This is a genomic window from Pseudomonas sp. UBA5568, assembly GCF_002425525.1.
Lineage (GTDB): Bacteria > Pseudomonadota > Gammaproteobacteria > Pseudomonadales > Pseudomonadaceae > Aquipseudomonas > Aquipseudomonas fulva.
Window position 1 is genome coordinate 170,610 of record NZ_DIMK01000028.1, and the last position, 56,319, is coordinate 226,928.

The 56,319-nt window shown below is 62.7% G+C and carries 51 protein-coding genes and 1 pseudogene (1 of these 52 cut by a window edge); 27 read left to right on the plus strand and 25 right to left on the minus strand.

Features of this window, described 5'->3' with window-relative positions; translation table 11 throughout:
* Window positions 1-83, minus strand: the 5' portion of a protein-coding gene (locus B2S33_RS09530; RefSeq protein WP_028686771.1) for a phospholipase D family protein. It extends 1,471 nt beyond the left edge of the window; only the first 83 of its 1,554 coding nucleotides appear in the window; the start codon lies at window positions 81-83; its stop codon lies beyond the left edge, outside the window.
* 58 nt (window positions 84-141) lie between these two features.
* Entirely contained in the window at window positions 142-1,572 is a 1,431-nt protein-coding gene (locus B2S33_RS09535; protein ID WP_042138954.1) for a PLP-dependent aminotransferase family protein, read from the minus strand.
* Window positions 1,573-1,748: 176 nt separating this feature from the next.
* Between B2S33_RS09535 and B2S33_RS09540 the strand changes: the two genes are divergently transcribed.
* Window positions 1,749-1,979, plus strand: a complete 231-nt coding sequence (locus B2S33_RS09540) for a DUF1127 domain-containing protein (protein WP_027913378.1) — start codon at window positions 1,749-1,751, stop codon at window positions 1,977-1,979.
* A gap of 6 nt (window positions 1,980-1,985) precedes the next feature.
* Here B2S33_RS09540 and B2S33_RS09545 read toward each other — a convergent pair whose 3' ends face one another.
* Window positions 1,986-3,278, minus strand: coding sequence for an NAD(P)/FAD-dependent oxidoreductase (locus B2S33_RS09545; protein WP_027913379.1), 1,293 nt, complete (start codon window positions 3,276-3,278; stop codon window positions 1,986-1,988).
* A gap of 102 nt (window positions 3,279-3,380) precedes the next feature.
* Between B2S33_RS09545 and B2S33_RS09550 the strand changes: the two genes are divergently transcribed.
* Complete coding sequence (locus tag B2S33_RS09550; RefSeq protein ID WP_027913380.1) at window positions 3,381-3,734, plus strand: YkgJ family cysteine cluster protein; 354 nt, start codon at window positions 3,381-3,383, stop codon at window positions 3,732-3,734.
* 22 nt (window positions 3,735-3,756) lie between these two features.
* Here B2S33_RS09550 and dadR read toward each other — a convergent pair whose 3' ends face one another.
* The gene (dadR, locus tag B2S33_RS09555; RefSeq protein ID WP_003258963.1) at window positions 3,757-4,245 is read right to left on the minus strand and encodes a transcriptional regulator DadR; all 489 of its coding nucleotides are present in this window, start codon (window positions 4,243-4,245) and stop codon (window positions 3,757-3,759) included.
* Window positions 4,246-4,399: 154 nt separating this feature from the next.
* Between dadR and dadA the strand changes: the two genes are divergently transcribed.
* The 5 genes from dadA to B2S33_RS09580 all read left to right on the plus strand — a co-directional run bounded on the left by dadA (window position 4,400) and on the right by B2S33_RS09580 (window position 10,180).
* Window positions 4,400-5,704: a D-amino acid dehydrogenase gene (gene dadA, locus B2S33_RS09560; RefSeq protein ID WP_027913381.1), complete on the plus strand. Its 1,305-nt coding sequence runs from the start codon at window positions 4,400-4,402 to the stop codon at window positions 5,702-5,704.
* An 80-nt stretch (window positions 5,705-5,784) separates the two neighbouring features.
* Window positions 5,785-6,858 carry an alanine racemase gene (gene alr, locus B2S33_RS09565; protein ID WP_288650185.1) on the plus strand — a complete coding sequence of 358 codons (1,074 nt, stop codon included), beginning with the start codon at window positions 5,785-5,787 and terminating at the stop codon, window positions 6,856-6,858.
* Between the two features lie 94 nt (window positions 6,859-6,952).
* Window positions 6,953-7,501, plus strand: a complete 549-nt coding sequence (locus tag B2S33_RS09570) for a cupin domain-containing protein (RefSeq protein WP_023532512.1) — start codon at window positions 6,953-6,955, stop codon at window positions 7,499-7,501.
* A 109-nt stretch (window positions 7,502-7,610) separates the two neighbouring features.
* Window positions 7,611-8,060, plus strand: coding sequence for a c-type cytochrome (locus B2S33_RS09575; protein WP_225806663.1), 450 nt, complete (start codon window positions 7,611-7,613; stop codon window positions 8,058-8,060).
* Between the two features lie 263 nt (window positions 8,061-8,323).
* Window positions 8,324-10,180 (plus strand): acetyl-CoA hydrolase/transferase C-terminal domain-containing protein, encoded by a 1,857-nt coding sequence (locus B2S33_RS09580; protein ID WP_049695294.1) that lies wholly within the window; start codon window positions 8,324-8,326, stop codon window positions 10,178-10,180.
* A 60-nt stretch (window positions 10,181-10,240) separates the two neighbouring features.
* Here the strand turns inward: B2S33_RS09580 and xpt are convergent, their stop codons facing one another.
* A complete protein-coding gene (gene xpt / locus B2S33_RS09585) occupies window positions 10,241-10,813 on the minus strand; it encodes a xanthine phosphoribosyltransferase (protein ID WP_023532789.1) in 573 nt (190 codons plus the stop codon).
* Between the two features lie 62 nt (window positions 10,814-10,875).
* Window positions 10,876-12,885 carry a DNA helicase Rep gene (rep, locus tag B2S33_RS09590; protein ID WP_027913385.1) on the minus strand — a complete coding sequence of 670 codons (2,010 nt, stop codon included), beginning with the start codon at window positions 12,883-12,885 and terminating at the stop codon, window positions 10,876-10,878.
* Between the two features lie 291 nt (window positions 12,886-13,176).
* On the opposite strand from rep, the gene B2S33_RS09595 reads away from it, so the two are divergent.
* A complete protein-coding gene (locus tag B2S33_RS09595; RefSeq protein ID WP_088522820.1) occupies window positions 13,177-14,844 on the plus strand; it encodes a putative bifunctional diguanylate cyclase/phosphodiesterase in 1,668 nt (555 codons plus the stop codon).
* Between the two features lie 50 nt (window positions 14,845-14,894).
* Here the strand turns inward: B2S33_RS09595 and B2S33_RS09600 are convergent, their stop codons facing one another.
* Window positions 14,895-16,283 carry a NorM family multidrug efflux MATE transporter gene (locus B2S33_RS09600; RefSeq protein ID WP_027913387.1) on the minus strand — a complete coding sequence of 463 codons (1,389 nt, stop codon included), beginning with the start codon at window positions 16,281-16,283 and terminating at the stop codon, window positions 14,895-14,897.
* 153 nt (window positions 16,284-16,436) lie between these two features.
* On the opposite strand from B2S33_RS09600, the gene B2S33_RS09605 reads away from it, so the two are divergent.
* The 3 genes and pseudogenes from B2S33_RS09605 to B2S33_RS21580 all read left to right on the plus strand — a co-directional run bounded on the left by B2S33_RS09605 (window position 16,437) and on the right by B2S33_RS21580 (window position 19,417).
* On the plus strand, window positions 16,437-17,363 hold the full coding sequence (locus tag B2S33_RS09605) for a LysR substrate-binding domain-containing protein (protein ID WP_288650186.1): 927 nt from the start codon (window positions 16,437-16,439) through the stop codon (window positions 17,361-17,363).
* A gap of 155 nt (window positions 17,364-17,518) precedes the next feature.
* Window positions 17,519-18,562 (plus strand): annotated as a pseudogene (locus tag B2S33_RS21575) (Cache 3/Cache 2 fusion domain-containing protein); the annotation flags it as partial.
* A gap of 132 nt (window positions 18,563-18,694) precedes the next feature.
* Window positions 18,695-19,417, plus strand: a complete 723-nt coding sequence (locus B2S33_RS21580; RefSeq protein WP_414707710.1) for a methyl-accepting chemotaxis protein — start codon at window positions 18,695-18,697, stop codon at window positions 19,415-19,417.
* A 38-nt stretch (window positions 19,418-19,455) separates the two neighbouring features.
* Here B2S33_RS21580 and hglS read toward each other — a convergent pair whose 3' ends face one another.
* Entirely contained in the window at window positions 19,456-20,850 is a 1,395-nt protein-coding gene (gene hglS / locus B2S33_RS09615) for a 2-oxoadipate dioxygenase/decarboxylase HglS (protein ID WP_288650188.1), read from the minus strand.
* Window positions 20,851-20,986: 136 nt separating this feature from the next.
* Window positions 20,987-21,877, minus strand: coding sequence for a LysR family transcriptional regulator (locus B2S33_RS09620; protein ID WP_049695297.1), 891 nt, complete (start codon window positions 21,875-21,877; stop codon window positions 20,987-20,989).
* A 133-nt stretch (window positions 21,878-22,010) separates the two neighbouring features.
* Here B2S33_RS09620 and B2S33_RS09625 point away from each other — a divergent pair, with 133 nt between their 5' ends.
* Together B2S33_RS09625 and B2S33_RS09630 are read left to right on the plus strand one after the other, a co-directional pair.
* The gene (locus tag B2S33_RS09625; protein WP_028686768.1) at window positions 22,011-23,501 is read left to right on the plus strand and encodes an aldehyde dehydrogenase family protein; all 1,491 of its coding nucleotides are present in this window, start codon (window positions 22,011-22,013) and stop codon (window positions 23,499-23,501) included.
* Window positions 23,502-23,660: 159 nt separating this feature from the next.
* Window positions 23,661-24,947, plus strand: a complete 1,287-nt coding sequence (locus B2S33_RS09630) for an NAD(P)/FAD-dependent oxidoreductase (protein WP_027913393.1) — start codon at window positions 23,661-23,663, stop codon at window positions 24,945-24,947.
* Between the two features lie 29 nt (window positions 24,948-24,976).
* Here the strand turns inward: B2S33_RS09630 and B2S33_RS09635 are convergent, their stop codons facing one another.
* Window positions 24,977-26,404, minus strand: a complete 1,428-nt coding sequence (locus B2S33_RS09635) for a mechanosensitive ion channel family protein (RefSeq protein ID WP_027913394.1) — start codon at window positions 26,402-26,404, stop codon at window positions 24,977-24,979.
* A gap of 231 nt (window positions 26,405-26,635) precedes the next feature.
* On the opposite strand from B2S33_RS09635, the gene ycaC reads away from it, so the two are divergent.
* From ycaC to B2S33_RS09655, 4 genes are all read left to right on the plus strand, one after another.
* Complete coding sequence (gene ycaC / locus B2S33_RS09640) at window positions 26,636-27,265, plus strand: isochorismate family cysteine hydrolase YcaC (RefSeq protein ID WP_027913395.1); 630 nt, start codon at window positions 26,636-26,638, stop codon at window positions 27,263-27,265.
* Window positions 27,266-27,378: 113 nt separating this feature from the next.
* Window positions 27,379-27,945, plus strand: a complete 567-nt coding sequence (locus B2S33_RS09645) for an antibiotic biosynthesis monooxygenase (RefSeq protein WP_059183534.1) — start codon at window positions 27,379-27,381, stop codon at window positions 27,943-27,945.
* A gap of 37 nt (window positions 27,946-27,982) precedes the next feature.
* The gene (locus B2S33_RS09650) at window positions 27,983-28,801 is read left to right on the plus strand and encodes an alpha/beta fold hydrolase (RefSeq protein ID WP_027913397.1); all 819 of its coding nucleotides are present in this window, start codon (window positions 27,983-27,985) and stop codon (window positions 28,799-28,801) included.
* A 71-nt stretch (window positions 28,802-28,872) separates the two neighbouring features.
* Window positions 28,873-30,714, plus strand: coding sequence for an amidohydrolase (locus B2S33_RS09655; RefSeq protein ID WP_288650189.1), 1,842 nt, complete (start codon window positions 28,873-28,875; stop codon window positions 30,712-30,714).
* A 207-nt stretch (window positions 30,715-30,921) separates the two neighbouring features.
* Here the strand turns inward: B2S33_RS09655 and B2S33_RS09660 are convergent, their stop codons facing one another.
* The 4 genes from B2S33_RS09660 to B2S33_RS09675 form a co-directional block, all read right to left on the minus strand.
* Window positions 30,922-31,833: a LysR substrate-binding domain-containing protein gene (locus tag B2S33_RS09660; protein WP_110606350.1), complete on the minus strand. Its 912-nt coding sequence runs from the start codon at window positions 31,831-31,833 to the stop codon at window positions 30,922-30,924.
* Between the two features lie 128 nt (window positions 31,834-31,961).
* A complete protein-coding gene (locus B2S33_RS09665; RefSeq protein WP_059183535.1) occupies window positions 31,962-32,759 on the minus strand; it encodes an SDR family NAD(P)-dependent oxidoreductase in 798 nt (265 codons plus the stop codon).
* Window positions 32,759-33,535, minus strand: coding sequence for an alpha/beta fold hydrolase (locus B2S33_RS09670; RefSeq protein ID WP_027913400.1), 777 nt, complete (start codon window positions 33,533-33,535; stop codon window positions 32,759-32,761). Before B2S33_RS09670 ends, B2S33_RS09665 begins: the two co-directional genes overlap by 1 nt.
* A gap of 122 nt (window positions 33,536-33,657) precedes the next feature.
* Window positions 33,658-35,148 (minus strand): YifB family Mg chelatase-like AAA ATPase, encoded by a 1,491-nt coding sequence (locus tag B2S33_RS09675; protein WP_059183536.1) that lies wholly within the window; start codon window positions 35,146-35,148, stop codon window positions 33,658-33,660.
* Window positions 35,149-35,380: 232 nt separating this feature from the next.
* On the opposite strand from B2S33_RS09675, the gene B2S33_RS09680 reads away from it, so the two are divergent.
* Entirely contained in the window at window positions 35,381-37,390 is a 2,010-nt protein-coding gene (locus tag B2S33_RS09680) for a DUF4034 domain-containing protein (protein WP_110606422.1), read from the plus strand.
* A gap of 35 nt (window positions 37,391-37,425) precedes the next feature.
* Here the strand turns inward: B2S33_RS09680 and B2S33_RS09685 are convergent, their stop codons facing one another.
* The gene (locus B2S33_RS09685) at window positions 37,426-37,683 is read right to left on the minus strand and encodes an accessory factor UbiK family protein (RefSeq protein ID WP_027913405.1); all 258 of its coding nucleotides are present in this window, start codon (window positions 37,681-37,683) and stop codon (window positions 37,426-37,428) included.
* A gap of 363 nt (window positions 37,684-38,046) precedes the next feature.
* Here B2S33_RS09685 and glnK point away from each other — a divergent pair, with 363 nt between their 5' ends.
* The 3 genes from glnK to sutA all read left to right on the plus strand — a co-directional run bounded on the left by glnK (window position 38,047) and on the right by sutA (window position 40,611).
* Window positions 38,047-38,385: a P-II family nitrogen regulator gene (gene glnK, locus B2S33_RS09690; protein WP_002555808.1), complete on the plus strand. Its 339-nt coding sequence runs from the start codon at window positions 38,047-38,049 to the stop codon at window positions 38,383-38,385.
* Between the two features lie 47 nt (window positions 38,386-38,432).
* Entirely contained in the window at window positions 38,433-39,764 is a 1,332-nt protein-coding gene (locus B2S33_RS09695) for an ammonium transporter (protein ID WP_023532646.1), read from the plus strand.
* 517 nt (window positions 39,765-40,281) lie between these two features.
* On the plus strand, window positions 40,282-40,611 hold the full coding sequence (gene sutA, locus B2S33_RS09700) for a transcriptional regulator SutA (RefSeq protein WP_023532471.1): 330 nt from the start codon (window positions 40,282-40,284) through the stop codon (window positions 40,609-40,611).
* A gap of 77 nt (window positions 40,612-40,688) precedes the next feature.
* Here sutA and B2S33_RS09705 read toward each other — a convergent pair whose 3' ends face one another.
* Genes B2S33_RS09705 through lptM form a run of 6 tightly spaced genes read right to left on the minus strand, consistent with a single transcriptional unit; the run spans window position 40,689 to window position 45,311 of the window.
* Window positions 40,689-41,384 (minus strand): HAD family hydrolase, encoded by a 696-nt coding sequence (locus B2S33_RS09705; protein ID WP_028686763.1) that lies wholly within the window; start codon window positions 41,382-41,384, stop codon window positions 40,689-40,691.
* Window positions 41,384-42,280, minus strand: a complete 897-nt coding sequence (xerC, locus tag B2S33_RS09710) for a tyrosine recombinase XerC (RefSeq protein ID WP_027913407.1) — start codon at window positions 42,278-42,280, stop codon at window positions 41,384-41,386. The genes B2S33_RS09705 and xerC overlap by 1 nt, the downstream gene beginning before the upstream one ends.
* The gene (locus B2S33_RS09715; RefSeq protein WP_023532867.1) at window positions 42,280-42,990 is read right to left on the minus strand and encodes a DUF484 family protein; all 711 of its coding nucleotides are present in this window, start codon (window positions 42,988-42,990) and stop codon (window positions 42,280-42,282) included. Before B2S33_RS09715 ends, xerC begins: the two co-directional genes overlap by 1 nt.
* Window positions 42,991-43,003: 13 nt before the next feature.
* Window positions 43,004-43,834 (minus strand): diaminopimelate epimerase, encoded by an 831-nt coding sequence (gene dapF / locus B2S33_RS09720; RefSeq protein WP_027913408.1) that lies wholly within the window; start codon window positions 43,832-43,834, stop codon window positions 43,004-43,006.
* Window positions 43,835-43,838: 4 nt separating this feature from the next.
* Window positions 43,839-45,086, minus strand: a complete 1,248-nt coding sequence (gene lysA, locus B2S33_RS09725; RefSeq protein WP_028686762.1) for a diaminopimelate decarboxylase — start codon at window positions 45,084-45,086, stop codon at window positions 43,839-43,841.
* Window positions 45,087-45,095: 9 nt separating this feature from the next.
* Window positions 45,096-45,311, minus strand: a complete 216-nt coding sequence (gene lptM, locus B2S33_RS09730) for an LPS translocon maturation chaperone LptM (RefSeq protein WP_033694875.1) — start codon at window positions 45,309-45,311, stop codon at window positions 45,096-45,098.
* Between the two features lie 244 nt (window positions 45,312-45,555).
* Between lptM and cyaY the strand changes: the two genes are divergently transcribed.
* The 3 genes from cyaY to rnk all read left to right on the plus strand — a co-directional run bounded on the left by cyaY (window position 45,556) and on the right by rnk (window position 46,739).
* Window positions 45,556-45,888 carry an iron donor protein CyaY gene (gene cyaY, locus B2S33_RS09735; RefSeq protein ID WP_023532439.1) on the plus strand — a complete coding sequence of 111 codons (333 nt, stop codon included), beginning with the start codon at window positions 45,556-45,558 and terminating at the stop codon, window positions 45,886-45,888.
* Window position 45,889: 1 nt separating this feature from the next.
* Entirely contained in the window at window positions 45,890-46,111 is a 222-nt protein-coding gene (locus B2S33_RS09740; RefSeq protein ID WP_288650190.1) for a DUF1289 domain-containing protein, read from the plus strand.
* 217 nt (window positions 46,112-46,328) lie between these two features.
* Window positions 46,329-46,739, plus strand: coding sequence for a nucleoside diphosphate kinase regulator (gene rnk, locus B2S33_RS09745; protein WP_023532559.1), 411 nt, complete (start codon window positions 46,329-46,331; stop codon window positions 46,737-46,739).
* Window positions 46,740-46,771: 32 nt separating this feature from the next.
* Here rnk and B2S33_RS09750 read toward each other — a convergent pair whose 3' ends face one another.
* Entirely contained in the window at window positions 46,772-49,627 is a 2,856-nt protein-coding gene (locus tag B2S33_RS09750; protein ID WP_288650191.1) for a class I adenylate cyclase, read from the minus strand.
* Between the two features lie 153 nt (window positions 49,628-49,780).
* On the opposite strand from B2S33_RS09750, the gene B2S33_RS09755 reads away from it, so the two are divergent.
* Window positions 49,781-50,233, plus strand: a complete 453-nt coding sequence (locus tag B2S33_RS09755) for a YaiI/YqxD family protein (protein WP_027913411.1) — start codon at window positions 49,781-49,783, stop codon at window positions 50,231-50,233.
* A 54-nt stretch (window positions 50,234-50,287) separates the two neighbouring features.
* Here the strand turns inward: B2S33_RS09755 and elbB are convergent, their stop codons facing one another.
* Window positions 50,288-50,947 (minus strand): isoprenoid biosynthesis glyoxalase ElbB, encoded by a 660-nt coding sequence (gene elbB / locus B2S33_RS09760; RefSeq protein WP_027913412.1) that lies wholly within the window; start codon window positions 50,945-50,947, stop codon window positions 50,288-50,290.
* Window positions 50,948-51,048: 101 nt separating this feature from the next.
* A complete protein-coding gene (locus tag B2S33_RS09765; protein WP_023532679.1) occupies window positions 51,049-51,633 on the minus strand; it encodes a DedA family protein in 585 nt (194 codons plus the stop codon).
* 213 nt (window positions 51,634-51,846) lie between these two features.
* Here B2S33_RS09765 and ppk1 point away from each other — a divergent pair, with 213 nt between their 5' ends.
* Window positions 51,847-54,090, plus strand: a complete 2,244-nt coding sequence (gene ppk1, locus B2S33_RS09770) for a polyphosphate kinase 1 (RefSeq protein WP_027913413.1) — start codon at window positions 51,847-51,849, stop codon at window positions 54,088-54,090.
* On the opposite strand, the gene ppx is transcribed toward ppk1, so the two are convergent.
* On the minus strand, window positions 54,077-55,579 hold the full coding sequence (gene ppx, locus B2S33_RS09775; protein ID WP_281211463.1) for an exopolyphosphatase: 1,503 nt from the start codon (window positions 55,577-55,579) through the stop codon (window positions 54,077-54,079). The genes ppk1 and ppx overlap by 14 nt on opposite strands.
* 256 nt (window positions 55,580-55,835) lie before the next feature.
* Between ppx and trxA the strand changes: the two genes are divergently transcribed.
* Window positions 55,836-56,162: a thioredoxin TrxA gene (gene trxA / locus B2S33_RS09780; RefSeq protein ID WP_242809933.1), complete on the plus strand. Its 327-nt coding sequence runs from the start codon at window positions 55,836-55,838 to the stop codon at window positions 56,160-56,162.
* Window positions 56,163-56,319 lie beyond the last annotated feature (157 nt).

A 56,319-nucleotide genomic window follows, 5' to 3' on the forward strand; every position in this document is an offset into this window, starting at 1 on the left:
TGGCGCGGCGTATCGACGCTGGCGCAGCCGCCGACGCCGAGCAGCAGCGTCAGCAGCAAGGGTAGGGCTCGCTGGAGTTTCAACGGTGGATCGTCCTGTGCAGCAGGGCTTTGGGGTTGGACAGTGGCAGGCAACGCAAAGTTACGTCGCGACGATGTCCTCGTCCAGCAAGCGTTGGGCGGTCTCACCCACCTTGCGCACCGCCGCCTCGATTTGCGCTGTGGGCCTGGCGGCGAAGTTCATGCGCAGGCAATGACGGAACTTGCCGGAAGCGGAAAAGATGCTGCCCACGGCCACTTGTACGCCCTGTTCCAGTAAGGCGTGATTGAGTTGCAAGGTATCGAAATGTTCCGGCAATTCCACCCACAGCATGAAGCCGCCTTGCGGACGGCTTACGCGGGTGCCGGGTGGGAAATACCGGGTCACCCAGTCGCTCATCAACTCACGGCTGCGTTGGTACTGGCTACGCATCCGTCGCACATGGGGCTGGTAGTGCCCGTTGGCGATGAAGTCCGCTACCGCCAATTGAGGCTGACTGGCGGTGCTGCCTGTGCTGATGTACTTCATGTGCAGGACCCGCTCCAGGTAGCGTCCGGGCGCTACCCAACCGACACGCAGGCCAGGGGCAAGGGTCTTTGAAAATGAACTGCACAACAGCACGCGGCCTTGCATATCGAATGACTTGACCGTCCGTGGCCGAGGGTAGGTGTAGGCCAGGTCACCGTAGACATCGTCCTCGAGAATAGCCACGTCGTAGCGCTGTGCAAGCTTCAACAGGGCCTTTTTACGAGCCTCGGGCATGATGTAGCCCAGCGGGTTGTTGCAACTTGGGGTGATCTGGATGAGCTTGATCGGCCACTGCTCGAGGGCCAGTTCGAGCGCCTCGAGGCTGATGCCCGTCACCGGGTCCGTGGGGATCTCCAGCGCCTTCATGCCCAGGCCCTTGAGCGTCTGCATGGCGCCATGGAAGCTGGGCGAGTCTACCGCGACGATATCGCCAGGCTCGCACACGGCGCGGATGCTGCACGACAGGGCTTCGTGACAGCCTGTCGTCACCACCAGCTCCGAGGGGGAGAGCCTGCAACCGGAGTCCAGGGCCAGGCGTGCCACCTGTTCACGCAAGGCCAGGTTGCCGTGGATATTGTCGTAATACAGCCCGGGCATGTCCTGCCGACGGCTGAGTCGGGCGAGGCTGCGCAACAGCGGCTTGAGGGTAGGGCTCTCGATGTCTGGCATGCCCCGTCCAAGCTGTATCACCCCTGGCTGCGGAGTACTGCGCACCAGTTCCAGTACCTGCTCCCACTGGGAGATGTCCACGGGGCGCTGGGCGGGTCGGCTGACCGCAGGCAAGGCCGGCAGGTGGCGGTGATCGCTCACGAAATAGCCGGATTTTGGCCGTGGCGAGACCATGCCACTGTCTTCGAGCATGCGGTAGGCCTGTTGCACGGTGCTCAGGCTTACCCCGTGCTCCACGCTTAGTGCGCGCACCGATGGCAGCCGCTGGCCGGGGCGATAGAGGCCCTGTTCGATGCGCGCGCCGAGTACCTCGGCAAGGTTCAGGTAGAGCGTCACGTCATACTCCTGGGCTGCGCCGGGTAACGCACCATACAGATTGATTGAAAAGGCTGCATTCAGTTACCTGGAAGCCCGATCTGTATCCAAATAATAACGCTTTTTTGGATCTGTATTGTCAGGCCATGCACCCTGCATGCTGTCCCCACATTGTCATCGAAAGGGAGACAGCAGCGATGGGAAGCTTGAGCGATGTGCGCATTGAACCGTCGGTAGGCGATAAAGAGGCCCTGCAGCGAAGCGAAACCCACGCTACGCCAAAGGCTTCGAGTCGCTTGCAGTTGATGCTGCGCCGCTGGCACACCCGCAGGGCGCTGCTCCAGTTGAGCGACCATGAATTGCGTGATGTGGGGCTCAGCTGGCAAGAGGCGCGCTCGGAAGGCCGCAAGCCGTTCTGGAGGCCTTGACCGCTTTCAGGCCAGCTCCTTGAGCCTGTGCCACAGCATGCCCAATGCCAGTAAAGGTGAGCGCAAGTGCTTGCCGCCTGGGAACGTCATGTGTGGCACCTTGGCGAACAGGTCGAAGCGCCCGCTTTGCTGGCCACTGATGGCCTCCCCGAGCAGCCGGGCGGCCAGATGGGTCGCGTTCAGCCCGTGGCCTGCGTAGGCCTGGGCGTAGTAGACGTTGGGCTGATCGGGCAGACGGCCTACCTGGGGCAGGCGGTTGGCGCCGATCCCGATCATGCCACCCCACTGGTAGTCGATGCGGACGTCCGCCAGTTGAGGGAACACCCGCAGCATCTTGGGCCGCATGTAGGCGGCGATATCCTTTGGGTCGCGCCCGGAATAATGGCAAGCGCCGCCGAACAGCAACCGGTGATCTGCGCTCAGGCGGTAGTAGTCCAGCGCCACCCGCTGGTCGCACACGGCCATGTTCTGTGGCAGCAGCGAACGTGCACGCGCTTCACCCAGCGGCTCGGTAGCGATGAGGTAACTGCCGGCGGGCAATACCTTGCCGCCCAGCTCACCGTGCAACCCATTGAGGTAGGCGTTGCAGCACAGGACCAGCGTTTGCGCCCGGACCCGGCCTTGGGCAGTGTGTACCTGCACCTGGGGGCCATAGTCGATGCGGGTCACCTCGGACTGCTCGTGGAGTTTCACGCCCAGGCGCGCGGCTGCCGCAGCTTCGCCCAAGGCCAGGTTGAGGGGGTGCAAGTGGCCAGAACCCATGTCCACCAGCCCGCCTGCATAGCGCTGCGAGCCCACCACGTCGTGAATGTCATCCTTTGCGACCAGCCGCAGTTCGTGGGCGTAACCCAGGCTGCGCAAGTGTTCGGCCTCTTCGGCCAGGCCCGCCATTTGCGCCGGCTTGTTGGCCAGGTCGCAATAGCCCCAGACCAGGTCACAGGCGATGGCGTGCTGCGCTACACGGTCGCGCACGATCTGCACGGCCTCCAATCCCATCCGTTGCATGTCGCGAACGCCCTGCTCGCCGATGACCGGCAGGAACTGCTCCAGGCCATGGCCGACCCCGCGAATCAACTGCCCACCGTTGCGCCCACTGGCGCCCCAGCCGATCTTGCGCGCTTCGAGCAGGATCACCGAGAAGCCACGCTCGGCCAACTCCAGGGCCGTGTTCAGACCAGAGTAGCCACCGCCGACGATGCACACATCGGCGGTGTGATCACCCTGCAGAAAGGCATGATCAGGGTGAGGCGCGCTGCTGGCGGCGTAATAAGAAGCGGCGTGCTGCGCGCTGTGGATCATTGGACGCGTCCTGGTGCATGGGCTGGAACGGGAGGATAAGCCGCAGGCCCAGGGCGGGCAACCGGCCTATAATGGGCGAACATTTTCAGCCTGTGCCTAGTCATGTCCTGCGACCGCCACAAAATCCACTTCCTGCGCGAACTCATCCCTTCGTTCGAATGCGAGCCCGGCTGCCATGACTGCTGCGGACCGGTCACTACCTCGGCGCAAGAGATGGCTCGGCTGCCGCGCAAATCCCAGGCCGAACAGGACGCTGCCCTGGAGCGCCTGGACTGCGTGCATTTGGGGCCCCAGGGCTGCACGGTATATGAAGAGCGGCCAATGATCTGCCGCCTGTTCGGCACCACCCCACGCCTGGCCTGCCCACGCGGTCGTGGGCCCGAACCCATGATCGACCCTGCGGCCGAGCAGCTGGTGCACCAGTTCATTGCTACCACCCGGCAAGTGCTGGTCTAGGCGTTCGCGGTAGAGCCCGGCGTCAGTCCGGGATTGGCAGGCAGAGGCTTTCCTTCACCTCCTCCATCACGATGTAGCTTTTGGACTCACGCACGTGGGGCAGCTTGAGCAGGATGTCGCCAAGCAGCTTGCGATACGAAGCCATTTCCGAAATGCGCGCCTTGACCAGGTAGTCGAAGTCGCCGGAAACCAGGTGGCATTCGAGCACGTGCGGCAGCTTGAGCACTGCCCGACGAAACTCCTCGAAGGTATCGCCAGACTTGTAGTCCAGGCTGATTTCCACGAACACCAGCAGGCTGCCCTTGAGGTGCTGTGGGTTCAGGCGCGCGTTGTAGCCCATGATGATGCCTTCACGTTCCAGCCGACGTACGCGCTCGGTGCACGGCGTGGTGGAGAGGCCGACCTTCTCGCCCAATTCGGTGAAGGAGATACGCCCGTCGTTCTGCAGGATGCGCAGGATGTTCCGGTCGATCTTGTCCAGCTCACGCTTACTTTGATGCTGGGTTCTCATAGGGGATGCCCCTCCGTGAAAGGCCATTGTGCCGAGAATTCTCGCCAATAATAGGCTTTTATATAGTGAATTGCACTGCTCACGAATTCCTATACTTCGCCCATCAATGGCAGTCCAACAACACACTGCGGCAGTGCGCGAGGGGAAAGAAACGATGCGAGTTCTGGTACTTGGTAGCGGCGTGATTGGAACCGCCAGTGCCTATTACCTGGCCCGGCAAGGGTTCGAAGTGACGGTGGTGGACCGCCAGCCAGCGGTGGCCATGGAAACCAGCTTCGCCAACGCCGGCCAGATCTCGCCCGGCTATGCCTCACCGTGGGCGGCGCCAGGGGTGCCTCTAAAAGCCGTGAAGTGGTTGCTCGAGCGTCACGCTCCGCTTGCCATCAAGCTGACCGGTGACGTGGACCAGTACCTGTGGATGGCGCAGATGCTGCGTAACTGCACGGCCAACCGCTATGCCGTGAACAAGGAGCGCATGGTGCGGTTGTCCGAGTACAGCCGCGACTGCCTCGACGAACTGCGCGCCGAAACCGGAATCGCGTACGAGAACCGTAGCCTGGGCACTACCCAGCTGTTCCGTACCCAGGCCCAGGTCGATGCAGCTGCCAAGGATATCGCCGTGCTCGAGCAATCAGGCGTGCCTTATGAATTGCTCGATCGCGATGGCATCGCCCGCGTCGAACCTGCCCTGGCCAGTGTGAAGGGCATCCTCGCCGGCGCCCTGCGCCTGCCTAACGACCAGACCGGCGATTGCCAGTTGTTCACCACCAAGCTGGCGGAAATGGCCCGGAACCTGGGCGTGGAGTTCCGCTTCGGGCAGGATATCCAGCGTCTGGATCATGCAGGTGACCGCATCAACGGTGTCTGGATCGATGGCAAGCTCGAAACCGCCGACCGCTATGTGCTGGCATTGGGCAGCTATTCGCCGCAGATGCTCAAGCCCTTGGGTATCAAGGCGCCGGTCTATCCGTTGAAGGGTTACTCCCTGACCGTGCCCATCACCAACGGCGACATGGCGCCTGCCTCGACCATCCTCGACGAGACCTACAAGGTCGCCATCACCCGTTTCGACAACCGTATCCGTGTTGGGGGCATGGCTGAAATCGCGGGCTTTGACCTGTCGCTCAACCCCCGTCGACGTGAAACGCTGGAGATGATCGTCAACGACCTTTATCCTCGCGGCGGTGATTTGAGCCAAGCCAGTTTCTGGACCGGACTGCGTCCCGCGACGCCAGACGGTACCCCCATCGTGGGTGCAACCGCCTTCAGTAACCTGTTCCTCAACACAGGGCACGGCACGCTGGGCTGGACCATGGCCTGTGGCTCGGGTCGCCTGCTGGCTGACCTGATCGCGCGCAAGAAACCGCAGATCAGTGCACAAGGGCTGGACATCTCGCGCTATGGCAGCAGCCGCGAAGTGGCCCGTCACGGGCATGGTTCGCCTGCCCATCAGCAGTAAGCCATCCATTGGGGTGCTCGCGAATGACCTGAGCGTGCCCCAGCTTCGATTTCAACCCGTATGACTTTTAAGGCAGCCGCATGCGCCCCGCCCGTGCCCTGATCGACCTCCAGGCCCTGCGCCATAATTACCGTCTCGCCCGTGAACTGACCGGCGCCAAGGCGCTAGCCGTGATCAAGGCCGACGCCTACGGTCACGGTGCCGTGCGCTGCGCGTTGGCGCTCGAGCCCGAGGCGGACGGGTTTGCCGTGGCCTGCATCGAAGAGGCACTGGAGCTGCGTGCGGCCGGCATCAGGAGCCCAGTACTGCTGTTGGAGGGCTTCTTCGAAGCCAGTGAGCTGCCATTGATCGTCGAACATGACCTGTGGTGCGTCGTGCATTCGGCCTGGCAGTTGGAGGCCATCGAGAAAAGCCCGCTGCACAGCCCACTCACCGTCTGGCTCAAGCTCGATACCGGCATGCACCGTGTAGGGCTGCATCCCAAGGATTATCGCGATGCCTATGAGCGCCTGCTGGCCAGCGGCAAGGTAGGGCGCATCGTGCTCATGAGCCATTTCGCCCGTGCCGATGAGTTGGATGCTAAGGCCACGAGCGAGCAGATTACCGTGTTCGAAACCGCGCGCCAGGGCTTGGCTGCAGAGTGCAGCCTGCGCAACTCCCCAGCCGTGCTGGGTTGGCCCCAGGCAGCCGGTGATTGGGTACGGCCAGGCCTGATGCTCTATGGCGCCACGCCGTTCGACATGCCTCAAGCACACGCCCAACGCCTGCAGCCGGTCATGACACTGCAGTCGCGGGTCATCAGTGTGCGGGAGCTGCCGGCCGGCGAGCCGGTGGGTTACGGCGCCACGTTCGTCAGCACGCGGCCCACCCGTGTAGGCGTGGTTGCCATGGGCTACGCCGACGGTTACCCGCGCCAGGCGCCCAACGGCACGCCGGTCATCGTTGCCGGCAGTCGAGCCCCGCTCATTGGTCGCGTGTCGATGGACATGCTGAGCATCGACCTGACCGACGTGCCCCAAGCGACGGTCGGCAGCCCAGTCGAACTGTGGGGCAAGCAGGTCCATGCCACTGAGGTGGCGAGCCAGGCCGGTACTATCCCTTACCAGATCTTCTGCAACCTCAAGCGGGTGCCCCGGAAATACGTGGGGAACTAAGGCGTCAGGGCGGGTGGTGTGTTGTAAATACTGAACGGCGTTGCCATGATATCGTTCACATCCACCCGCATACCCGTCTCAGGAGGCTCCAGCTTTGGACGTCGGCGAACGACTGCAAGCCATCCGCACGCTCAAGGGCCTGTCCCAGCGGGAACTCGCCAAGCGCGCGGGCGTTACCAACAGCACCATCTCGATGATCGAGAAGAACAGTGTGAGCCCATCGATCAGTTCGCTGCGCAAGGTACTGAGCGGCATTCCCATGTCCATGGTCGAGTTCTTTTCCGTCGAGCTCGAACCCGAGAGCCCTGCGCAAATCGTCTACAAGGCCCACGAACTGATCGACATCTCCGATGGTGCGGTGACCATGAAGCTGGTTGGCAAATCGCACCGTAACCGCGCCATCGCTTTTCTGACCGAGGTGTACCCGCCTGGCGCCGACACCGGCGCCGAAATGCTGACCCATGATGGCGAAGAGACCGGCATCCTGCTCGAAGGCCGCCTGGAGTTGGTGGTCGGTACCGAGCTGTTCATTCTCGAAGCAGGCGACAGCTACTACTTCGAAAGCACCCGCCCGCACCGTTTTCGCAACCCGTTCGAACAGCCAGCACGCTTGATCAGTGCCGCTACCCCCTCGAACTTTTGATCCAGCGCAGTGCATTGACGCGTCAATACCCCTTTCCTGTGTAGGGTCGTTTCCCGGCCTCGGGCTTGTCGTTATACTTTTCGGCGCTCGAGGATCCGTGGCCGCGAGCATGATTAGCCACCATGAGGGTGTTCGCGTGAATCAAGTCAAGAAGATGCTGGCCATCCCGGCCGCCGTACTGGCCCTGTGGGCAATCACCGCTACCGCTGCGACCAACGACGATATCGCCAAGCGCCTGGAGCCGGTCGGCAAGGTGTGTATCCAGGGCCAGGAATGCAAGGGCATGGCCGTGTCCGCCAGCACGGGTGCCGGGTCTGCCAGGACGCCGGATGACATCATCGCCAAGCATTGCACGGCCTGCCATGGCACGGGGCTGCTCGGCGCGCCGAAAGTGGGCGACAACGCAGCCTGGAAGGAGCGTGCCGACCACCAGGGTGGGTTGGATGGCATCCTGGCCAAGGCCATCACGGGCATCAACGCCATGCCGCCGAAGGGCACCTGCGCGGATTGCTCGGATGATGAGCTCAAGGCCGCTATTCAGAAGATGTCTGGCCTGTAAATACCGCAATGTGCCGCGTAGCAGTCCCAGTATTCTAGCTTCGCCTCTTGCCTTGCCGGGGCCGCTTCGCGGCCCATCGCGGCCGGTCCGGCGCCCCGGCGAGAGCGCTCAGGCACCGCGTACGCGTGGACCTACGCTGTGGCTGAAGACCAACGAGTTATCCAGACCCCAGGTGGCTGCGGCTTCCTCTTACCGTCCAGGCAACCAACCTGTCTACCTGCCTGTCGAACCTCCTGAACCCAAGCACGAACCAGGAGGCCTCGATGCACCTCAGCTCCATCGACCAGGCCGTCGAACAGATCCTGTCACGCCTGCCAACCCATATCCACATGGGCCTGCCGCTGGGCCTGGGCAAACCCAATGCTTTCGTCAACGCCCTCTATGCCCGCATCCGCGAGTTGCCCGAACGCCGTCTGACGATCTATACGGCCCTTTCCCTGGGTCGACCGGCGCTCGGGGATGGCTTGCAGCGACGCTTGCTCGAGCCCTTCGTGGAGCGCGTGTTCGGCGACTACGAAGAGCTTCACTATCTGGCCGACCTGCGCAATGACAGCCTGCCGCCAAACATTCGCGTAGAACAGTTCTTCATGCAGCCCGGCAGCCTGCTTGCCAGTGAATCGGCCCAACAGGATTACGTCAGCAGCAACTACAGCCATGCCGCGCGAGACATCAATGCCAAGGGCCTGAACCTGATCGCCCAACTGGTGGCGGCTACGCCGGAGCGGCCCGTCCACCTGAGCCTGGCCTGCAACCCGGACATCACCCTGGACCTGTTACCCATGGTCGAACGCCGCCGCGCCGCTGGCGAGACCATTCTGATGCTGGGCCAGGTGCATGCGCAGTTGCCGTACATGCCCGGTGATGCCGAGCTGCCAATGGATGCCTTCGACCTGCTGTTGGACGAAGCCGAGCAGCGCCAATTGTTTTCGACGCCCAACATGCCGGTCACCACGCAGGACCACTGCATCGGCCTGCATGCCAGCAGCCTGGTGCGTGACGGGGGTACCTTGCAGATCGGGATTGGTGCCATGGGCGATGCGGTTGCCGCCGCGCTGCTCGCTCGCCAGAGCGATAACGTTGCTTACCGCGCAGCGCTCGACAGCCTTGGCGCGAGTACCGCGCAGGCCTTGATCGAGCGGGAAGGCGGGCTCGCGCCCTTCGAGCATGGGCTATATGGCTGTAGCGAGATGTTCGTCAACGGGCTGCTGGCGCTGGCCGAAGCAGGCTTGCTGCGGCGTGCTGTCGATGAGCAAGGGGTAGTCCTGCACGGAGGGTTCTTCCTCGGCCCGCAAGCGTTCTACCAGCGCCTGCGCGACATGAGCATGGAGCAGCGTGCGCGGTTTGCCATGACCGGTATCGGCTTCGTCAATGAGCTCTACGGTGATGAACAGCTCAAGCGTGCTCAGCGACAGGACGCACGCTTCATCAATACGGTGTTCGGCATGACCCTGCTCGGCGCGGGTGTGGCCGATCAGCTCGAAGACGGGCGCGTGCTGAGCGGGGTAGGTGGGCAGTACAACTTCGTTGCCCAGGGGCACGCGCTGGAAGGTGGCCGCTCGATACTGCTGCTGCGCAGTTGGCGCGAAGCGGGTGGCGAGGTTTCATCGAACATTTTCTGGAACTACGGCCATTGCACCATTCCCCGCCACCTGCGCGATATCGTGGTGACCGAATACGGCATCGCTGACCTCAGGGGGCAGACCGACAGTGAGGTCATTGCGCGATTGCTTGCGGTGTGTGACTCCCGGTTCCAGCAAAGCCTCATCGAGCAGGCCAGGGACGCTGGCAAGCTGGCGGAAGATTTTCAGCTCGACAGGCGTTTTGCCGATAACACGCCGCAGCGCCTGGCCGCAGTCCGGGCGCAGCATCCACAGCTGTTCCCGGAGTACCCCATGGGGACCGACTTCACGGCTGAAGAGCAGGACTTGTTACGGGCGCTGAACTGGTTGAAAAGCAAGTTCAAGCTCAGCGAGGCGCTTGAGCTGGGCAAAGCCGCGCTGGACGCGCCAGGGCCCCAAGGGTATGAGCGGCATCTGGCACGGATGCAGCTTGACCAGCCTCAGGGGCTCAAGGAAGAGCTGTACCAACGGTTGCTGTTGGCAGGCCTGGCGGCGACTTGAAGACGACAGGGGCTGCCGCGCAGCCCCTTGTGGCCCGGATGTAAGCGAGCCAGTGCCGCCTCACTCGATGAAGCTGACCACACCGCCTTCCAGCGATTTCACCCGCGCCAGCGACTCCACGCGATAGCCTTGGCGATCCAGCTCGGCGCGCCCGCCCTGGAACGATTTCTCGATCACGATCCCCAGCCCTACCACGGTCGCTCCGGCCTGCTTGATGATCGAGATCAGCGCCTGGGACGCCTTGCCGTTGGCAAGGAAGTCATCCATGACCAGCACCCGGTCGCTGCTGCTCAGGTGGCGCGGCGAAATGGCCACGGTGTTCTCGGTCTGCTTGGTGAACGAATACACAGAAGCCGTCAGCAGGTTCTCGGTGAGGGTCAGCGACTGGTGCTTGCGTGCGAAGATCACCGGCACACCCAGCTTCAGCCCGGTCATCACCGCAGGCGCGATACCCGACGCCTCGATGGTGACGATCTTGGTCACGCCGGCATCGGCGAACAGGCGGGCGAACTCGTCACCGATCAGCTGCATCAGCGCCGGGTCGATCTGATGGTTGAGAAACGCATCGACTTTGAGAACCTGGTCGGAAAGCACGATGCCTTCTTCGCGAATCTTCTGATGCAGTGCTTCCACTATGGTATTCCTCGGAACAAAAATGGCCGCAAACAGCGGCAGTGTTTAAGAGTAATGGTTGATCAGCGTTTGAGCATCGCCCGGATGTCGGCCAGGGCATTGTTGCCGCGTGCGGCCTTGACCTCGACCGGGGCATCGTCCAGTCCTTCCCAGGACAGGTCTTCGGGGGGCAGCTCGTCGAGGAAGCGACTGGGCGTGCAGTCGATGATTTCCCCGTATTGCTTGCGTTTGGCGGCGAAGGTGAACGCCAGCGTCTGGCGTGCGCGGGTGATGCCCACGTAAGCCAGGCGGCGCTCTTCCTCGATGGTGTCGGCCTCGATGCTGGAGCGGTGAGGCAGGATCTCCTCCTCCATGCCCATGATGAACACGTAGGGAAATTCCAGGCCCTTGGACGCGTGCAGGGTCATCATCTGCACACCGTCGGCGTTTTCTTCCTCTTCCTGCTGGCGTTCGAGCATATCGCGCAGCACTAACTTGCCGATGGCGTCCTCGATGGTCATGTCACCCTCTTCGTCCTTCTCGAGGGTGTTCTTAAGCGCTTCGACCAGGAACCAGACGTTGCTGATGCGAAACTCCGCTGCCTTATCGCTGGCGGTCTGCTGGCGGATCCAGTTCTCGTAGTCGATGTCGCGGATCATTTCATGCAGGGCGGCGATGGGATCATCCAGCGCCACCTTGTGGCGCACGCCGTCCAGCCAATGCTTGAAGCGCTGCAGGCGCTCGGTGTAGCGCGCATCCAGGTGCTCGCCCAGCCCCAGTTCCTCACTGGCGGCATACATCGAGACACCCCGGCCGGTGGCATAGTTGCCGAGCTTTTCCAGGGTGGTCGAGCCGATTTCCCGGCGCGGCACGTTGATGACCCGCAAGTAGGCGTTGTCGTCGTCAGGGTTTACCAGCAGGCGCAGATAGGCCATGAGGTCTTTGACTTCCTGACGGCCGAAGAAGCTGTTGCCGCCGGAAAGACGGTAAGGCACTTGGTGGTGCTGCAACTTCAGCTCGATCAGCTTGGCCTGGTAGTTACCGCGGTACAGGATGGCGAAATCGCTGTAGGGACGGTTGGTGCGCAGGTGCAGCGTGAGGATTTCCATCGCCACGCGTTCGGCCTCGGCGTCCTCGTTCTTGCAACGGATCACCCGGATCTCGTCACCAACGCCCATCTCGCTCCAGAGCTGTTTCTCGAATGCGTGCGGGTTGTTGGCGATCAACACGTTGGCGCAACGCAGGATGCGGCTGGTGGAGCGGTAGTTCTGCTCCAGCATGACCACTTTCAGGGAGGGGTAATCCTCCTTGAGCAGCATCAGGTTCTCAGGACGCGCGCCGCGCCAGGCGTAGATCGACTGGTCGTCGTCGCCCACGACGGTGAACTGGTTGCGCATGCCGATCAGCATCTTCACCAGCAGGTACTGACTGGCGTTGGTGTCCTGGTATTCGTCGACCAGCAGATAACGCACGCGGTTCTGCCAGCGCTCGAGCACCTCGGGGTTTTCCTGGAACAACTTGACCGGCTGCAGGATCAGGTCGTCGAAGTCCACGGCGTTGAACGCCTTGAGCGTGCGCTGATAGTGGGTGTAGACGACCGCAGCGGTCTGCTCGCGCGGGTTGCGTGCCTTCTCAAGGGCCTCGGGAGGCAGGATCAGGTCGTTCTTCCAGGCACCGATCATGTTCTTGATTTCGTCGATGCCGTCGTCGCCGGAGTACTCCTTCTGCATGATGTCCGACAGCAGGGCCTTGATATCCGATTCGTCGAAGATCGAGAACCCAGGCTTGTAGCCCAGGCGGTCGTGCTCCTTGCGGATGATGTTCAGGCCCAGGTTGTGGAACGTGCAGACCGTCAGCCCTCGGCCTTCGCCCGGACGCAGCAGGCTGGCAACCCGCTCCTTCATCTCGCGGGCGGCCTTGTTGGTGAAGGTCATGGCCACGATGTACTGGGCGCGAATACCGCAGTTCTGGATGAGGTGGGCAATTTTGCGCGTGATGACGCTGGTCTTGCCCGAACCTGCACCGGCGAGCACCAAAAGAGGGCCGCCGACATAGTCACGGGCTTCCTGCTGCCGGGGATTGAGTCGGGACATGCTAGAAACCGGGGGTCGCCAGAAAATAGCCGCGCATTCTAACAGGCATGCGTGTTCGTGGCGTGACCGTCTGACGTTCGAGTCAGACTTTCGAAACGATCATTAGCGTCACTAATACTTGCGCCTGAAAAAATCGTATTTGCCGGTTTGTCCGCTTTCGCGCAGGATGCACGACAAAATACGTCGGACCAGGCTGTCCAAAACCGCTTTTAAGAGTGAAAATCATTTCCATTAATTGCGTTGGGCTCATTATCGGTCAACGTTTGCATCGTCGAGCTTTAAGGAGCCGTCTTGTCCGCGCCTGTCGAACCTATGCGTTTGCTGCTGTTGGCCAGTGAGCCCGAGTGGGCGGCCTTGCTGCACGCGTGCATGCCGGCCTTGAAGGGCACGGCCGTACTGCTCACGGCACCCGACTGGGATGCCGTCGACAGTCTGTTCAGCCGCGACCGGCAGGCCGTGGTGCTGACCACGCCGGCCTTGCGGCCAGCACCCGGTCGCTGTGACCTGCCGACCATCCTGCTGCTGCACAGCGAACCCGAGGCGGCGCCAGGCGGCGTCAGTGACTGGCTGGTGAGCGACCAACTCAATGGCGACAGCCTGCGTCGCTGCCTGCGCCACGTGCGCGAGCGAGGTGCACTGGTGGCCACCCTGCAGCGCTTGGCCGAACAAGACCCTTTGACCGGCATCGCCAACCGCCAGGGCTTTCAGGCCTTGCTGGCCACGCGCCTGGCCGACCATGACGGGCGCGGCGTTGCCTTGGGGCATCTGGACCTGGACAACTTTCGCCACGTCAATGACGCCTTGGGGCACCAGAGTGGGGATCGCCTCATTCTGCAGGTGGTGCTACGTCTGAAGCATCAGCTCGAAGCAGGCGACCAGCTGGCACGCCTGGGCAGTGACGAGTTCGCCTTGCTGATCGACACCCGCCGCGACCCAGGGCGGGCCGAGTGGATGGCCGAGCGCATCGTGGAGGCATTGGCCGAGCCCTACTGGGTCGATGGCGAAAGCCTGCTGCTCGGCTGCAGCCTGGGGCTGGCCCACGCCCGCGCCCAGGGCGGCGCCGACCCGCTGATGTGGCATGCGCACATCGCCATGCGCCAGGCCAAGGCCATCCAGGGCTGTACCTTCCATGTCTTCAACGAGCGCATCAATCGCCACGCACGCAGCCTGGCCGATCTCGAAAGCGAGCTGCGCCGGGCCTTGCGCCGTGACGAGCTGGAACTTCACTATCAGCCGCGCCTGAACCTGGCGGATGGGCGGGTCGTCGGTCTCGAAGCGCTGGTGCGCTGGCGCCACGCCGAACGGGGCTTGCTGCCGCCCAGTGAGTTCGTGCCGCTGGCCGAGCAGAGCGGGCTGATCGTGCCGCTGGGTTACTGGGTCATCGCCCGTGCTCTGCGCGACATGCAGGCCCTGAACACCCAAGGGCTTGCGCCATTGCACATGGCGGTCAACCTCAGTTTCCGGCAGTTCCAGGACAGCCAGCTGCTGGCGACCTTGAGCCGGCTGATCGCCGAGTACGGTGTCGATGCTCACTGGCTGGAATTCGAGCTGACCGAAACGGCCGTGATGCGGCGCAATGAGCGGGTGCGTCAGACCATGGATGCACTGGGGCGCCTGGGCGTGCGCTTCTCGCTGGACGACTTTGGCACAGGGTTTTCTTCGTTCGTGCACCTCAACAGCCTGCCGATCACCTTGCTCAAGGTGGACCGCAGTTTCGTTGCGCAGATGGAAATGCGCGAAGAGAACCGCAAGCTGGTGCATGCCATGATCAACCTGGCCCACAACCTCAACCTCGAAGTGGTGGCCGAGGGCGTCGAAAGCGAAGCGCAATTGGCGTTGCTGCGCGGGTTTGGCTGCAACCAGGTACAGGGTTTCCTGGTCAGCAAGCCCCTGCCGGTAGACGCGCTGATCCCGTTCCTGCGCCAGGCGTCCCATCGCCAGGTGGGGTTTGCAGGCTAGCCAGCCGCGCCCCCTTGGCCAATGCGCAAATCCACATCAAGTCGTTGACATCAGGCAGGTGTGGCCGTTGCGGCGCTTGTCCCGGCGTGGCGTAGCAACCGCCGCATCCGCCACTCGAAGCCGAAGGTCAGTGCCACCGAGGCGCACGCCAGCCCCAATGCCAGCCCCCACCAGACGCCCACCGCGCCCCCGCCGAAGACGAAGGTGAACAACCAGGCGCTGGGTGCCCCGATGAGCCAATAGCACACCAGCCCGATCAGGAACGTGGTCTTGGCGTCCTTCAGCCCGCGAATAGAGCCCATGGCGATGGTCTGCACGCCATCGAAGAGCTCGAACCAGGCGGCGACCATCAGCAGCTGGACCGCCAGTTGGAAGATGGCGGCAAACGCCGGGTCGGCCCGGTCGATGAACAGCCCTACCAGTGCGTCTGGCAGCAACCAGAACAGGGCAGCGAAGGCGAACATCAGCATGGCTCCGAAGCCGATACCCACCCGGCCTGCGCTGCGCGCTGCGAGCAAGTTGCCCGCGCCGTAGTAATGGCCCACGCGCATGGTCACGGCATAGGACAGGCCAGTGGGCACCATGAAGGCGGTCGACACGATCTGCAGGGCGATCTGGTGCGCGCCCAACTCGGTACTGCCCAGCACGCCCATGCACAGCGCCGCGAAGGCGAACAGCCCTACCTCCACCATGTAGGTGCCGCCGATCGGCAGGCCCAGCCGCCACAGCTCGCCCAACGCTGGCAGCGATGGCCGTGACAGGCCTTTGCGCAGTGGGTAGGCCGCATAGGCCGGGTGCCAGCGGATATACAGCGCCAGGGCAATGGCCATGCCCATCGAGACCACCGCAGTGACCAGGCCGATGCCCATCAGGCCAAGCTTGGGCAGGCCGAACATGCCCTCGATCAGTGCAACGTTCAGCAAGTAGTTGAGTACGGTACCCACCAGGCTGATGACCATCACCGGCGTAGAGCGGCCCAGGGCGCTGGTGAAGCCGCGCAAGGCCATGAAGGTCAGGTAGCCCGGCAAAGCCAGCGGCAGCAGGGTGAGAAACTCGGCCGCCGAGGCCACGTTGTCAGGCTGTTGCCCGAAGAGCAGCAGGACAGGTTCGAGGTTCCACAGCACCAGCGCCGCGAACAGGGCCAGGCCCCAGGCCAGCCACAGACCGCTTTGCGCCAGCCGTGTGGCGCCCTCGATGTCATTGGCGCCCCTGCGGAAGGCTACCAGGGTGCCAACCGCCGCGATGACGCCCAGGCAGAAGATGGACACGAACGAATAGCCCGCCGCGCCCAATCCGCCCCCGGCCAGGGCCTGCGGGCTGATGCGTGCCATCATCAGGGTGTCGGTCAGTACCATGAGCATGTGCGCCAGCTGCGAGGCGATCAGTGGGCCTGCCAAGCGCAGTAATGCCTTGAGCTCGAGCGTAGGTGCGACGTGCATGGATGTGATCCTTGGCAAAGACAATGGCGGACGAGGGCGATTCTGAGGCTTGGGTCAGCTTTTAACAAAAGGATAAATGCGATCATTGGCATGAGTTTTAATCATGGCGATATGATGCGCAGGTCGCCGCTTCTCCACCGAACAAGGAATCTCATGACCCGCAAGCTGCCGCCCCTGTATGCGCTGCGTGCATTCGAAGCCGCGGCGAGGTTGAACTCATTCACCCGTGCTGGCGAAGCGTTGTCCATTACCCAAAGCGCGGTCAGCCGGCACGTTCGCACGCTGGAGGATCACTTTGCCTGCCGCCTGTTCACGCGCAGTGGCCGCAGCCTGCAACTGACCGAAGCGGCGCGGGTGCTGCTACCGGGTGTGCGCGAAGGCTTTGCCGCGCTTGAGCGTGCCTGTGACACGTTGCGCGGTGAAGACGACATGCTGCGCATGAAGGCGCCGTCCACCCTGACCATGCGTTGGTTGCTGGCCCGGCTAAGCCGCTTCCGTCGGCTGCAGCCTGGCAATGAAGTGCAACTGACCAGTGCCTGGATGGACGTCGACCATGTGGACTTCAACCAGGAACCTTTCGATTGCGCGGTGCTGCTGGGCGATGGGGTGTTCCCGGCGGAGTGGGAGGTGCGCAAGCTGTTCCCCGAACTGCTGGTGCCGGTGGGCGCACCAGGGCTGCTGGATGACGGGCCTTGGTGCGCGGCGCGCCTTGCGAGCAGCGAACTGCTGCACCCCACAATGGACAAGCGCGACTGGCGAGTGTGGCTGGAACGCCTGGGCCTGGGTAGCAGGGTTTCGCTCAAGGGCGGCCAGGTGTTCGACACGCTGGAACTGGGCATGATTGCAGCGGCCCGTGGCTACGGTGTTTCGATTGGCGACCTGATCATGGTGGCCGAAGATGTGGCGCAGGGGCGCATGAGCCTGCCATGGCCCACGGCGGTCCCCAGCGGCTTGGACTACTACCTGGTATGGCCGCGGACCCGACCGGGCGGCGAGCGGCTGCGCCGCCTCAGTGCCTTCCTGCAAGCAGAGGTGGCTGCCATGGCGCTACCCGAGGTGGTGATCCTGCCAGCCCTTTGATTGCGAGCGCTATATCCCGGTCCGACACTCAAGTATTCAGCACCAACGCCGATCAAGTGGCACCAGCGTCCCGGAAGAGGGCGCGCTTTCCGTCAAATAAAAGCGGGCGGTCAGCGTGATCAGGATGATCCCGGCCTCTTGCCAGGAGCTTGTTCATGCCTCAACCGCGTGCCCGGATTGCCTCGCAACTCGGTATCGCCCTCGCCATCGTGCTGGCGCTGGTGATTTCCGGCAGTACCCTTTTTGCCCTGCGTTCACTGGACGATGCCAACCTCGCCACGCGTCAGGCCCACCTGGCCAGTGAGGCGCGCTTGCTGGCTGACCAGCTTGACACGTTCCACGGCTCGCTCAAGGACAATACCCAGCGCTTGAGCGGCTTGTTCGAGCGACGCTTCGCATCAGGGCTGTCGGTGCATGCAGGGCAGACCGTGCAGATCGCAGGGCAGGCAACGCCGGCCCTGTACCTGGGCGATCAGCTCTTGAACAATGACTTCCAGCAGGTGGACGACTTCCAGCAGATGACGGCCGGTATCGCCACGGTGTTCGTGCGCAGTGGCGACGATTTCGTGCGCATCAGCACCAACCTGAAGAAACAGGACGGCAGCCGCGCCATCGGTACCCAGCTCGACCGCCAGCACCCCGCCTACACCAAGTTACTGGCCGGGCAGCTGTACGTTGGCCGTGCCGTGTTGTTCGACCGCAACTACATGACGCGCTACGTGCCGATGACCGACGGTAATGGCCGGGTGATTGCGGTGCTGTTCGTGGGTTTCGATTACACCGATGCGCAGAACGCTCAGTTCGCCAACCTCAAACGCTTCCGCATTGGCCAGACCGGTTCATTGGCACTGCAGGATGAAAAGGGCCAGTGGCTGGTGGCGCCGGCCAATGCCGAGCAGCCGCTGTACAGTGCGACGGCGCCCTTTGCCGAAGGGCCCTGGACGGTGGTTGCGAGCATGCCCCTGGCGGAGATCCGCGAGGTAACCTGGAGCGTGGGCCTGCGCCTTGCCGTCGGCAGCGTGCTGGCCATGCTCATGGCCGTGGCTGCCACGCTGTGGTTGCTCAGGCGCAAGCTGCGCCCGCTGGATGACTTGGTACGGCAGGCCCAAGCGCTCGGAGCGGGTGACCTTAACGCACGGCTGAACGTGACCAGCCACGATGAAATCGGGCAGTTGGCACGCAGCTTCAACACGATGGGTGAAGCGCTCTCAAACATGGTCGAGCACATCCGCAGTGCCTCCGAGCAAGTTAGCACCCGCGCCCGCTCGCTGTCAGGCCTGTCGGCTGGCGCCTGTGTGGGCATGGACCAGCAATCGGGCGAAATCACCAGCATGGCAGGCGCGGTGGAAGAGTTCAGCGCCACGTCCATGAACATCGCGGACAATATGGCTGGCACCGAGCGCATGGCCCGCGACAATGCCCAGCAGACCCGCGTGGGCCGCGGCGCCATGGAAGAAGCGTCGCACTCGCTCAAGCAGATCGCCGATGCCCTGGGTGGTACCGCCACGGTCATGAACAGCCTGGGTGCACGTTCGCAAGAGATCGGCAGCATCATCAGCGTCATCACCGCTATCGCTGAGCAGACCAACCTGTTGGCCTTGAACGCTGCCATCGAAGCGGCCCGTGCCGGTGAGCAGGGGCGTGGCTTTGCCGTGGTGGCTGACGAGGTGCGTGGCCTGGCAGCGCGAACCCGCCAGGCCACCGATGAAATATCCGGCATGATCAACAGCATCCAGCAGCAGACCGGGCACGCCATCACCACACTGGAGCAGAGTAACCAGCTGATGCAGGACGGCCTTGAGCGTAACGACAAGGTCGCGCAAGCACTTGCCCGCATCGACGAACAAAGCCGTGCGGCGGGTGAGCAGTTTGCCGTGATCAGTACGGCGACCCAGGAGCAGAGCAGCACAGCGACCGTGCTGAGCCGCAATTTGCAGAGCATCGCCCAGGCCAACGGTGAGCAGCGCGAGGTGGCCAACGAGCTGGCACTCACAGCGCGGGAGCTGGAAGGATTGGCTGCGCAGTTGCGTCAGGAAGTGGACCGCTTCCGCTGACACGGTGGGGCACCCACGTGCCCCTTCACTCTGTCGCCTTACAGCGATACCAGGTTCAATGCCTGGGCGCAGGCCTGCAGCGAGCGGCGCTCGCTTTGCGCATACAGCGCCAGTTCATCCTGCACCTGCAGCCCCAGCGCCGCTTCGAAGGCCGCGCGGTTGGCGTTGCTGCCGTACTCGGCCTGGGCATCGTCGCCCAGGTTGGACTGGAAGATCCCTGCGGCGCTTACCGGCAAGAAATCCTCGTACACCAGCGCCTCGAAATGCACGTGGTCTGCGTCGACCAGCCCTTGCAGGGTAGTTGGCCTGCCTTGCTTATCGCGCGCGGCCAGGCCTTTCTCGGTGGCGAAGTAGCGAAAATACGCCAGGCCCTGTTCACGCATCTGCGCCAGGTCGTCCGGGAAGGCGGCGAAGGTGTCGGTGAGTATCGCCATGTACCGTGCGGCATTGGCCTCGACGGGCGCACCCCCCAATGCGACACGCGTCGTGTCGAGCAGCTTGTCATAGAGCTGGCGCCCCTTCGGTGTCAACGCCGCGCCACGTTGCTCGATTTCCCCAAAGCGCGCGGTGTGGCTGCCTTCGCTACCGTGCTGACCGCAGAATGCGACCTTTTCCTGCAGGGCCTTGAAGCTGGTCTGGCGCAGCAGGATTGGGTGGCGGCGGGGAGGGGGGCCTTCGACCACGGCCTTGGGCGTGATGCCCTTGGCTGGCATGCCGAGCTGGATGGCATCGATGTCCAGGGTGCGCGGAGTCAGGTGGTTGATGTGCGGACCCCTGAACGCGACCACATCGGCAAGCAGGCGGTGCTGGTCGTGCAGCTGCTGGTATTGCTCGGCGGTGACGGTGGCGTCGTGGTGCCAGCGGAAGGTCTGCAGGGCTTGCTCTACGAAAGCCTGAGCATCTGCGGCATTCAAGCCGCCATCGCGTTCGTGCTGCTCGATCAGATGGAGTACGCGAGGGGTGAAGATCTGGCGTTTGGCCAGGATATCCTTGGCCATTTCCCGCAACTGCAGGTTGTCGATCAGCTCCAAGCGCAACAGCGAGGTGAAGACGCGGAACGGGCTGACGTGCAGCGACTGCTCGTGCACGGCACGGAACGCGGTGGAGTGCACCGGCACCCCAGCACTGCTGAGGTCGTAGTAGCCCACCGGCTGCATGCCCATGACCGCAAAAAGTCGCGCGATGGTCGCCAGCTCCTGGGCCGTACCTACTCGGATGGCCCCGTGGCGTTCATGGCCCAGCCGTTCGAGTTCCCCAGTCCAGCGCAGCGCCTGCGTCACTTCTGGCTGCTCGGCCATCACCTGCTGGTTGATTTCGCTCACCAGCGCAAGCAGCGTGCCGTACAACGGCACTTCCTGTTTGTACATGAGTGACATGGCGGCAGAAAACTGCGCACGGATGCTGTCGGGGCTGACGAAATCATGGGCGGGCATCGCTGGATTCCTGGTTGATGGCTGACCTTTACATGAAAACGGGGAATGCACCCGGTCTACAAGCGAAAAAAAGTAGGTGTGTCATTCCTTTTTTGATCGACGTAGGCGGGCTAGGGCGCTACGCCTGTCTAGAGCATCAGGCCTGCAACTGCTCACCGATCCAATCCACCAGCGCCCGCACCTTGGGCACTTCTGCGGCATGTTCGGCGTACGCCAGGTAGTGCGCGCCGGCACTGCGCATCGCATGGTTCCAAGGCATGACCAGGCTGCCTTCGGCCAACTCCTTTGCGACCAGGTAGCGCGGCACCAGCGCTACCCCGCAGCCGGCCTGGGCAGCGCTCAGTGCCATGTAGAAGGTGTCAAAGCGTGGGCCGTGGTAGGCGCTGACGCTTTGCAGGTCCTGCTCCAGGAACCATTCGTGCCAGGCTTCCGGCCGTGAAGTGCTTTGCAGCAACACCAGGTCGGTCAATGCCTCGGCACTGGCCAGGTCACGGCCGGCCAGTAACTCTGGCGAGCACACCGGCACCACTTCTTCACCGAACAGCTCGATGCAGCTGGCCCCCGGCCAGGTGCCCTGGCCGTAGAAGAACACGACGTCGGCCGAGCCCTGCAACAGCGAGAAGGGCTCCATTTCGTTGCGGATGTCCAAGTGAATGTTGCTGTGCCGCCGGCCGAAGCCCTTGAGGTGGGGGATCAGCCACCGCACACCAAAGCTCGGCTGCGTCGCGACCTTCAGGATCTCGGTCTGCTCCCCGTAGGTCAGCACATAGCGGCTGGACATATCGACCTGCGTGAGGATCTTGTTCACCTCGGCCAGATAGAGGCTGCCGGCTGGCGTGAGTTGTAAACGTCGGCGAATGCGCAGGAAAAGATGGTGACGCAACAGGTCTTCAAGCTGCGCGACCTGCTTGCTGACCGCACTCTGGGTCAAGTGCAGCTCTTCGGCGGCTCGGGTGAAGCTCAAGTGACGGGCTGCAGCTTCGAAGCACTGCAGGGCGGTCATGGAAGGCACCAGACGTTTTGACATAGCGTTCTCAAAGGCTCGAGTCATTACCTGACGGAATGATATGCGGAATAAAGGTCGTTTGTTGCGCTTAACTGATCGGATTAATACTGATCCACATCATATCCAACCTGTCCACCGATGTAGGAGAACACCAATGGTTGCTGGATTGCTCGAGCGCCTGGGGGTTGCTGCCCAGGCTTACACGCAAGGCGATTACGCTGTACACACGCCCATCGACGGCAGCCAGATCGCTTCGGTGACACTGCTCGGTCAAGCCGAGACTACCGCGCGCATCGAGCAGGCTCAGCAGGCCTTCGAGGCATGGCGCAGCGTGCCAGCCCCTCGCCGGGGTGAGCTGGTGCGCCTGTTCGGCGAAGTGCTGCGCGAGCACAAGGCAGACCTGGGTGAACTGGTTTCGATCGAGGCAGGCAAGATCACCCAGGAAGGTCTGGGCGAAGTGCAGGAAATGATCGACATCTGTGACTTTGCAGTGGGGCTGTCACGCCAGTTGTACGGCCTGACCATCGCCTCCGAACGCCCGGGTCACCACATGCGCGAAAGCTGGCACCCGCTGGGTGTGGTCGGTGTGATCAGCGCATTCAACTTCCCGGTGGCGGTCTGGTCCTGGAACACCGCCCTGGCCCTGGTGGCCGGCAACTCGGTGGTGTGGAAGCCCTCCGAGAAAACGCCATTGACCGCCCTGGCGTGCCAGGCGTTGTTCGACAAGGCGTTGAAAGCCTTCGGCGATGCGCCGGCAGGTCTCGCGCAGCTGGTCATCGGTGGCCGTGAAGCAGGCGAAGCCCTGGTCGATGACCCCCGCGTGGCCCTGGTGAGTGCCACCGGCAGCACGCGCATGGGCCGTGAAGTCGGGCCGCGTGTAGCCGCACGTTTCGGGCGCAGCATCCTGGAACTTGGCGGCAACAATGCCATGATCCTTGCACCCAGCGCCGACCTGGACCTGGCCGTGCGGGGCATTCTCTTCTCGGCAGTCGGCACTGCCGGGCAACGCTGTACCACGCTGCGCCGCCTCATCGTGCACCGTTCGATCAAGGACGAAGTGGTGGCTCGGGTCAAGGCCGCCTACGGCAAGGTGCGCATTGGCGACCCGCGCAAGGACAACCTGGTTGGGCCCCTGATCGACAAGGCCTCATTCGATGCCATGCAAGGCGCCCTGGCCAAGGCTCGCGACGAAGGGGGCCAAGTGTTCGGGGGCGAGCGTCAGTTGACCGACCAGTATCCCAATGCTTATTACGTGTCGCCTGCCATTGCCGAAATGCCTGGGCAAAGCGAGGTGGTGCGCCATGAAACGTTCGCGCCGATTCTCTATGTACTGGCTTACGATGACTTCGACGAAGCCTTGCGGCTGAACAACGAAGTCCCGCAGGGCTTGTCGTCCTGCATCTTTACCACCGATCTACGCGAGGCTGAGCGTTTCCAGAGCGCGGCTGGTAGCGATTGCGGTATCGCCAACGTCAACATCGGCACCAGCGGTGCCGAAATCGGCGGGGCGTTCGGGGGTGAGAAGGAGACCGGTGGTGGCCGTGAGTCCGGTTCAGATGCCTGGAAAGGCTATATGCGCCGTCAGACCAACACCGTGAACTACTCCCGTGAGTTGCCACTGGCGCAAGGCATCGTGTTCGACTGATCAGCGTAATGGTGTAGAACCAGGGGCACGGCCCCTGGTGGGCGACCAAGCCCGCGGCCATCAGGATCGGTGTGCTTGCACCGCTATCTGGGCATGCGGGCTTGGCTGCGAAAGGCCGCACGGCGGTCTCGAACAAGAATAAATTGCGGGAGCCGGGCCATGTCCGAACTGCGTCAAGAATGCTTGTGGGAATGCGTCACCGTGCCGAGCGTGACTGTCCAGGCCGTGGCGGGGGAGTACCACGCCGATGTCTGCGTGATCGGCGGCGGCATTACCGGATTGTCAGCAGCCATTCACCTGCTCGAGCAGGGCAAGTCGGTGATCGTACTGGAGGCCTGGAAAGTGGGCCACGGCGGCTCCGGCCGTAATGTCGGTCTGGTCAATGCCGGTACCTGGATTCGCCCGGATGATGTCGAGGCCACCCTGGGTCAGAAACAAGGCAGCCGGTTGAACACGGTGCTGGGTCAGGCCCCGGCCGATGTGTTCGCCATGATCGAACGCCTGGGCATCGACTGTCAGGCGCGGCACCAGGGCACCCTGCACATGGCACATAACGCGACCGGCATCGCCGATCTGCAGGCCCGCCACGAGCAATGGCGACGGCGCGGTGCCGATGTCGAACTGCTGACCGGCGCACAGTGCCAGGAATATTGCGGCACCGACAAGATCGCCGCCGCCCTGCTGGACCGGCGCGCCGGCACCATCAACCCGATGGGCTACACCCAGGGCCTGGCAGCTGCCGTGGTGCGCCTGGGTGGCAAGCTGTTCCAGCAGTCCGCAGTCCAGGGCCTGACGCGCGAAGGTGACAGCTGGCGTGTGCAGACTGCACGCGGTTCGGTTCGCGCCGAGAAGGTGGTGATCTCCACTGGCGCCTACACCGAAGGGGACTGGAGCAACCTGCAAAAGCAGTTCTTCAAAGGCTATTACTACCAGGTCGCCTCCAAGCCATTGCAGGGCGCGCAGGCCGACAAGGTACTCCCTCACGGCCAAGGCTCCTGGGATACCCGCACCGTGCTCAGCAGTATCCGTCGCGATGATCAGGGCCGTTTGCTGCTCGGTAGCCTGGGCCGGGTCGACAATAAACCCGCGTGGTTCGTGCGCAGCTGGGCCGACCGTATCCAGCGTCACTACTACCCGACGCTTGGCAAGGTCGAATGGGACATGCACTGGACCGGCTGCATCGACTTTACGCCCGACCACCTGATGCGTTTGTTCGAACCCGCCCCAGGGTTGGTGGCGGTCACCGGCTACAACGGGCGCGGCAATACCACTGGCACCGTCATTGGCCGGGCGTTCGCCGAGTTTCTGTCCAAAGGGGAAGCCGCCAGCCTGCCCATACCGTTCTCGACCATGAAAGGCGTGAGCGCGACCTCACTGCGCACGGCGTTCTATGAGTCCGGATTCTCGCTGTACCACGCCGGCCAGTGCCTGCGCGTGGTGCTGTAAGGCAACGCTCCCCAACGGCAGCTGACGCCTCATTTGTGCAGCCAGCTCAGGAAACCGCCTTTCTTGATGGAAGCAGGCTTGTGCAAGAGCAGCGAATCGCGACCCTGACGTCGGACGCGTTGCAGTTTGCCCAAGGCGGTCTGCACATCGCCGTGCTGCTGCAGATACGCTTTGACCCGTTGCTTGTCGATGCGATACAGCAGGCAACTGGTCAAGGTTCTGAACTCCACCAGCGAGTCGTCTTCATCGACGAGCCCGTCGATACCCAGTACTTCACCTGGGCCCATGCGTCCGGCCTCCAGGCGCTTGCCATCTTCCAGCACCGCCGCTGATACGACACCTCGCCCTATGACCAGCACATGCTCGGACTGCTTGCCCACCTCCAGGATCGTTGTGTCAGCCAGGTACTCAACAGCGATCATGTGTTGGCTCAGTGCGTCGCGCTCTTCATCACTCAGCGCGCGGAACACCCGTACTTCGTCCAGCACCTCCCGTTGACGGCTTCGCGGCGCCGTCGCCAGGTCCTGGTTCCAGATGACCCCGTTCGCTTCCAGGTGCCGATGGGCCAGGTCGAACAACTGGTTGCGCGTAGCGTTCTTGGCGCTCATATCGGCGATGAAACCGCTGGCTTCGTATTCCACCGAATCGAGCGTCGCGGTTTTCACGGCCACCTTGGGGGCAGGTGAAGGGAGGAGCGCACGGGTACCGCGCAGCGCCTTTTCCAGCGCATCGAACACTTTGCCAGGGCGCACGCTTGCAGGCACGACCACGCTGATCGACACGCCATGCACATCAGTTGGACGGCTATGGTTGAGCAAGCGGGCCTTGGCAGCCACGGAGTTCGGGATGACCGCCAGGCTACCGCTGCTGGTGAGCAGCCGCGTGGCACGCCAGTCGATATCCAGCACCTTGCCCTCCGTGCCATCGATGGAAACGGCGTCACCGATCTGATAGGGCCGCGTGGTGTTGAGCACGATGCCGCTGAACACGTCCGCCAGGGTGCTCTGCAAGGCCAGGCCGATGACGATGGCCATCACTCCCGATGTGGCCAGCAGCCCTTTGACGGGCAATTGCAGTACATAGCCGGCCGCCGCCACCACCGCGGCGATGAAGATCAACGCCCCGAGCACATCCTGCAGCAACCGGCCGCCGTGGCTGCCGCGCGCCACCAACAGCAGGCCGAAAACCACCGTGACGGTGCGCGCGCCAAACAGCCACCAGGCGATGGCAAGCACCGTGGCCAACAAGTTACGGGCAACGTCGTCGGCCCAGGGCGCGGGCTGTAGCGGGCTCATCCCTGCCGCCACCAGCACCAGGCTGAAGAGCAGGAACAGGGTCAGCCGCGCGGCTATTCGCCAGGCATGGCGCTGTGCCGGGATCAGCTGCCAAACGATCAAGTCGAGCAACAACAAGGTGGTGCCGAGCAGCAGTGGGGAGGACTGGATGAACGCCAGCATGATGGTCTCGGGACAGGGAAGGGCTGCCGGTAGTAATAGAGCAGGTTCACGCAGGAGGCAATGGGCATGGCGTTGCATTGAACCGGCCCTACAGGGCGCTGAACCATCGTTCACAAAATAGAACGCTAAAGCCAAAAAACGCTATCTACCGCCGAAAACTGGATGGTTTTAATCTCCCATCAACGCGAAACACCCCACCTACTGCAAATCACGACTACTGGAGCTACCGCCATGACTCAATTCAAATACAACCGCCTGAACAAAGACGACGCTGCCGTTCTGCTGGTCGATCACCAGGCTGGGTTGCTGTCGCTGGTGCGCGATATCGAGCCCGACACCTTCAAGAACAATGTGCTGGCCCTGGCGGACCTGGCCAAGTTCTTCAACCTGCCGACCATCCTGACCACCAGCTTCGAGCAAGGCCCCAACGGCCCATTGGTGCCAGAGCTCAAGGCCCTGTTCCCGGACGCGCCTTACATTGCGCGTCCTGGCCAGATCAACGCCTGGGACAACGAAGACTTCGTCAAGGCGGTGAAAGCCACTGGCAAGAAGCAGCTGATCATCGCGGGTGTCGTCACCGAAGTGTGCGTGGCCTTCCCGGCCCTGGCCGCCCTGGAGGAAGAATTCGAGGTGTTCGTGGTGACCGACGCGTCCGGCACCTTCAATGCCATGACCCGCGATGCCGCCCACGACCGCATGAGCCGTGCTGGCGCGCAGTTGATGACCTGGTTCGGCGTAGCCTGCGAACTGCATCGTGACTGGCGCAACGACGTGGAGGGCCTGGCCGCACTGTGCTCCAACCATATCCCTGACTACCGCAACCTGATGACCAGCTACAACGCCTTCAACGCCAGCAAGTAACCCCATCGCCGCGGGCACCCCGGCCGGTGCCCGCCGGGCCGCACACCTCGATAACGTTCAGCCCGTCCACTGTTGCCCAGCGCAAGCGGGCAGGCTCAGCCCAAGGAATGCAGATGAACACCGCCGCCCAAGACAACCGCGACGTGGTTACCCTGGTGATCCAGCACAAGGTCCGCGCCGCGTCACTGAACGACTACGAAGTGTGGCTCAAGCATGCGGTAGGCACCGCCCGCCGCCAGGCGGGGCACCTGGACGTCAATGTCATTCGACCCGATGAGGGCGGTCTACACTTCACCACCGTGGTCCGGTTCGCCAACGCCGACCTGTTGCAGGCGTGGGTCAACTCAGCAGAACGCCAGGCGATGGTCCGGGACGTGCTGCCGCTGCTCGACGGTGGTGACAGCCCTCAGGTCCATGAGGACCCGGAATTCTGGTTCACACCACCCGGCACCCGCGCCGTACCACCACCGCGTTGGAAACAGGCGGTGCTGACGTACCTGGTGATCTGCCCGATGACGTTGGTGGTGCCGCACCTGCTGGCCCCGTTATTCGAACGTTTGCCACAACTGGCTGGCCCGGTCAGAGGCACCCTGATCGGTAACCTGTTCGTCATCTTGCCTGTGGTGTTCTACATCATGCCCTGGGTCACCCGCCGTTGCGCCCATTGGCTGCGCGGCTGAACAAGCCTTTTTCCACGTACCACTAGGAGATACCGATATGAGCACGTTCCAAACGCGTGATGGCACTTCGATCTATTTCAAGGACTGGGGTACTGGCAAGCCGGTACTGTTCAGCCATGGTTGGCCGCTGGATGCCGACATGTGGGACACGCAGATGGAGTACCTGGCCAGCCGCGGCTACCGGACCATCGCCTTTGACCGCCGTGGCTTTGGGCGGTCGAGCCAGCCGTGGACCGGCTACGACTATGACACCTTCGCCGATGACATCGCGCAATTGATCGAGCACCTGGACCTGCGTGAGGTCACCCTGGTGGGCTTTTCGATGGGGGGCGGTGATGTCAGCCGCTATATCGGTCGCCACGGTACCGGGCGGGTGGCCGGGCTGGTGCTGCTGGGGGCCGTCACGCCTGTGTTCGGCAAGCGCGCAGACAATCCGGACGGGGTGGACCTGTCGGTGTTCGAAGGGATCGAGGCCGGGCTGCGGGCCGACCGCGCCCAGTTCATCGCCGACTTCGCGGCCCCGTTTTACGGGCTGAACCAGGGGCAGCAGGTGTCCCAGGGCGTGCAGACGCAGACCTTGAACATCGCGCTGCTGGCCTCGCTCAAGGCCACGCTGGACTGCGTGACGGCGTTCTCGCAGACCGATTTCCGGCAGGACCTGGCCAAGGTCGACGTGCCCACCTTGGTGATTCACGGCGACGCCGACCAGGTCGTGCCCTTCGAAACCACCGGCAAGCGCGCCGCGCAGTTGATCGCCGGCGCCGAGTTGAAAGTGTATGCCGGTGCGCCGCATGGGTTCGCAGTGACCCATGCGCAACAACTGAACGAAGACCTGCTGGCGTTTCTCCAGCGCTGAGCCAGACAGGCAAGCGGCGTCGCGACGACGCCGCTGCGCCTGACCTATGAACTCCATTCCAAGGAGGCCCTATGGACGCCGATCTGATTCTGTTCAACGGCAAGCTGCACACCGTCGACCGCGAGAACCCCAACGCCACCGCCGTGGCCATCAAGGATGGCCGTTTTATCGCCGTGGGCAGCGATGCCGAGGCCATGGCCCACAAAGGAACGGCCACTCAGATTGTCGACCTTCGCCGGCGCACCGTCATTCCCGGGCTCAACGACTCGCACCTGCACCTGATCCGCGGGGGCCTCAACTACAACTTGGAGCTGCGCTGGGAAGGGGTGCCGTCGGTGGCCGATGCCCTGCGCATGCTCAAGGACCAAGCCGCACGTACGCCGACCCCGCAATGGGTCAGGGTGGTGGGTGGCTGGAACGAGTTCCAGTTCGCCGAAAAGCGCATGCCCACCCTCGAGGAAATCAACCAGGCTGCCCCGGATACCCCGGTGTTCCTGCTGCACCTGTACGATCGGGCGTTGCTCAATCGTGCAGCGCTCAAGGCTGTGGGCTATGACAAGACCACGCCCAATCCGCCTGGCGGGGAAATCCAGCGTGACACGTTCGGCAACCCCACGGGCATGCTGATCGCGCGGCCGAACGCCATGATTCTCTACGCCACGCTGGCAAAAGGCCCCAAGCTGCCACTCGAATACCAGGTCAACTCCACGCGCCAGTTCATGCGCGAACTGAACCGATTGGGGCTGACCAGCGCCATCGATGCCGGTGGCGGCTACCAGAATTTCCCGGACGATTATTCGGTGATCCAGGAGCTGGCCGACAAAGGTCAACTGACGGTGCGCATCGCCTACAACCTGTTTACCCAGAAGCCCAAGGAAGAGCTGGACGATTTCCGCAAGTGGACTGCCAGCGTCAAGCTGCACAGTGGCACCGATTTCCTGCGTCACAACGGTGCGGGCGAAATGCTGGTGTTCTCGGCGGCTGACTTCGAAGACTTTCTGGAACCGCGCCCGGACCTGCCGCAGACCATGGAGCAAGAACTGGAGCCGGTGGTGCGGCACTTGGTCGAGCAACGCTGGCCGTTCCGTCTGCATGCGACCTATGACGAGTCGATCACACGCATGCTCGACGTGTTCGAGAAGGTCAACCGCGACGTACCGTTCAACGGCTTGCCGTGGTTCTTCGATCATGCCGAAACCATCACGCCCCGTAACATCGAGCGGGTACGCGCCCTGGGTGGCGGCATTGCCATTCAGGACCGCATGGCCTTCCAGGGCGAGTATTTCGTCGACCGCTATGGCGCCCAAGCGGCGCAGCAGACACCACCGATCCAGCGCATGCTGGAGATGGGGGTGCCGGTAGGGGCGGGCACCGATGCGACCCGCGTGTCCAGCTACAACCCGTGGACTTCGCTGTACTGGCTGGTCAGCGGCAAGACCGTTGGCGGCATGGCACTGTATCCCGAAGGGTTGAGCCGGGACACGGCCTTGCAGCTGTTCACCCAAGGCAGTGCCTGGTTTTCCAGTGAGCAGGGCAAGAAGGGGCAGATCAAGGTCGGTCAGCTCGCCGACCTGGCGGCGCTGTCGCAGGATTTCTTCTCGGTGGAGGAAGAGGCGATCAAGGGTATCGAGTCGGTGCTCACCCTGGTAGACGGCAAGGTCGTGTACGGCGCCGCCGAGTTCGACAAGCTGGGGCCACCGCAGGTGCCTGTGTTGCCTGAGTGGTCACCGGTCGCCAAGGTGCCCGGCCACTGGCGCGTGGGCACCCCCTCGCTGGCAGCCATGGCACACCAGTGCTCGGGCCCGTGCGGTGTCCATGCCCACAGCCATGAAAAGGCCCGGCATTCCAGCGTGCCGGTCAATGACTTCCAGGGGTTCTGGGGCGCGCTGGGTTGCTCGTGCTTTGCCTTCTAGGCCGAGATGCTGAGGGCTGTGCAGCAACCCGTCGCAGCCAGCCTGCAAGTACAGCGCAGGCCTCAACCCGCTTACCTCTGTGAGAGCGGCCTTGCCGGGGCAGCGAACCGACCGCGAGGGGCCGCATCACCAGCCCCGCCCACTCCCCCTGAAACTGTAGCGGCGGGACACTTCGGGCGCTCGCCATGAACGCTGCCGGCTCGAACCTCAAGCCATGTCGCAAAGCGCAAATTCGTCCGCCAGGTGATCGATCAATGCCCGCACCGAGGGCAGCAAGCCGCGTCGAGAGGGGAAGATCGCGTGCACGATGCCACTGCGCGGGTACCAGCCTGGCAGCAACTCCACCAGGCGGCCCGCTGCCAGGTCGTCACGCACGGCCACCCGTGGCAGGTGCGCAATGCCGATACCCGCCACTACGAAATGGCGCAGGGCGAACAGGTCGTCGGTGACCATGCGCGGCATGTGCGGTATGACGATGCTCTGGTTGTTGTCACCGTCTCGGGACAGCTCCCAGTGATACTCCCGCTGGGCACTGCCCCAATGCAGGCTGGGCAGCGTGCCCAGTAGCTGAGGATCGAAACCGTCGGGCAATTGCGCCAGGTGGTGGGGATGGCCTACCAGGCACTGGGTGCTGTCGCTCAGCACCTTCATCACCATGTCCGTGTTTTCCAGCGGCGGAAAACGAACACGCAGGGCAATGTCGAAGCCTTCATGCAAGAGATCGACGCGCCGGTTGGTGCTTTCGATGAACAGCTCCACCTGCGGGTACTTGAGCATGTAGCGCGTCAACATCGGCCCGACCCAAGCGTTGAGCAGGGTGGTCGGGCAACTGATGCGCACCAGCCCTCGTGGTTCGCTGCGGTTGCGCTCGATGATCTCGGCCGCACCCTCGGCTTCGACGCGCATGGCCAGGCAGCGGTTGTAATAAGCCTGGCCGATCTCGGTCAGTGCGAAGTGGCGGCTGGTGCGCTGCAGCAAGCGCACGCCCAGACGCTCTTCGAGCTCGGCAATGCGTCGGCTGAGTTTCGACTTGGGCATGTTCAGCGCCCGACCCGCCGGGGCGAAGCCACCGTGCTCGACCACCTGCGTGAAGTAGTAGAGCGAGTTGAGGTCTTCCAAGAATGCGTCTCCACAGAACCCGCCAAAGGCGGCCTGCGCAGTTTAACGTTCCTGGAAGCTGGATGCCGCATCTGGCGCTTGGGTCGCAGCGCGTCCGGGCTTGCCTTGGCCCGAGCGCCAGTGCAGGTTCAGTTCTGGACGCTTTGCACCGAGCCGCCATCGACCCGCAGGTTGCTGCCATTGATGAACGAAGCTCGCTCCGAAACCAGCAGCGCGATCGCGGCCGCGACCTCTTCAGGCTTGCCTCGGCGCTTCTGCACGATGCCGGGTCGTTCCTCTTCCAGGAAGCTTTCGATGGCCTCCTCGAAGCTCACGCCTTTCTCTTCGGCGCGCTGCTTCATCATGCCATCGGTCATGTTGGTTTCAATAAATGCCGGCGATACCGTGTTGCATAGCACCCCATGCGCCGCTTCCTTGTAGGACAGGTTCTTGATGAACGCGGCCAGTGCGGCCTTGGCGACGTTGTACACCGCCTCTTCCCAGTAAGGCTGCACGGCATTCTCGGAGGTGATGCACACCAACCGCCCCCAGCCCCGTTTGCGCATCGCCGGAACGGTGGCCCGCGCCACGCGCACGGCGGTGAAGAAGTCGGTATCCCAGGCTTCCTGGTAATCCTCATCCTTCATTTCCAGCGGGTCACCCTTGGCGCCTGTTACACCCGCGGTGTGCACCACGATGTCCACCTGACCAAACCGCTCTTCGGCTTGCCGAACCAGGCCGTTCACCTCGTCCTGATTGGTCATGTCTGCCGCGATCAGCAACGGGTCACCGCCCAACGCCTTGACGGCATCTTCGAGCTTGTCCTGGTCGATGTCAGTCAACACCAGCTTCACACCTTCCTCGGCGAGGAGGTGGGCAGTGGCCAGGCCAATGCCGCCAGCTGCGCCGCTGATCAGGGCCACACGGTTTTTCAAACCTAAATCCATCAACGATCTCCCAGGGAAAGTTCAGCAGCGATTGGTCTTGCGAAATCAAGCATCGGCTCGGCCAATGCCTGAGGGGTCTGGTAAGGCATCAGGTGGCCCGCACCGGGCAGGGTAAGCAAGGTGCCGTTGGGGAAGTGCGACAAGGTGGTGCGCCGCTGCTCTTGGGCGTCGGGCACCTGCTGGTCATCGGCGCCGCAGATCAGCAGGGCCGGATAGGGCAGCAGGCCGATGCGATCGCTCCAGTCCTCGCGACTGCCGTGATCGACCCAGGCACGCCAGGCGTCAAGGTTGACGGCCTGGGCGTCGGCGATGGCGACTTCGCGCAGCGCATCGGGCAGCCTGTGGTAGCTCGAGTCGTCGACGAAGGCTTCGGCTTGCTCCCGACTGGCGGTGTAGGCCCGTTGCTGGTCGCGGTCTTCATCGCTCATCGGCTGGGGGCCGGGAGGCGATGGGGCCACCAGGATCAGGCCCCGAAGGTAGTCCGGGCGACGAGCGGCCAGCACGACCGCGACTTTGCCGGTCATCGAGTGGCCAACGAGGATGCAGTGCTTGAGCCCAAGCTCACGGATGCTCGCATCGACCTGATCGGCCATTTCTTCAACGGTATAGCCGGTGACGGCATTGGCATCGCCGTACCCGGGTGTGTTCAGGGCGATGCAGGCATGCGCTCGGTCCAGGTAAGGGACCGTGGCGGACCATGTTCGGTGCGAACCACCCAAAAAATGCATCAACACGAAGGTAACGGGACCGCGGCCTTGCTGGCTGTGTGGGAGCATCGAGCACCTGAAATCGTTCGCTTTGTAGATGGAAAGCGAAGCGGCTGGGGAAGTTCATTCAGGCATTGAGGGCGCTGGACAGCCTTGTTTCTGCCGGGGGGGCGGGCACCAGGGTTCGCCCCTCAACCACTCCCGGGACGGTACTGCAGGGCCTCAGCCAGGTGCGCCCGGCCAATTGCCGTGCATCCCTCGAGGTCTGCCAGTGTTCTGGCGACCTTGAGCAATCGGTGTGCTGCTCGCAGCGACAACGTCAATCGTTCACAGGCGCCTTCCAACCAAGCCTGATCAGGTGCTGCCAAGCTACAGTGCTGGCGCAGGCCATCGAGGTTGAGAAATGCATTGGCGCACCCTTGCCGACGTTGTTGCACCTCCCGGGCGTGCGCGACCTGAAGGGCGACGTCGGCGCTGCTTTGCCCGCAAGGCTGGTTGTTGAGCGTGGTGCTCTCGCGCGCCACGGTCAGGTGCAAGTCGATCCGGTCCAGTAGCGGGCCTGACAGTTTGTTGCGATAACGGGATATCTGCTCGGTGCTGCAGCGGCATCGCCCTGTAGGGTCGCCCAGGTAGCCGCAAGGGCAGGGGTTCATGGCAGCGACGAGCTGAAAGCGGGCGGGAAAGCGCACTTTATCCCGCGCCCTGGCGATTACGATCTCGCCAGATTCCAGGGGTTCACGCAGCACTTCCAGTACCCGGCGCTCGAATTCGGGCAACTCGTCCAGAAACAGCACCCCGTGGTGGGCCAAGGTGATTTCCCCGGGCTGCGGCCGGCTTCCGCCACCCACCAGCGCAGGTCCGGAGGCGGAATGATGAGGGTGGCGAAACGGCCGTTGTGGCCAGCTGTTCAGCGGGGTGTGCCCGCTGACCGACTGGATGGCGGCGACCTCCAGCGCTTCATGCTCATCCAGCGGTGGCAGCAGGCCCGGCAGGCGGCTGGCCAACAAGGTTTTGCCAGTACCTGGCGGCCCGGTGAAAAGCAGGTTGTGCGCCCCGGCAGCGGCCAGTAGCAGCGCGCGTTTGGCCGCCAGTTGCCCCTGCACCTCGCTCAGGTCGGGGTAGGGGCGAGGGTTCAGGAGCAAGCCATTGGCGGCATAGGCAGCTAGCGGTACCTGTCCGTTCAGGTGGGCCACCAGCTCCAATAGATGGCCTACGGCATACACCACCAGGCCACTGGCAAGGCTGGCTTCCTCGGCATTTTCACGGGGCACTACCAGTGCCCGCCCCGCCTGGCGTGCGGCAAGCGCTGCGGGCAAGACGCCCTGTACCGGCCGCAACGCGCCCGACAGTGCCAGCTCGCCCAGGCATTCGAGCTCGGCCAGGGTGGCCACGGGCACCTGGGCATCGGCCGCCAGGATGCCCAGGGCGATGGCCAGGTCGTAGCGGCCACCGTCCTTGGGCAGGTCGGCCGGAGCGAGGTTTTGCGTGATGCGCCGGGCTGGGTAGTTCAGGCCACTGTTGACGATGGCACTGCGCACGCGGTCCTTGCTTTCCTTGACCGTGGTTTCGGGCAAGCCGACCAGTGTGAGATGAGGCAAGCCATTGGCCAGGTGGGTTTCAACGCTGACGGCCGGGGCCTGCACGCCTACCTGGGCGCGGCTGTGAACAAGGGCTAAAGACATGGGCGCTCCATTCGCTGCCAAGACCGCTTCCTGCGGATGGACCCAGCATAGCGAGCCGAGACGGGGCAGGGGATGCCAGTGTGCTTCTGATCATTTCTACCTGTGCACCGCCTAGAAATGGATCCAATAGTTTTGCGCAGCGGCCTTCTTTGGCTTAGTGTTGTTCAAGCAAACCACCGATGCCATGGGATGGCACCGCTTCGACCTTGAAATGGACTTGAGGTATTGCGCTGTGCAAACGCTCACCCACACCCGTGAGGTTATTCGCGAACTGGTTCAGACCAACGCGTTCGTCGAGCTCAATCGCTATTTCGATTCCCTGGAGGCTCGCTGGTACCAAGCGCCCCCGGGCGAGTTCCCGGCCTATCTCTCAGCCGTCGAGAGCCATCTGCTGGTCGACCCGGACCAGGGGGACAGGGCGCTGAGCCAAGTGCTTCGCGCCTGGATCGATGCTTGCCCCAGGGCCTATCACCCGCAGGTCGTCATGGGCTTCTACTGCCTTAGCCGTGCCTGCCAGGTGGACCAAGGCGGCGCCCGCACACCGGCACGCTGGCTGGCGATCGAGCAAATGTGCGAAACCGCCACTGCCCATTTACTCAGAGCCTTGGCCCGTTCGCAGCGGCCGGTCGCGGCTGCCATAGGCTTGCAGTTGCTCAGTGCCAGGTTTCGCGAGCCGGGCTGGCTGGTCGAGCTGTTCAATGAGCAGCCAGCCCGCTTCAGGCCCAGTACACATGCGGACGTGGAGGTGCAGGAGGCTGCCGCGCCGTATTTGGTCAGGCATGGCGTGATGCCTTTGGCCGAGCTGCCTCGGATGTTGCCCGATGGACTTGAGCCGCGCACAGAGCGCCAGGAGCCGCAGGCCTATTGGCTGAGCCAGGCACTGGCCGCACGGCCGGGCTGCTTCGAGGCCATCAAGGCCCACGCGTTGTATCTATTGCAGGACCGACGTGGGCAAGTCGAGTCCATAGAACGGTTGGTCAACATGCCGGCTTGCCGGGGCTGGAGCGAGCCGTTGCGCAACGCGCTGCGATGGATGGCCGTGGAAGCACGCTTGAAACGCCCAAGTGCCGAACGCCCAAGCGCAGTGGCCAAGTACCAGCAATTGTTCGAAGACTGGGCCGTGCGCCCACTGCGGCCTAGGGAGACTGCCGTATTGCTGGCATGGCGCGGTGCGTTGCAGGCGAGCGTTTGGGGCGACCATGACAAGGCACTGGCCGATTTTACCCAAAGCCTTGCATGCCCTGCCGACCTGGGCGGCATCCAGGCGCTGGGACCACCGCTTCGGCATTTGGTCATCACGGCTTTGACACGCAGCACTGCGCACGAGCAGGCACTGCTCAATACCGCGATTCTTCGCCTGAGCGATGGCCGCTCCCACGCCGCTGCCTGCGCGCTGCGGGCCGCGGGACATCACTTTGGCTTGTGGGGCCTGGCGCGCAGCGGCGATCAAGCCAAACGCTGGCTGACGATTGCGATCAAGCGCCAGCGGGCGGGTCAGGCTCCCGGCCTGAAAATCCTGGAACTGGCCCGCTTGCTCTGGTCCCATGATCGGCATGAGGTTGCCTACTATTTGCTTCAAGGCGGTGCCGAGCAAGCCCTGTCAGGTGCGGCGTTGAGCCTGTTCGAGCTTCACCAGGGTGAGTGGAGCGATACCCCTGGGCGATACAGGGACTGTGAAGTGGCTGAGCAATGGTTGCTGCGCGCCGTCCAGACAGGGAGTCGCCAGGCCAAATACCGGTTGGCCTGCTTGCAGATGCAAGGGGGGACGAACCTGGGTGATCGAGAAAAAATGCTCGAGGTCAGGCGCCTGTTGATAGACGCCCTGGGCAATGCTCAGACCAATGCCTGCGCACGGTTGCACCTGGGCATATTGCTGCGCCAGTTTGGCCAGCCGCGTGAGCGAGCCGAGGCGGTCGCCTACTTGCTGAGCTTGGTGGAACACCCGGACAGCGCTATTGCAGCACGTGCCAGTGCCGAGCTGGGGCTTGCCTGGATGCAGGGGCAAGGTACACGCAGGCAAAGCCGCTATGCAGCCATTGAGTGGGTGACCCATGCGGCGAGCCTGCGACCTGGCGACACAGCCATCGAAGACATTCACGCCGAAGTCCTCAATTCGCGCAACAGGGTACGGACGCTGTTCACGCAATACGGCGCCGCGTTGTTCCGGGGCACCCTACGCCCCAGCGAACTGCCGCCCAAACCTGGCCTGGATCGACCGGCCAGCAGGCTTGAAGCGCGCTGAAAGTCGATAGGAGGCTGGGTCACGCAGCTTTGGTGTCAGCGCTTGCCTTCCAGGCGCGCTTCGAGTTCTGCGACTTGTTGTTCCAGCGCCTCCAGGCGAGCCCGGGTGCGTGCCAGCACCACCATCTGACTGTCGAACTCCTCGCGGCTGACCACGTCGAGCTTGCTCAAAGCGCCTTGCATCAAGGCCTTGAACTGGCTTTCCAGCTCGGCCCGAGGCTGGGTGTTGTCGCTGCTGAACAGGCGCGAGGCCTGGTCGCTCAGGGCGTCGAGAAGGGCTTTGGGCGCGAGCATGAGGGTGTCCACCAGTGTCGAGAAATGGCGGCCAGTGTAGCACGCACCCTTGTGCCTCCCATGACGAGGCGGTGTTGCACGTTTTTCGCGCAAAGCCTGAACCAGCCTCGCACCGTATGGGTGCACAGGTTGAGTGCTGGCGATTAGCCAAAGCCGTAACGTCGGGCCAAACCCCTGATTTCGCTGGTGTTCACAGACCTGGCAAGGTTTCTGCAAAGTGCTAAGCGAGCCATGCACTGATGCAGTTCCTTGTGACCAGGCAGTGCGCATGCCGACGACGCGTTACAAAAGGCAACCGCTGCGCTTAGACTTGAGACGGGTTTGTTTTCCTGGGGCAAGTCCACCAAATCGGGAGAGAGTTTCATGAAGCTAGTCACAGCCATCATCAAGCCGTTCAAGCTGGACGACGTGCGCGAGTCACTGTCGGAAATCGGCGTGCAAGGCATCACCGTCACCGAAGTCAAAGGCTTCGGGCGTCAAAAGGGTCACACCGAACTGTATCGCGGTGCCGAATACGTGGTCGATTTCCTGCCCAAGGTGAAGATCGATGTTGCTATCGATGACAAAGACCTGGATCGGGTAATCGAGGCCATCACCAAGGCTGCCAACACCGGCAAGATCGGTGACGGCAAGATCTTCGTGGTGAATCTGGAGCAGGCGATCCGCATCCGTACCGGCGAGACCGATACCGACGCGATCTAAGCAGCAACACAAGCCTCACCAAACCCAACGCCCCAGGAGAAAACAACATGACTCTGCGTAAGATCGCAGGGCTAGGAGCCCTATTGTCCTTCGTCATGCCAGGGCTCGCCCTTGCAGAGGAGGCCGCGCCAGCACTCAACTCCGGCGACACCGCCTGGATGCTCACCGCCACGGCGCTCGTGCTGTTCATGACCATCCCAGGCCTGGCGCTGTTCTACGGCGGCATGGTGCGCTCCAAGAACGTGCTGTCGGTGATGATGCAGTGCTTCGCCATCACTGGCTTGATGAGCATTCTCTGGGTCGTCTACGGGTACAGCATGGCCTTCGATACCACCGGTATGGAGAAGGGCGTACTCAATTTCAACTCCTTCGTCGGCGGCTTCTCCAAGGCATTTCTCAGCGGCGTGACGCCTGACAGCCTGACCTCGGCCACGGCGCTGTTCCCTGAAGCGGTGTTCATCACCTTCCAGATGACGTTCGCCATCATCACCCCAGCCTTGATCGTGGGTGCCTTCGCCGAACGCATGAAGTTCTCGGCCATGCTGGTGTTCATGGGCATCTGGTTCACCCTCGTCTATGCTCCGATCGCCCACATGGTATGGAGCGGTGACGGTGCCCTGATGTGGGATTGGGGCGTGCTGGACTTCGCGGGCGGCACCGTCGTGCACATCAACGCCGGTATCGCAGGCCTGGTCTGCTGCCTGGTACTGGGCAAGCGTAAAGGCTACCCGACCACACCCATGGCACCGCACAACCTGGGCTATACGCTGATGGGTGCGGCCATGCTGTGGATCGGCTGGTTCGGTTTCAACGCAGGTTCGGCGGCTGCGGCCAACGGCACTGCGGGCATGGCCATGCTGGTCACCCAGATCGCCACGGCTGCCGCGGCATTGGGCTGGATGTTCGCCGAATGGATCGGTCACGGTAAGCCCAGTGCGCTGGGTATCGCCTCGGGCGTGGTCGCTGGCCTGGTTGCCATCACGCCAGCAGCGGGCACGGTGGGGCCGATGGGCGCGCTGGTCATCGGGCTGGCATCGGGCGTGATCTGCTACTTCTGCGCCACCAGCCTCAAGCGCAAGCTGGGCTACGACGACTCCCTGGATGCGTTTGGCGTACACGGCATCGGCGGTATCGTCGGCGCCATCCTGACCGGCGTGTTCGCAGCCCCGGCGCTGGGTGGCTTCGGCGCGGTCACCGATATCGGCATGCAGGTCTGGGTGCAGGCCAAAGGCGTGATCTTCACCGTGGCCTACACCGCCATCGTCACCTACATCATCCTCAAGGTCCTGGACCTGGTGATGGGGCTTCGGGTCAACGAAGAAGAAGAATCCGTTGGTCTGGATCTGGCGCAGCACAACGAACGCGGCTACAACCTCTAACAACGACGCTGCAGAAATGTGCCCGGCTCGCCGGGCATTTTTTCGTCTTGTGTTTAAGGTCGGCCTGATCAAGCGTGCGCGCAGGGGGCTGGCAAGGCGCTCACAAGCGGCACCTGCTGCCATTTTTTTTGATCACTTGCCCAGCATTTTCACATGCGCAAACGGTTTATCCCGTCTATTTGTGACACGGGTACAAAACTTACAAAAGTTGGGGCATTCATGGCGCTTTGCTTTTTCTGCGAGCGCGCTAGAATGCGCGCCGAAGGGTGCTGGAACGTACATTCATCACCCCTGCCGGCCTTTGCCAGGCTGGCTAAAAAGCGCGTGGCCCAGCAGGGGTCACAGGTTTTGTGCGGCACTGCCACGTGCAGGCCCACCCGGGTACAGCCGTCCGTCAGATGCGTTGGCCCAAAGGCCGTGGTCGAACCCACGGCCAGTGGAATTTTCACCAGAAGCTGCCGGTCTACGGCAGCACTGGTCTCTAACTAACCTGCTTTTGCACGTCATGAGGTAGAACATGAGCGACGACGATCTGGAAAATGATGACCTCGAGGTCGGTGATGAAGACGAGGCTGATGACGGCCTTGAAGCGGCTGCTGATGATGTTGCAGAAGACGCTGGCGACGACGACAGCAGTCCTGCACCCGCTGCCAAGGGCAAATCCAAGGCGGCTGTCTCGGTAGACGAGATGCCCAGCCTGGAAGCCAAGCAAAAGGAGCGTGATGCCCTGGCCAAGGCCATGGAAGAGTTCCTGTCGCGTGGTGGCAAGGTTCAGGAAGTCGAGGCCAACGTGGTCGCCGACCCACCCAAGAAGCCGGACAATAAATACGGCAGTCGCCCTATCTAAGCGATGCCTTCGAAAAACCCGCCGTCGCTGCGGGTTTTTTTATGCCTGGCTTGCACAGGGAGGTGCTGTCGGCAAGGTCATTGCCAGCGGGCGAGCACCTCGTGCAGGTGCGACAGGCGCTGAATTTCGGCGTCGGGTGCTTGCTCACCGGGCCACGCCTTGGCCTGGGGGTTGAACCAAACCGCGCGCAGCCCGGCGCGCTGAGCACCGGCAATGTCATCGCGAGGATGATCGCCGACGTGCACCGCTTCACTGGCAGGCACGCCGCTGCGGCGCAGGGCCTCTACAAACGGGGCCGGGTCGGGTTTGCCGATGCCCAAGTCCTCCGCGCACAAGGCGAAGCGGAAATAATCGGCCAGCCCCAGCCGGCTGACATCGGCATTGCCATTGGTGATGACACCCAGGGCGTAATGCTGGCTCAGCAATTCCAGCATCGGTTGAACTTCCGGGAATATCTCGACCTTGTGCCTGGCCTGCAAGAACACCTCGAACCCCAGCTCGGCCAGTTGCTGTGCCTGCATCTGGCCGTAGCCGACGTCTTCGAGGGCGCGGGTCAGCACGCGGCGGCGTAAGGCGCTGATGCGGTGCTTGAGCTCGGGCTCTGCCAGGACGATCCGTTCCCGGATGGCGAACAGATGTTCGACAGGCACATCGCCCAGTAACGGGGCATTGGCTTGAAGCCAGTCGCGCAGCACGACTTCGGCACTGGCAATGACCGGCGCAGTATCCCAAAGGGTATCGTCGAGGTCGAAGGTGATCAGCTTGATGTTCATCAGTCGTTGCCTTTGCTGCGTTTGGCCCTGGGATGGGCGCTGTCGTACACCGTTGCCAGGTGCTGGAAATCCAGGTGCGTATAGATTTGCGTCGTGCCGATGTCGGCGTGTCCGAGCATTTCCTGTACAGCGCGCAGGTCCTGGGACGATTCCAGCACGTGGCTGGCAAAGGAATGGCGAAGCATGTGTGGGTGCAGGTGCTGGCCCAGCTCGCGTTCCCCGGCCACCTTGACCCGCTGTTGCACGGCGCGTGGGCTGATGCGATTGCCTTGCCGGGTGATGAAGACGGCGCGATCCCTGGGGTTGCCGGCGCCGCGCAGGCGGTACCACGCCTGCAGCGCCTCCCGCGCCTTGCGCCCTACCGGCAGCACGCGGGCCTTGCCGCCCTTGCCCAGCACCTGTACCAGGCCACCGGCCAGGTCGACATGGTCGAGGTCAAGGTTGGTCAGCTCCGAAAGGCGAAGGCCCGAGGAATAGAACAATTCGAGAATGGCTTGATCGCGCAGGGCAATGAAATCATCGTCCACGCCGCCATCGAGCAGTTGCAAGGCACGGTCGGTGTCGAGCACCTTGGGCAATCGACGCTCCCCCTTGGGGGCGCTCAGGCCATTGGCAGGATCGTGCTGGCAGATCTTTTCGCGGTTGAGGTAACGGTACAGGCCCCGCACCGCCGATAGCAGCCTGGACAGGCTGCGCGAAGACTGGCCCTGGTGATGCTGGCGCGCGATCAGCTGGCGCAGGTGTTGAATCTGCAAGGCTTGCCAGCCACCAATAGCCTGCTCGCTGCAGTACGCCATGACCTTCTCCAGGTCCCGGCGGTAGCCCACAAGCGTGTGCTCGGAGACCTGGCGCTCATTGCGCAGGTGTGCGCAGTAAGCTTCCAGCTGGCGCTCCATCAGCGCACCGGGCGCAGGCTTTGGCTGACGCGGGGGACCACACGGCCCAGCACCTCGGCGATATAGCTCAGGAACAGCGTGCCGACACTGCTCTTGTAATGCTGCGGGTCGCGGCTACCAATGGCCAGCACCCCATGCAGCCCCTGGTGCTCCAAGGTCGCCACCGCGCTGGAGCCCACGTCGCGGCGTTGCTCCTCACCGAACAGAAACGCCAGCTCGTGCTCGCGCAAGCTGCCGCTGACGGTCTTGCCGCTACCGAGCAGCGGGCCGATCGCTTGCTGGGCTTCGGCGTTGCTGACCCAGCGCCCCACCGGCGCTACGTTGTCGCCAAACAGGATCAGGCTGACGAAAGGTACCTGGAACTCCTGACGCAGGCTGTCTTCGACGACCATCACCACGTCTTCCAGCGTGGTTGCATCGAGCAGGTCCAGGATCAGGCGTCTGGTCTTGTCGAACAACCGATCGTTGTCGCGGGCCACGTCCATCAACTGCGAAAGGCGGTGGCGCATCTCGATGTTGCGGTCGCGCAGCAACTTGAGCTGGCGCTCGACCAGCGAAACACTGTCACCGCGCTGGTGGGGAATGTGCTGCTCGACCAAGAGCTCATCATGCTCGGTGAAAAAGGTTGGATGAGCACGCAGGTAGGCGACCACCGCTTCGGCATCGAGCTCAGCGGCCTGCTGGGGTATATCCTTGGGGTGATCGGTCATGACGGTTACTCGCTTAGAATCGAACCTGTCCTTCGTAGACGCGTACGGCCGGGCCGGTCATCACCACCGGCTTGCCTGGCCCGGCCCACTCGATATGCAAGCGCCCGCCCGGCAGGTCAAGTGCGACGGGCGAGTCCATCCAGCCTTGGCTGATGGCCGCCACGGCAGCTGCACAGGCGCCAGTGCCACACGCCTGGGTTTCCCCAGCACCGCGCTCCCACACGCGCAAGTTGCCGCGATGGCGGTCAATGACCTGCAGGAAGCCGGCATTGACGCGCTGGGGGAAGCGCGGGTGGTGTTCGATCTTCGGTCCCAGCTGATGCACAGGGGCGCTGACCACGTCGTCCACGCGCAGTACGGCGTGAGGGTTGCCCATGGACACCGCGGCAATCGAATGCACCTGATCGTCTACCTCCAGCGGGTAGCTCACCGACTGCTCGTCGGCGACGAACGGGATGTCGGCAGGGACGAAGCGTGGCGGACCCATGTCGACACTGACTTGGCCGTCGTTCTGTACGTCCAGAACGATGATGCCGCTCTTGGTTTCCACGCGTATGCGCTTCTTGGCGGTCAGGCGCTTGTCGAGCACGAACCGCGCAAAGCAGCGTGCCCCGTTGCCGCACTGTTCCACTTCGGAGCCGTCGGCATTGAAGATACGGTAGCGGAAATCGACTTCCGGGTTATTCGGCGCCTCGACGATCAGCAACTGGTCGAAGCCGATGCCCGTGTGGCGATCGCCCCACTGCTTGGCGTGCTTGGGCTGGATGTGGGCGTGCTGGCTTACCAGGTCCAGGACCATGAAGTCGTTGCCCAGCCCATGCATCTTGGTAAAACGCAGCAGCATGGGCTTACTCCGGTAGCAGGCTTTCGCCAGCGTACAATTCGGCGATGGTTTCGCGGCGGCGTACTTCGAAAGCCTGGTCGCCGTCGACCAGTATTTCCGCACAACGGCCACGGGTGTTGTAGTTGGAGCTCATCACGAAACCATAGGCGCCCGCTGACTGAACGGCCAGCACGTCACCCTCGGCAAGGTTCAGAACCCGGTCCTTGCCCAGGAAGTCGCCGGTTTCGCAGATCGGGCCGACCAGGTCATACGGGCGACCTTCGCCTTCACGCGGCTTGACTGCACAGATGCCCATCCAGGCCTGGTACAGGGCTGGGCGGATCAAGTCGTTCATGGCCGCATCGATGATGGCGAAGTCCTTGTGTTCGGTGTGCTTGAGGTACTCCACACGGGTCAGCAGTACGCCAGCGTTGGCCACGATGTAGCGCCCCGGCTCGAATACCAGCGCCAGGTCCCGATCGCCCAGGCGCGCGCGGATGGCCTGAATGTAATCGGCTACCAGCGGTGGTTCTTCGTCGCGGTAGCGCACGCCAACCCCGCCACCCAGGTCCAGGTGACGCAGGTGGATGCCGCACTCAGCGAGGCGGTCGACCAGTACCAGCAAGCGGTCCAGCGCATCGAGGAAGGGCTCCACGGTGGTCAGCTGCGAACCGATATGGCAATCGACCCCGACTACGTCCAGGTTGGGTAACTGAGCGGCCCGCACGTAGATGGCCTCGGCATCGGCGATGGCGATGCCGAACTTGTTTTCCTTGAGCCCGGTGGAAATGTACGGGTGGGTACCTGCATCCACGTCCGGGTTGACCCGCAGCGAGACGGGCGCAACCTTGCCCATTTCGGCGGCCACCTGCTGCAAACGCTCCAGCTCATCGGTGGACTCGACGTTGAAGCAATGCACGCCCACTTCAAGCGCGCGACGCATGTCTTCGCGGGTTTTGCCCACGCCGGAAAACACCACGCGGTCAGCGCGCCCGCCGGCAGCCAGTACGCGCTCAAGTTCGCCACCGGAAACGATGTCGAACCCTGCACCCATGCGCGCCAGTACATTGAGCACGCCCAGGTTCGAGTTGGCTTTCACCGCGAAGCAGACCAGGTGTTCGCAACCTTGCAAGGCATCGGTGTAGCTACGGTACTGGGCCTCGATGTGGGCACGCGAGTACACGTAGGTGGGGGTGCCGTGCCGCTCGGCGATTGCCGACAGGGACACCCCTTCCGCGAACAGTTCACCGTCGCGGTAATTGAAGACGTTCATCCGATTCCCTTACTGCTCAGGCGACTGCTCAGGCTCGGACTGCAGCGTGTCTTGCTGCTCCTGGGTCTGTGCTGACTTGGCTTTGGTCTGGTGCTGGTGCGCCGAGTGGGCGTCTTTGCGGTCCTTGCCGTCATCGGGCAGGTACAACGGGCCTTTCTGGCCGCATGCAGAAACGAGGCAGGCAACAGCGACCAGCGCCGCGAGGGAGGAAATCAGGCGCTTCATGGATGAAATCCTTAGAAAAATGCAGTATTGAGCCCGAGTATACCGAGCGACCGGCGGCTTGCCTATGCAAGTACCGGCCCGCCGGGCAGGCTATTCTGGGTGCCGACCCGCACCTGTTTGCCGTCAGGGCCGCGTTGCAAGCGAAGTGGCCTGCAAGGACCCTGGCTAAACCTTTGCATTCATCGGCAAGCGCCCGTATCGTGCCCGGCTTGCCTGTCACGCCGCCAATTTCGAGGTTCCTGCAATGAGTTTGAGTGAAGCGCGTTTCCATGATCTGGTCGACGCTACCCAGCAGGCGCTGGAAGACCTGTTCGACGAAAGCGGGCTGGATCTGGACATGGAGAACTCCGCTGGAGTGCTGACCGTGAAGTTCGAAGGTGGAGCCCAGCTGATCTTCAGCCGCCAGGAGCCTCTGCGCCAGCTGTGGCTGGCCGATCGGTCCGGCGGCTTCCACTTCGACTATGACGAAGAGAGCGGCAAATGGGTGTGCGAGAAGAGCGAAGAGCTGCTGGGTGAAATGCTTGAGCGCATCGTGTGGGAGCGAGCCGGCGAAAAGCTGGATTTCGACGACATCTGACATGAGCACTGCACCCGTTCGGCCCCCCAAGCCGCTTTACAGCAACGTCAGCCCAGCGGTGCCATCGCCGTGCATCAGCATCTGCCGCCTTGACGAACAGCGCGTGTGCACCGGCTGTCATCGGCATGTTGAACATATCCGCGAATGGCGCTCTGCCGATGATGAGCGCCGTCGGCAGATCTGCCGCGAGGCCACTGCGTTTCGCGACCTTAAGGCACACTGATAGCAAGGGCTTGAGTATTTGCCCCGCTGTGGTAGTGTCGGGGCTTGCGTCGATGACGCCAAAGCATTCGAAAACCCCGCCTTTGGGCGTAATGCTGGTCACTTAGGGCTGCTCTGCAGCCCAAACACTCTCAAGTGAACAGCACTACGCGCATAGGGCGGGGTTTTGCTTTATCTGTGCATCGAAAACTGCCTGTTCAAAGGAGTCTGACTGGATCATGAGCACCAAGCCTTCCCTTATCCTCACCCGTTTGGATGTACAACGTCTGGAGCGTCTGCTCGATAGTCTCGACGAAAGTACCCCTGGCGTGCTCGCGCTCAGCGGCGAGCTCGACCGCGCCGAGCAGGTGGTGGGGCATGATGAGGTGCCGGCAGGTGTGGTAACCATGAATTCGCGCGTGCATTGCCGCGAGCTAGCCAGTGGCAAGGACTACCATTTGACCTTGGTCTACCCCAAGGATGCCGGGCCAGACGGCAAGGTCTCGGTCCTGGCGCCCATCGGCTGTGCCTTGCTCGGGTTGTCGGTGGGTGAGCAGATCGACTGGCCGGCGCCAGGGGGCAAGACCCTCAGGCTAGAGTTGCTGGAAGTCGAGTATCAGCCGGAAGCGGCGGGCGATTTCGACCTGTAGTGCTTTCAACGCACCTGTGGCGTGGCCAGTGCCTAAGCCTGGCCAGCCAGCACCTGCTGTAGCCCTTCATTCAAGGCCTGCTCAAGTGTCCGCTTGTAGTTCAGGTAAACCTGCGTCGTGGCCTGGCGGCCATCGGGTAACCCGGAAACATCCAAGTCGGTGATGTAGCACCGATACAGGCCTGAACTTCGCCGCTGGGCGATGATTTCTCGTGCCACCACGCCATACAGGCTCGGCCCATGGTCGAGCTCGGAGAACTCCTGTTGTTCGCAGAACAAGGTCACGTGCGTGGCACCGTCGGTGTCGGCTTGAATCATGGCCTGGACGTCGTAGTAGGGCTGCACGTTCCCCGCATCCGGTGCCGCCCTCTGCTCCAGGCCCCGTGCCCTGGCCGATCCAGACCCAAGCAGCTGCGCGTACACGATGTCCAGGCGTGCTGCTTGCCTTGCACCATAAGGCAACTGCGCCTCGCGTCGGCGCAAGACCGAAGCCAGAAAGCGGTGCAGCGGCAGCAGAAGGTGAGGTTCGTCCTGCAACGGCACGCGCTGGTGCCACAAAGCGTTGCATTCATCCAGCACGTAGAGCTCGGCCCAGCTGTCGAACAGTCGATAGAAGACCTGGACGCAGTCGCGGCGGCCTTGCTCGAGCACAAGGCCCACATCGGTGTCCGGCAGGGCATTGGCATCCAGGCACACGGGGCTGTAGGTACTGCGCTCCTGGCCCATGAACGTGAGTAGCGCATCATGGTCGTCAAGGCTCGTGAGGACGACCTTGCCCTGGAGCCACTCCAGCACATGAACCTGGTGCGCCACCTGCACCAGGTAACGGCCAGGAACGTCCTGTGCGTGCAACTGCCGCGCAGTCTGGAAGAGCTCGGCCACACGCTGACTGATGGCCTGCGCCCGGTGCTGGGCAAAGCAGTGCGCCCGCACATTGGGCCAGCCGCCTGCCTGTTTCGGCAGGTTGATGAAATCGCGCAGGCATCGCATCAGCGCATGCTCGCCGTCGTACCGATGTACCAGCACCTCGTTCCAGGAGTTGACCGTGACCTGGTCCACTGTCAATACCAGGTTTTCCCGCAGGCCACCGTAGCTGAGCGAGTCGGTACGCTCGGTGGTCAGCAGGATATCCAGCTCACGGTGGTGGGGCAGGGGGTCAATGCCCACGTTGATCAGCAGCAGCACATCGTCGGCGACGCTTGGCTGCAACAGGCTCACCTCGCTGACGGCGGGCAGCGGCAACACGATGAGCTGCTGCAGGCTCGCGAGCAGGCCCTGCAATTCAGGCTCTTTCAGATCGCTGATACCCGGATGAAGCGCCAGTCGTGTATGCCTGTCTATCACGCCATTGCAATGGGCCCAGACCAACAGCTCCACAAGGTGCCAGCAGCGCTTGATCGGGTTGGCGAGTTCCATTTCATGGCCATGCAGATTGCCGCTGTAGAGTGCCCAGGGGTGGCCACCTGGCGCTCTGCGGCTGGGTGACTGGGCCAGCGTCACAGTTTGCTCGGCCAGGTCGCAGGCACGGTCGCTCTGGAGGATTTCCACCTTGTCCGCACGGCGCTCGAATGCTGCCTGCAATCGCCGTCCCAACAGGTTGAGCTCGCGCAAGTCGGCGCGGCTGGTCGCGTCATGTGTGCGCGCGAACTGCACCAGGAACCGGTAGCTGCGGCTGAGCTCGGCCACCCGTTCTCGGCGCTCCAGGGTAACCTGGTGCACGCCCCAGCCAGGGCGACCATCGAGCAGGGCCAACTGCGCGCCTCCCCATCCCCACTCGTCGGTCAGGCTGCGCAGCAGGCGGCGTTGCCAGCCTTCGGCGCGGCCCTGTTCGCTGAGCTTGCTGTTCACTTTCAGGTACAAGCTGCGCCGCACCAGTTCCAACCGAGCCTGCTCACGGCGTTGCATCAGGTAGCGCTCGATCCGTCGGTAGACCATGACGTAAGGATCGAGACGGTCAAGGTCGAGCTGATTGGCGAAGACCGCTTGCTTGTAGTCCAGGCTCAGGCAACGCACGGCGGGGTATTCGCTGGCATAGGCTTCGGTCAGCAGCAACTTGAGCAAGGACTTGTGAGGGGCATCGATGCCCTTGAACAGCTGCCAAAGCCCGGCGCCGACGAATTCGTGGCCTGGGATCTGCGCCAGGTGACCCAGGTCCAGGGCTTCCCCAGGGCGTACGAAACGCTTTGCCAGCAGGGCCTGGGCGTAGGCCGGGTAACCGTTCTCCTGGTCGGGCGGCACCAGCCACCACAGCGGCGTCCGCCCTGCCAGCCAAAGGGTCGTGCGGTAGAACTCGTCCAACAGAAGATAATGCTGCGTAGTGCCGCAATCATCGGTGCCGAGTTGGCCTGTGCGCTGGCCTTGAGCGAACGCCTGGGTGTCAATCAGAAAGATGTGCGTATCGGCGCCCTGGCTCGCGGCCCAGGTTTCCAGCAACTGGCATTTGCGCTGTAGTGCCTCCAACGCTTCGCGCTCCAGGTCGCTGGTATGGCATACCCATACATCGATGTCGCTGTCCTCAGCCTGGGCAAGCGTGCCCAGGCTGCCGATTAGAAACAGCCCGTCGATGGGGCGTAGTGAGGTGTTGTCGCGGGCTTTGTAGCTGAAGGCGCGTGCCAGGCGCTGAGCTTCGAATACCTGATCGGCGCTTGGCTCGAAGTCGCAGATGCCTGCCGGCGTCGTCGACGAAACATAGCCGGGCAGTAGCGGATGATTTACATGGAACAGCACGGGCAGCACCGTCAGGACCTGCTGCTGGCGGGGGGACAAACCGGCCATTGCTCGCTGCAGGCGGCCTGCGTTGATCTGTAGGTAGCGCCCACGCAAGTTGGCCAGCAGCTTACGGTCGATCCCGTTGTCCAGGTCCAGTTGGATCTCGTCGGGACAATTCATTTTGCGCTCATCAGTCCGCTGAAGCTGGGGCGAGTGTAGCCTGAACGGTACGGCTCACACAGGCTCATTCAGTTCTGGGGCTATTTGCGCGAGTTCCTGCAACCTGTCGGGGTAGTGCATCATGACTGGCTAAATGACAACGTGAGGTCAATCATGCGTGTTTGGATCGATGCCGACGCTTGCCCCAAGGCTGCCAGGGACCTGATCGTCAAGTTCGCCCTCAAGCGCAAGTTCGAAGTGGTCATGGTCGCGGGCCAGGCGGTGGCAAAGCCAGCATTCGGCATCGTACGACTGATCGTGGTACCCAGTGGCATGGATGCGGCCGACGATTACCTGGTCGAGCATGCCGTACCCGGCGAGTTGGTCGTCTGCAGCGACGTGCCTCTGGCCGACCGGCTTGTGAAGAAGGGCGTAGCGGCGCTGGACCCGCGCGGGCGCGAGTTCGACGAGCGCAACATGGGCGAGCGCCTGGCTACGCGCAATCTGTTCACCGAGCTGCGTGAACAAGGCCAGTCAGGTGGCGGGCAGGGGCCTTATGGGGATCGCGACAAACAGGCGTTTGCCAATGCGTTGGACCGGATCATCGCTCGGCTGTCGGCGCTTTGATAGCCAATGGAGCGCCAATCGCCTGGTCAGGCGCTCCAGCCGGGCAAGCGGCGCTTACTCGTGGGTCAGTTCCAGCACCCGATCAACCAGCTTGTAGATCCCGCCAGCGGCTTCGCTGATGGTCTTTGCCGACATGTAGGCAGGGGTGGTCACCAGTTTGCGCTGCGGGTCCTCGACGATGTCGTGCACGTCGCATTCTTCGTGGGTACCGCCCATCTTGACGACGGCCTCGGCGGTGTCGGCGTCGTTGCCGATGGTGCAGACCACGCCAGGGCCATAGATCTTGGCAGCCAATGCAGGCGAGATACAGATCAGGCCAACTGGCTTGCAGGCGGCGGCGAACGCCTCGGCCAACCCCAGGACATCCGGATTGACAGTGCAGTCTGCGCCTTTCACGGCAAAGTCCGAGAGGTTCTTGGCTGCGCCAAAGCCGCCCGGTACGATCAAGGCGTCGAAGTCCTCGACGCGCGCCTCACGAATGTCTTTCACATCGCCACGCGCGATACGGGCAGATTCCACCAGCACGTTGCGCGACTCGGGCATTTCTTGGCCTGTCAGGTGGTCGATGACATGCATCTGTGCGATGTTCGGTGCAAAGCACTGCACCTGCGCGCCGCGTTGGTCCAGGCGCAGCAAGGTGATCACGCTTTCGTGAATTTCTGCGCCGTCATAAACGCCACAGCCGGAAAGAATCACCGCCACTTTTTTTGTCATGCTCATTACTCCAGGTCGAAGCGCTTGATACCCGTCAGGCTGGCAGCGCGGCGCAGTGCGGGATGGTCCATGTCTGTTGGAGTGTGCACAGGTGCAGGTGTTCAGTCCTGGGACTCGCGCGCAGCCCGGCGCTCTGCCCGCAGCGTGCGAAAGCGCCGGTGCAGCCACAGGCCTACGCCAAGCACCAGCAAGGCGCCCAGTACCCACAATTCGTAGCGCTTGATATTGCCCAGCAGGCCTTCGAGGATTGCGCCGAAATGATAGGCCGCAGCACCCAGGGCGATGGCCCAGATCGCGGCCCCGATGCCATTGAGCAGCAGGTAGCGCCGCGGCGGATAGCCCGAGAGACCAATCGCGACCGGCATTACCGTGCGAAGCCCGTAAACGAAGCGGAAGCTGAGCACCCAGATATCGGGATGGCGACGGATGTGGCCCAAGGCGCGGTCGCCCATTGCCTGCCAGCGAGGCTTGCGCGCCAGGATCTTGCGCCCATGGCGACGACCCATGAAATACCACAACTGATCACCGGCATAGCTGCCCATGAATGCCACCAGGCATACCAGCTTGATGTCCATGTAATCGCGGAACGCAAGAAAGCCTGCAAGGACCAGAATGGTCTCGCCTTCGAAGAAGGTGCCTAGAAAAAGGGCAAAGTAGCCGAAATCCTGCAGGAATTGTTGGAGCATTTTCTGAGGTGCTGGCGAAATGAACGCGCAGCCTACCCCTTCGCGTGCGTTCGGGAAAGTGTCCAAATGTGTCTCGACGTGAACAGTGCCCGCTACCACAATGTCTGCAACCGTGTGCCATGGCTTGCCCTGGCGTGTAACACAGGCGTCATAATGGGCGCTTATCTTGCCGCTCAATTGATGATAGGGCGTTAACGTCCTCAGGACCGCCAGATGAATAACGAAGTGCTTCCCCCTGTCTTGATCAAGGATGCCAAGGAGCTTCCAGAGGAGTTGGTGCAGACCCCGCCTGATCTGCCACCCGCGTCCCAGGTCGCTGTGGAACCTGCAGCGGAGTCAGCGGCGCCCACGCCGGCTCCCGCCCCGGCCATCGTCGTGCCTGGCCTGGACGATACCAGCCTGTACATTCATCGCGAACTGTCCCAGCTGCAGTTCAACATCCGCGTACTGGAGCAGGCGCTGGATGAAAGTTACCCGTTGCTCGAACGCCTGAAGTTCCTGCTGATCTTCTCGAGCAACCTGGACGAGTTCTTCGAGATTCGTGTGGCCGGGCTGAAAAAGCAGATCAACTTCGCCCGCGAGCAGGCCGGTGCCGACGGCTTGCAGCCGCACCAGGCCCTCACGCGCATCAGCGAACTGGTGCATATCGAGGTCGATCGCCAGTACGCGATTCTCAACGATGTGCTGCTTCCGGAGCTGGAAAAACACCAGATTCGATTCATTCGCCGCCGTCACTGGACACCCAAGCTCAAGACATGGGTGCGTCGCTACTTCCGCGACGAGATTGCGCCCATCATCACCCCGATCGGCCTGGACCCTACCCATCCATTCCCATTGCTGGTGAACAAGAGCCTGAACTTCATCGTCGAGCTTGAAGGCGTCGATGCGTTCGGCCGCGATTCAGGCCTGGCCATTATTCCGGCACCGCGGCTGCTGCCACGGGTCATTCGCGTGCCTGAGGAGGTGGGCGGCACCGGTGCCAATTACGTCTTCCTTTCGTCGATGATCCACGCCCACGCCGACGACCTGTTCCAAGGCATGAAGGTGAAGGGGTGCTACCAGTTCCGCCTGACCCGTAACGCCGACCTGGCGCTGGATTCCGAAGAGGTCGATGACTTGGCCCGGGCGCTTCGTGGCGAGCTGTTCTCGCGCCGCTACGGCGATGCCGTGCGCCTGGAAGTCGCCGATACGTGCCCCAAGCACCTGTCGGACTACCTGCTCAAGCAGTTCAGCCTGAGCGAAAGCGAGCTCTACCAGGTCAATGGGCCGGTCAACCTGACGCGGTTGTTCAGCATCACTGGGCTGGACAGCCACCCCGAACTTCAATACGTACCGTTCACCCCGGCCATCCCGAAGTTGCTGCAGAACGCCGACAACATCTTTAGCGTGATCAGCAAGCAGGACATCCTGCTCATGCACCCCTTCGAGTCGTTCACGCCGGTCATCGACCTGTTGCGCCAGGCGGCCAAGGACCCGCACGTTCTGGCCGTACGTCAGACGCTCTACCGCTCCGGCGCCAACTCGGAAATTGTCGATGCGTTGGTCGATGCAGCGCGCAACGGCAAGGAAGTCACCGCCGTGATCGAACTGCGCGCACGCTTCGACGAGGAGTCCAACCTGCAGATGGCAAGCCGCCTGCAAGCGGCAGGCGCGGTGGTGATCTATGGCGTGGTCGGTTTCAAGACGCACGCCAAGATGATGTTGATCCTGCGCCGCGAGCAGGGCGAGATCGTTCGCTATGCGCACCTGGGGACCGGCAACTACCACGCTGGCAATGCCCGCTTGTACACCGATTACAGCCTGCTCACCTCCGACGATGCGCTCACCGAGGACGTCGGCAAGCTGTTCAGCCAGCTGATCGGCATGGGCAAGACCCTGCGCATGAAGAAACTGATGCATGCGCCGTTCACCCTGAAAAAGGGCATGCTGGACATGATCGCCCGCGAAACCCAGTTCGCCCTGGACGGCAAGCCGGCGCACATCATCGCCAAATTCAACTCGCTGACCGATGCGAAGGTCATCAAGGCCTTGTACAAGGCCAGTCAATCGGGGGTGAAGATCGACCTGATCGTGCGTGGCATGTGCTGCCTGCGTCCAGGTATTCCAGGGGTTTCACACAACATCCAGGTACGCTCGATCATCGGCCGCTTCCTGGAACACACCCGTGTGTTCTACTTCCTCAATGGCGGTGAAGAGCAGATCTACCTCTCCAGTGCGGACTGGATGGAGCGCAACCTCGACAAGCGGGTCGAGACCTGCTTCCCGGTCGAGGGCAAGAAGCTCTTGCTGCGGGTGAAAAAGGAACTGGAGGCGTACCTGACCGACAACACTCACGCCTGGACCCTTCAGCCAGACGGGCGCTATGTGCGCAGCAGCCCGACGGGTAACCAGAACCCCCGCAGTGCCCAGGCGACCTTGCTGGAGCGCCTGAGCAACCCGGTCCTCAACGTACGCTGAGAACGAAGCCGACCCGGGCCAGCCACTCCGCTTCGTTGGCGAAGTCGGCCTGGGTCAGCTGGTTCTGCTCGAGCCAACCTTCCGGGAATACCACTTCCAGGCGGTTATCGGCCGCCTTGAGCTCGACTTTGGGCATCTGCTGCGTGCCCCGGATGTGATGAAACAGGATGGCAAAGCGCAGCAGCACGCAAAGGCGCAGCAGCTTGACCCCATCATCCCCCAGCTCGGCATAACGGTCCTTGGGGATGTTGCGGCGGTGGCCGCGCACCAGCAAGGCCATCATCTGCTGATCCTCGCGCGAAAAGCCTGCCAGGTCGGAGTGCTCGATCAGGTACGCGCCGTGCTTGTGGTAATGATAGTGGGCGATGTCCAGGCCGATCTCATGGACCTTGGCTGCCCAACCCAGCAGGTCGCGCCAATTGCCGTCCTGCAGGTCCCAGGCTACGGCCACCTGGTCGAAGGCATGCAGTGCCTTGCGCTCGACCCGGGCGGCCTGGCCCTGATCGACGTGGTAACGCTCCATCAGCGAGTTGAGGGTACGCTCGCGTACGTCTTCATGATGATGCCGGCCAAGCAGGTCGAACAGCACACCTTCACGCAGCGCACCGTCGCAGTGGTCCATGCGCTGCAGCTCCAGCGCATCGAAGATCGCTTCAAGGATGGCCAGGCCCGCCGGAAAGATGGTGCGCCGATCCGGCTTGACCCCTTCGAAATCGATCCTGTCGACTTCGCCCAGCTTGAACAGCTTGCGCTTGACCCAGGCCAACCCCTCGGCGTTTACCTCGCCATTGCCCAGGCCTGCACCCCGAATGGCGGCGCCGATGGCGCGAATGGTACCCGACGAACCGATGGCTTCATCCCAGGTCAGGCGGTGCAGGGCATGCTCGATGCTCATCAACTCAAGCCGGGCGGCCGTATAGGCCTGGGCATAGCGCGCAGGGGTGATCTTGCCGTCACGGAAATAGCGCTGGGTGAAGCTGACGCAGCCCATCTGCAGGCTCTCGCGCAACAGCGGCTCGAAGCGCTGGCCAATGATGAATTCGGTGCTGCCGCCGCCGATGTCCGCCACCAGGCGCTTGCCCGCGGTGTCGGCCAGCGTATGGGAAACGCCCAGGTAGATCAGGCGGGCCTCTTCGCGGCCTGAGATGACTTCTACCGGATGGCCAAGAATGGCTTCGGCACGCTGGATGAAGATGTTGCGGTTGCGCGCTTCACGCAAGGCGTTGGTGCCGACGATGCGCACCGAGCCTGCGGGCATGCCGTTGATCAGCTGAGCGAAGCGCTTGAGGCACTCCAGGCCGCGCTCCATGGCTTCTTCACTGAGCCTGCGCTCCTCGTCGATGCCGGCGGCCAGCTGTACCTTCTCGCCCTGCCGCTCGAGAATGCGGATTTCGGTGTGGTGGGCCTTGGCCACGACCATGTGGAAGCTGTTGGAGCCAAGGTCGATGGCGGCTATCAGGGACAGGTTCTTCGCGGTGGTATGCGGCATGATCTGGAAGTTCTCGGTCGTTAACCTGGCAATCGTGCCACGATAGCAGGCTGGTCGCCAACGCGTGGCACCTGGCCTGCGCGATGCGCTTGATATACGGCAATGTGCCATTCGATTCTATGAAGACGATGTGACAGTTTTGATTCGAGTGCTCTTGCACAACTATAGTTACACTCAATCGTCTGCGGCTTCCTGTCGACCGCGGGGGCGGCTATGATGGGCAACGTTTTCCGTGCTTACGACCTTGGAGATTTCCATGAGCGACAAAATCAAACACGTCACCGACGCCACCTTCGATGCTGAAGTGCTTCAGGCTCAAGGCCCGGTGTTGGTCGACTACTGGGCTGAATGGTGTGGCCCATGCAAGATGATCGCTCCGGTTCTGGATGAGATCGCCTCGACGTATGAAGGCAAACTGGTCGTCGCCAAGCTGAACATCGACGAAAACCAGGAAACCCCAGCCAAGCACGGCGTGCGTGGTATCCCGACGCTGATGCTGTTCAAGAACGGCAACGTGGAAGCCACCAAGGTCGGTGCCTTGTCCAAATCGCAGCTGGCAGCGTTCCTCGACGCCCACCTGTGATAAAAAAGCCCCGCAAATGCGGGGCTTTTCTTTTTCAGAGCACTAGACGCACAAAAAAGCAAGTGTTACATTCGGCCTCGCACTGCTTCTTCAGTGCCCTCTACATGCCGTCGCCGAAGCATCCCCAATTCGAATCAGTACGCGATCCTTTCGCCAT

Coding starts and splice junctions, on each gene's coding strand:
- lptM (WP_033694875.1), bottom strand. CDS start 45,311: ATGAAGCGCCTGATTTCCTCCCTCGCGGCGCTGGTCGCTGTTGCCTGC.
- hglS (WP_288650188.1), bottom strand. CDS start 20,850: ATGCCCGCCCATGATTTCGTCAGCCCCGACAGCATCCGTGCGCAGTTT.
- B2S33_RS09575 (WP_225806663.1), top strand. CDS start 7,611: ATGATTAGCCACCATGAGGGTGTTCGCGTGAATCAAGTCAAGAAGATG.
- ppx (WP_281211463.1), bottom strand. CDS start 55,579: ATGCCGCATACCACCGCGAAGAACCTGTCCCTGATAGCCGCCATCGAC.
- glnK (WP_002555808.1), top strand. CDS start 38,047: ATGAAGCTAGTCACAGCCATCATCAAGCCGTTCAAGCTGGACGACGTG.
- B2S33_RS09600 (WP_027913387.1), bottom strand. CDS start 16,283: ATGCACGTCGCACCTACGCTCGAGCTCAAGGCATTACTGCGCTTGGCA.
- B2S33_RS09675 (WP_059183536.1), bottom strand. CDS start 35,148: ATGTCTTTAGCCCTTGTTCACAGCCGCGCCCAGGTAGGCGTGCAGGCC.
- B2S33_RS09620 (WP_049695297.1), bottom strand. CDS start 21,877: ATGTCAAAACGTCTGGTGCCTTCCATGACCGCCCTGCAGTGCTTCGAA.
- B2S33_RS09765 (WP_023532679.1), bottom strand. CDS start 51,633: ATGCTCCAACAATTCCTGCAGGATTTCGGCTACTTTGCCCTTTTTCTA.
- B2S33_RS09550 (WP_027913380.1), top strand. CDS start 3,381: ATGTCCTGCGACCGCCACAAAATCCACTTCCTGCGCGAACTCATCCCT.
- B2S33_RS09715 (WP_023532867.1), bottom strand. CDS start 42,990: ATGACCGATCACCCCAAGGATATACCCCAGCAGGCCGCTGAGCTCGAT.
- rep (WP_027913385.1), bottom strand. CDS start 12,885: ATGTCCCGACTCAATCCCCGGCAGCAGGAAGCCCGTGACTATGTCGGC.
- B2S33_RS09625 (WP_028686768.1), top strand. CDS start 22,011: ATGGTTGCTGGATTGCTCGAGCGCCTGGGGGTTGCTGCCCAGGCTTAC.
- B2S33_RS09685 (WP_027913405.1), bottom strand. CDS start 37,683: ATGCTCGCGCCCAAAGCCCTTCTCGACGCCCTGAGCGACCAGGCCTCG.
- ppk1 (WP_027913413.1), top strand. CDS start 51,847: ATGAATAACGAAGTGCTTCCCCCTGTCTTGATCAAGGATGCCAAGGAG.
- B2S33_RS09655 (WP_288650189.1), top strand. CDS start 28,873: ATGGACGCCGATCTGATTCTGTTCAACGGCAAGCTGCACACCGTCGAC.
- B2S33_RS09630 (WP_027913393.1), top strand. CDS start 23,661: ATGTCCGAACTGCGTCAAGAATGCTTGTGGGAATGCGTCACCGTGCCG.
- dadA (WP_027913381.1), top strand. CDS start 4,400: ATGCGAGTTCTGGTACTTGGTAGCGGCGTGATTGGAACCGCCAGTGCC.
- B2S33_RS09740 (WP_288650190.1), top strand. CDS start 45,890: ATGAGCACTGCACCCGTTCGGCCCCCCAAGCCGCTTTACAGCAACGTC.
- B2S33_RS09665 (WP_059183535.1), bottom strand. CDS start 32,759: ATGGATTTAGGTTTGAAAAACCGTGTGGCCCTGATCAGCGGCGCAGCT.
- B2S33_RS09670 (WP_027913400.1), bottom strand. CDS start 33,535: ATGCTCCCACACAGCCAGCAAGGCCGCGGTCCCGTTACCTTCGTGTTG.
- B2S33_RS09645 (WP_059183534.1), top strand. CDS start 27,379: ATGAACACCGCCGCCCAAGACAACCGCGACGTGGTTACCCTGGTGATC.
- B2S33_RS09705 (WP_028686763.1), bottom strand. CDS start 41,384: ATGAACATCAAGCTGATCACCTTCGACCTCGACGATACCCTTTGGGAT.
- B2S33_RS09545 (WP_027913379.1), bottom strand. CDS start 3,278: ATGATCCACAGCGCGCAGCACGCCGCTTCTTATTACGCCGCCAGCAGC.
- B2S33_RS21580 (WP_414707710.1), top strand. CDS start 18,695: ATGGCAGGCGCGGTGGAAGAGTTCAGCGCCACGTCCATGAACATCGCG.
- B2S33_RS09750 (WP_288650191.1), bottom strand. CDS start 49,627: ATGAATTGTCCCGACGAGATCCAACTGGACCTGGACAACGGGATCGAC.
- cyaY (WP_023532439.1), top strand. CDS start 45,556: ATGAGTTTGAGTGAAGCGCGTTTCCATGATCTGGTCGACGCTACCCAG.
- B2S33_RS09755 (WP_027913411.1), top strand. CDS start 49,781: ATGCGTGTTTGGATCGATGCCGACGCTTGCCCCAAGGCTGCCAGGGAC.
- B2S33_RS09580 (WP_049695294.1), top strand. CDS start 8,324: ATGCACCTCAGCTCCATCGACCAGGCCGTCGAACAGATCCTGTCACGC.
- B2S33_RS09605 (WP_288650186.1), top strand. CDS start 16,437: ATGACCCGCAAGCTGCCGCCCCTGTATGCGCTGCGTGCATTCGAAGCC.
- B2S33_RS09540 (WP_027913378.1), top strand. CDS start 1,749: ATGGGAAGCTTGAGCGATGTGCGCATTGAACCGTCGGTAGGCGATAAA.
- B2S33_RS09695 (WP_023532646.1), top strand. CDS start 38,433: ATGACTCTGCGTAAGATCGCAGGGCTAGGAGCCCTATTGTCCTTCGTC.
- ycaC (WP_027913395.1), top strand. CDS start 26,636: ATGACTCAATTCAAATACAACCGCCTGAACAAAGACGACGCTGCCGTT.
- xerC (WP_027913407.1), bottom strand. CDS start 42,280: ATGGAGCGCCAGCTGGAAGCTTACTGCGCACACCTGCGCAATGAGCGC.
- B2S33_RS09635 (WP_027913394.1), bottom strand. CDS start 26,404: ATGCTGGCGTTCATCCAGTCCTCCCCACTGCTGCTCGGCACCACCTTG.
- B2S33_RS09650 (WP_027913397.1), top strand. CDS start 27,983: ATGAGCACGTTCCAAACGCGTGATGGCACTTCGATCTATTTCAAGGAC.
- sutA (WP_023532471.1), top strand. CDS start 40,282: ATGAGCGACGACGATCTGGAAAATGATGACCTCGAGGTCGGTGATGAA.
- dadR (WP_003258963.1), bottom strand. CDS start 4,245: ATGAGAACCCAGCATCAAAGTAAGCGTGAGCTGGACAAGATCGACCGG.
- dapF (WP_027913408.1), bottom strand. CDS start 43,834: ATGCTGCTGCGTTTTACCAAGATGCATGGGCTGGGCAACGACTTCATG.
- elbB (WP_027913412.1), bottom strand. CDS start 50,947: ATGACAAAAAAAGTGGCGGTGATTCTTTCCGGCTGTGGCGTTTATGAC.
- alr (WP_288650185.1), top strand. CDS start 5,785: ATGCGCCCCGCCCGTGCCCTGATCGACCTCCAGGCCCTGCGCCATAAT.
- lysA (WP_028686762.1), bottom strand. CDS start 45,086: ATGAACGTCTTCAATTACCGCGACGGTGAACTGTTCGCGGAAGGGGTG.
- rnk (WP_023532559.1), top strand. CDS start 46,329: ATGAGCACCAAGCCTTCCCTTATCCTCACCCGTTTGGATGTACAACGT.
- trxA (WP_242809933.1), top strand. CDS start 55,836: ATGAGCGACAAAATCAAACACGTCACCGACGCCACCTTCGATGCTGAA.